Annotated in this window: 45 protein-coding genes; 30 read left to right on the top strand and 15 right to left on the bottom strand. The window is 46.0% G+C overall.

Annotated elements, in window-relative coordinates; all coding sequences use genetic code 11:
• Positions 1 to 141 precede the first annotated feature (141 nt).
• On the bottom strand, positions 142 to 462 hold the full coding sequence (metJ, locus tag AB4623_RS12780; RefSeq protein ID WP_004415993.1) for a met regulon transcriptional regulator MetJ: 321 nt from the start codon (positions 460 to 462) through the stop codon (positions 142 to 144).
• Between the two features lie 208 nt (positions 463 to 670).
• Between metJ and AB4623_RS12785 the strand changes: the two genes are divergently transcribed.
• The 3 genes from AB4623_RS12785 (at position 671) to metF (ending at position 5,421) form a co-directional block, all read left to right on the top strand.
• The gene (locus tag AB4623_RS12785; protein WP_017063681.1) at positions 671 to 1,852 is read left to right on the top strand and encodes an O-succinylhomoserine (thiol)-lyase; all 1,182 of its coding nucleotides are present in this window, start codon (positions 671 to 673) and stop codon (positions 1,850 to 1,852) included.
• Between the two features lie 2 nt (positions 1,853 to 1,854).
• Positions 1,855 to 4,266, top strand: a complete 2,412-nt coding sequence (locus AB4623_RS12790) for a bifunctional aspartate kinase/homoserine dehydrogenase II (protein WP_372146562.1) — start codon at positions 1,855 to 1,857, stop codon at positions 4,264 to 4,266.
• 255 nt (positions 4,267 to 4,521) lie between these two features.
• Positions 4,522 to 5,421, top strand: a complete 900-nt coding sequence (metF, locus tag AB4623_RS12795) for a methylenetetrahydrofolate reductase (RefSeq protein WP_371724714.1) — start codon at positions 4,522 to 4,524, stop codon at positions 5,419 to 5,421.
• Between the two features lie 124 nt (positions 5,422 to 5,545).
• Here the strand turns inward: metF and AB4623_RS12800 are convergent, their stop codons facing one another.
• From AB4623_RS12800 to argE, 3 genes are all read right to left on the bottom strand, one after another.
• Complete coding sequence (locus AB4623_RS12800; protein ID WP_017061141.1) at positions 5,546 to 6,085, bottom strand: PadR family transcriptional regulator; 540 nt, start codon at positions 6,083 to 6,085, stop codon at positions 5,546 to 5,548.
• Between the two features lie 348 nt (positions 6,086 to 6,433).
• Complete coding sequence (gene ppc, locus AB4623_RS12805) at positions 6,434 to 9,070, bottom strand: phosphoenolpyruvate carboxylase (RefSeq protein WP_017071318.1); 2,637 nt, start codon at positions 9,068 to 9,070, stop codon at positions 6,434 to 6,436.
• Positions 9,071 to 9,322: 252 nt separating this feature from the next.
• Positions 9,323 to 10,459 (bottom strand): acetylornithine deacetylase, encoded by a 1,137-nt coding sequence (gene argE / locus AB4623_RS12810; protein ID WP_009848891.1) that lies wholly within the window; start codon positions 10,457 to 10,459, stop codon positions 9,323 to 9,325.
• A 153-nt stretch (positions 10,460 to 10,612) separates the two neighbouring features.
• Between argE and argC the strand changes: the two genes are divergently transcribed.
• From argC to argH, 4 genes are all read left to right on the top strand, one after another.
• Complete coding sequence (argC, locus tag AB4623_RS12815; protein WP_017061139.1) at positions 10,613 to 11,617, top strand: N-acetyl-gamma-glutamyl-phosphate reductase; 1,005 nt, start codon at positions 10,613 to 10,615, stop codon at positions 11,615 to 11,617.
• Between the two features lie 12 nt (positions 11,618 to 11,629).
• Positions 11,630 to 12,418: an acetylglutamate kinase gene (argB, locus tag AB4623_RS12820; RefSeq protein ID WP_017061138.1), complete on the top strand. Its 789-nt coding sequence runs from the start codon at positions 11,630 to 11,632 to the stop codon at positions 12,416 to 12,418.
• Positions 12,419 to 12,531: 113 nt separating this feature from the next.
• The gene (locus AB4623_RS12825) at positions 12,532 to 13,743 is read left to right on the top strand and encodes an argininosuccinate synthase (protein ID WP_017061137.1); all 1,212 of its coding nucleotides are present in this window, start codon (positions 12,532 to 12,534) and stop codon (positions 13,741 to 13,743) included.
• Between the two features lie 347 nt (positions 13,744 to 14,090).
• Entirely contained in the window at positions 14,091 to 15,965 is a 1,875-nt protein-coding gene (gene argH, locus AB4623_RS12830) for an argininosuccinate lyase (protein WP_017061136.1), read from the top strand.
• 255 nt (positions 15,966 to 16,220) lie between these two features.
• On the opposite strand, the gene AB4623_RS12835 is transcribed toward argH, so the two are convergent.
• A complete protein-coding gene (locus tag AB4623_RS12835) occupies positions 16,221 to 16,469 on the bottom strand; it encodes a DUF3624 domain-containing protein (protein WP_029235423.1) in 249 nt (82 codons plus the stop codon).
• Positions 16,470 to 16,556: 87 nt separating this feature from the next.
• Here AB4623_RS12835 and AB4623_RS12840 point away from each other — a divergent pair, with 87 nt between their 5' ends.
• On the top strand, positions 16,557 to 16,904 hold the full coding sequence (locus AB4623_RS12840) for a RidA family protein (protein ID WP_004729674.1): 348 nt from the start codon (positions 16,557 to 16,559) through the stop codon (positions 16,902 to 16,904).
• A gap of 324 nt (positions 16,905 to 17,228) precedes the next feature.
• Here the strand turns inward: AB4623_RS12840 and AB4623_RS12845 are convergent, their stop codons facing one another.
• The 3 genes from AB4623_RS12845 to AB4623_RS12855 form a co-directional block, all read right to left on the bottom strand.
• The gene (locus AB4623_RS12845; RefSeq protein ID WP_372118595.1) at positions 17,229 to 18,695 is read right to left on the bottom strand and encodes a dihydrolipoyl dehydrogenase; all 1,467 of its coding nucleotides are present in this window, start codon (positions 18,693 to 18,695) and stop codon (positions 17,229 to 17,231) included.
• Positions 18,696 to 18,969: 274 nt separating this feature from the next.
• Positions 18,970 to 19,698, bottom strand: a complete 729-nt coding sequence (locus tag AB4623_RS12850) for a glutathione peroxidase (RefSeq protein WP_017061133.1) — start codon at positions 19,696 to 19,698, stop codon at positions 18,970 to 18,972.
• A 44-nt stretch (positions 19,699 to 19,742) separates the two neighbouring features.
• Entirely contained in the window at positions 19,743 to 19,922 is a 180-nt protein-coding gene (locus AB4623_RS12855) for a hypothetical protein (protein WP_017096544.1), read from the bottom strand.
• Between AB4623_RS12855 and oxyR the strand changes: the two genes are divergently transcribed.
• Complete coding sequence (gene oxyR / locus AB4623_RS12860; RefSeq protein WP_017061132.1) at positions 19,921 to 20,814, top strand: DNA-binding transcriptional regulator OxyR; 894 nt, start codon at positions 19,921 to 19,923, stop codon at positions 20,812 to 20,814. The genes AB4623_RS12855 and oxyR overlap by 2 nt on opposite strands.
• 111 nt (positions 20,815 to 20,925) lie before the next feature.
• Here oxyR and AB4623_RS12865 read toward each other — a convergent pair whose 3' ends face one another.
• On the bottom strand, positions 20,926 to 23,487 hold the full coding sequence (locus AB4623_RS12865) for a penicillin-binding protein 1A (RefSeq protein WP_372146564.1): 2,562 nt from the start codon (positions 23,485 to 23,487) through the stop codon (positions 20,926 to 20,928).
• A 151-nt stretch (positions 23,488 to 23,638) separates the two neighbouring features.
• On the opposite strand from AB4623_RS12865, the gene pilM reads away from it, so the two are divergent.
• From pilM to AB4623_RS12955, 18 genes are all read left to right on the top strand, one after another.
• Positions 23,639 to 24,664 (top strand): type IV pilus assembly protein PilM, encoded by a 1,026-nt coding sequence (gene pilM, locus AB4623_RS12870; RefSeq protein WP_372146566.1) that lies wholly within the window; start codon positions 23,639 to 23,641, stop codon positions 24,662 to 24,664.
• Positions 24,648 to 25,247 carry a PilN domain-containing protein gene (locus AB4623_RS12875; RefSeq protein ID WP_372146568.1) on the top strand — a complete coding sequence of 200 codons (600 nt, stop codon included), beginning with the start codon at positions 24,648 to 24,650 and terminating at the stop codon, positions 25,245 to 25,247. The genes pilM and AB4623_RS12875 overlap by 17 nt, the downstream gene beginning before the upstream one ends.
• A complete protein-coding gene (locus tag AB4623_RS12880) occupies positions 25,240 to 25,869 on the top strand; it encodes a type 4a pilus biogenesis protein PilO (protein ID WP_017061128.1) in 630 nt (209 codons plus the stop codon). Before AB4623_RS12875 ends, AB4623_RS12880 begins: the two co-directional genes overlap by 8 nt.
• On the top strand, positions 25,856 to 26,374 hold the full coding sequence (locus AB4623_RS12885; RefSeq protein WP_017063694.1) for a pilus assembly protein PilP: 519 nt from the start codon (positions 25,856 to 25,858) through the stop codon (positions 26,372 to 26,374). The genes AB4623_RS12880 and AB4623_RS12885 overlap by 14 nt, the downstream gene beginning before the upstream one ends.
• 35 nt (positions 26,375 to 26,409) lie before the next feature.
• A complete protein-coding gene (locus AB4623_RS12890) occupies positions 26,410 to 28,128 on the top strand; it encodes a type IV pilus secretin PilQ (protein WP_032545762.1) in 1,719 nt (572 codons plus the stop codon).
• 176 nt (positions 28,129 to 28,304) lie between these two features.
• Complete coding sequence (gene aroK / locus AB4623_RS12895; RefSeq protein ID WP_017061125.1) at positions 28,305 to 28,823, top strand: shikimate kinase AroK; 519 nt, start codon at positions 28,305 to 28,307, stop codon at positions 28,821 to 28,823.
• Positions 28,824 to 28,848: 25 nt separating this feature from the next.
• The gene (gene aroB / locus AB4623_RS12900) at positions 28,849 to 29,937 is read left to right on the top strand and encodes a 3-dehydroquinate synthase (RefSeq protein WP_017061124.1); all 1,089 of its coding nucleotides are present in this window, start codon (positions 28,849 to 28,851) and stop codon (positions 29,935 to 29,937) included.
• A 79-nt stretch (positions 29,938 to 30,016) separates the two neighbouring features.
• Complete coding sequence (locus tag AB4623_RS12905; protein ID WP_017068836.1) at positions 30,017 to 31,534, top strand: AAA family ATPase; 1,518 nt, start codon at positions 30,017 to 30,019, stop codon at positions 31,532 to 31,534.
• Positions 31,535 to 31,603: 69 nt separating this feature from the next.
• Positions 31,604 to 32,452: a Dam family site-specific DNA-(adenine-N6)-methyltransferase gene (locus AB4623_RS12910; RefSeq protein WP_372098423.1), complete on the top strand. Its 849-nt coding sequence runs from the start codon at positions 31,604 to 31,606 to the stop codon at positions 32,450 to 32,452.
• A gap of 201 nt (positions 32,453 to 32,653) precedes the next feature.
• Positions 32,654 to 33,328: a ribulose-phosphate 3-epimerase gene (gene rpe / locus AB4623_RS12915; protein ID WP_010435263.1), complete on the top strand. Its 675-nt coding sequence runs from the start codon at positions 32,654 to 32,656 to the stop codon at positions 33,326 to 33,328.
• A 102-nt stretch (positions 33,329 to 33,430) separates the two neighbouring features.
• Positions 33,431 to 34,117, top strand: coding sequence for a phosphoglycolate phosphatase (locus tag AB4623_RS12920; RefSeq protein ID WP_017061120.1), 687 nt, complete (start codon positions 33,431 to 33,433; stop codon positions 34,115 to 34,117).
• A 150-nt stretch (positions 34,118 to 34,267) separates the two neighbouring features.
• Positions 34,268 to 35,284: a tryptophan--tRNA ligase gene (gene trpS, locus AB4623_RS12925; RefSeq protein ID WP_016796005.1), complete on the top strand. Its 1,017-nt coding sequence runs from the start codon at positions 34,268 to 34,270 to the stop codon at positions 35,282 to 35,284.
• A 385-nt stretch (positions 35,285 to 35,669) separates the two neighbouring features.
• Positions 35,670 to 38,264 (top strand): ExeM/NucH family extracellular endonuclease, encoded by a 2,595-nt coding sequence (locus tag AB4623_RS12930; RefSeq protein ID WP_372146570.1) that lies wholly within the window; start codon positions 35,670 to 35,672, stop codon positions 38,262 to 38,264.
• 200 nt (positions 38,265 to 38,464) lie between these two features.
• A complete protein-coding gene (locus AB4623_RS12935) occupies positions 38,465 to 39,043 on the top strand; it encodes an aminodeoxychorismate/anthranilate synthase component II (RefSeq protein WP_372146572.1) in 579 nt (192 codons plus the stop codon).
• Positions 39,044 to 39,507: 464 nt separating this feature from the next.
• On the top strand, positions 39,508 to 40,719 hold the full coding sequence (locus tag AB4623_RS12940) for an aspartate aminotransferase family protein (RefSeq protein ID WP_017066202.1): 1,212 nt from the start codon (positions 39,508 to 39,510) through the stop codon (positions 40,717 to 40,719).
• Between the two features lie 107 nt (positions 40,720 to 40,826).
• Positions 40,827 to 41,846, top strand: a complete 1,020-nt coding sequence (astA, locus tag AB4623_RS12945; RefSeq protein ID WP_017061116.1) for an arginine N-succinyltransferase — start codon at positions 40,827 to 40,829, stop codon at positions 41,844 to 41,846.
• Between the two features lie 39 nt (positions 41,847 to 41,885).
• On the top strand, positions 41,886 to 43,343 hold the full coding sequence (astD, locus tag AB4623_RS12950; RefSeq protein WP_372146574.1) for a succinylglutamate-semialdehyde dehydrogenase: 1,458 nt from the start codon (positions 41,886 to 41,888) through the stop codon (positions 43,341 to 43,343).
• 213 nt (positions 43,344 to 43,556) lie between these two features.
• Positions 43,557 to 44,348: a DUF1338 domain-containing protein gene (locus tag AB4623_RS12955; protein WP_372146576.1), complete on the top strand. Its 792-nt coding sequence runs from the start codon at positions 43,557 to 43,559 to the stop codon at positions 44,346 to 44,348.
• A gap of 183 nt (positions 44,349 to 44,531) precedes the next feature.
• Here AB4623_RS12955 and crp read toward each other — a convergent pair whose 3' ends face one another.
• The 6 genes from crp to AB4623_RS12985 all read right to left on the bottom strand — a co-directional run bounded on the left by crp (position 44,532) and on the right by AB4623_RS12985 (position 50,264).
• The gene (gene crp, locus AB4623_RS12960; RefSeq protein WP_004729651.1) at positions 44,532 to 45,164 is read right to left on the bottom strand and encodes a cAMP-activated global transcriptional regulator CRP; all 633 of its coding nucleotides are present in this window, start codon (positions 45,162 to 45,164) and stop codon (positions 44,532 to 44,534) included.
• 239 nt (positions 45,165 to 45,403) lie between these two features.
• Entirely contained in the window at positions 45,404 to 46,273 is an 870-nt protein-coding gene (locus AB4623_RS12965; protein ID WP_010435210.1) for a phosphoribulokinase, read from the bottom strand.
• 77 nt (positions 46,274 to 46,350) lie between these two features.
• Positions 46,351 to 46,563, bottom strand: a complete 213-nt coding sequence (locus AB4623_RS12970) for a YheU family protein (RefSeq protein ID WP_010435208.1) — start codon at positions 46,561 to 46,563, stop codon at positions 46,351 to 46,353.
• A gap of 98 nt (positions 46,564 to 46,661) precedes the next feature.
• Positions 46,662 to 47,669 (bottom strand): hydrolase, encoded by a 1,008-nt coding sequence (locus AB4623_RS12975; RefSeq protein WP_016783703.1) that lies wholly within the window; start codon positions 47,667 to 47,669, stop codon positions 46,662 to 46,664.
• Between the two features lie 205 nt (positions 47,670 to 47,874).
• A complete protein-coding gene (locus AB4623_RS12980; protein ID WP_017066206.1) occupies positions 47,875 to 48,345 on the bottom strand; it encodes a TIGR02444 family protein in 471 nt (156 codons plus the stop codon).
• Positions 48,342 to 50,264 (bottom strand): ABC transporter ATP-binding protein, encoded by a 1,923-nt coding sequence (locus AB4623_RS12985; protein WP_017061112.1) that lies wholly within the window; start codon positions 50,262 to 50,264, stop codon positions 48,342 to 48,344. Before AB4623_RS12985 ends, AB4623_RS12980 begins: the two co-directional genes overlap by 4 nt.
• Before the next feature lie 174 nt (positions 50,265 to 50,438).
• Between AB4623_RS12985 and kefG the strand changes: the two genes are divergently transcribed.
• The 3 genes from kefG to AB4623_RS13000 all read left to right on the top strand — a co-directional run bounded on the left by kefG (position 50,439) and on the right by AB4623_RS13000 (position 53,163).
• Entirely contained in the window at positions 50,439 to 51,023 is a 585-nt protein-coding gene (gene kefG / locus AB4623_RS12990) for a glutathione-regulated potassium-efflux system ancillary protein KefG (RefSeq protein ID WP_372111518.1), read from the top strand.
• Entirely contained in the window at positions 51,010 to 52,806 is a 1,797-nt protein-coding gene (gene kefB, locus AB4623_RS12995) for a glutathione-regulated potassium-efflux system protein KefB (RefSeq protein WP_017061110.1), read from the top strand. Before kefG ends, kefB begins: the two co-directional genes overlap by 14 nt.
• A 156-nt stretch (positions 52,807 to 52,962) precedes the next feature.
• Positions 52,963 to 53,163 (top strand): YheV family putative zinc ribbon protein, encoded by a 201-nt coding sequence (locus AB4623_RS13000; RefSeq protein WP_029235422.1) that lies wholly within the window; start codon positions 52,963 to 52,965, stop codon positions 53,161 to 53,163.
• Positions 53,164 to 53,296 lie beyond the last annotated feature (133 nt).

Raw genomic sequence — 53,296 nt, forward strand, 5'->3', positions numbered from 1 at the left:
TTTAACTGATCGGCATTACTCATCTGGAGTCGGTTTTTTTATGTCTATCATTCACAGCGCAATCATAAAAAGCTATGCGCGATGTGATAAATAAGGTTCAGCTAGAGCGAATCAATAATGAAGGCAGTGACTGAGTTGTTTTTATTCTTCGTCAAACGCTTCGAACTCGATACCCATCTCTGTCATCAGCTTTTTCACTTCAGCAGGAATATCGTCTGGGCGGTCTTTACGAAGGTCTTCATCCGTTGGTAGTGGTTGGCCTGTGTACGCATGTAGAAAGGCTTCGCACAGTAGCTCACTGTTTGTTGCATGGCGTAGGTTATTAATCTGGCGGCGAGTACGCTCGTCAGTAAGAACCTTTAACACTTTTAGAGGGATAGAAACTGTAATTTTCTTTACTTGTTCGCTTTTCTTTCCATGCTCAGCATATGGGCTTATGTATTCACCATTCCAGTCGGCCATTGCGTACCTTCATCACTTTAGTTGTTAGAATAAATTAATAGTGGTGATTTTAGCGGGATTTACTGCCATAAGCAAAGACATATAGACGTCTAGAAGTGTTGACGTCTCACGTTTATGAAAGTAAAGTGAATAACATATATCTAACACAGCCGCAAAATGCCGACAAGCCGCTGTGATTCTCAGACGCAAAACTTGTAAGGAAGCACCTATGAGCAGCCGGAAGCCAGCAACAATCGCAGTACGTACTGGTATCGAGTCAGACACGCAACACCATGCCGTTGTCCCACCCATTTATCTTTCGACTAACTATGGGTTTCCCGCTTTTGGTGAAGTGCCAAAGTACGATTACACCCGTTCTGGTAACCCAAACCGCGGTTTATTAGAGACGGCACTGTTTGAGCTTGAATCAGGCAAAGGCGCGGTTGTGACTAACTGTGGTACTTCGGCGCTTAACTTATGGGTTTCGGCTTTCTTAGGCGGCGATGATCTTATTATTGCACCGCACGATTGCTACGGCGGTACTTACCGTCTGTTTAACACTCGCTCGCTAAAAGGTGACTTCAAAGTTCTGTTCGTTGATCAATCGGATCAAGCAGCGCTGGATGCGGCGCTCGCGCTTAAGCCAAAGTTGATCTTAATTGAAACCCCATCGAATCCACTGGTTCGCGTGGTTGATATTGCAGAAACTTGCCGTAAAGCGAAAGAGGTTGGTGCTCTGGTTGCTGTCGACAACACGTTTTTGACACCTGTGTTCCAAAAGCCTTTAGAGCTGGGTGCTGATTTTGTTATCCACTCAACCACTAAGTACATCAATGGACACTCAGATGTTATTGGTGGCGTTGTGGTCACTAAGACAGAAGAACACGCTGAAGAGTTAGCATGGTGGGGCAACTGTATTGGTGCGACCGGCACACCATTTGATAGCTACATGACTTTACGTGGTATTCGTACGCTAGGTGCGCGTATGCGAGTTCACGAAGAAAGCTCACGTGAAATTCTAGCGTCTCTGCAGCAACAAGATCTTGTTGGCACTATTTACCACCCAAGCCTTCCTGAACATCCGGGTCATGATATCGCGAAGAAACAGCAATCGGGCTTTGGTTCCATGCTCAGTTTTGAGTTTGCGGGCTCATTCGAGGCGCTTAAATACTTTGTTGATAAGTTAGAGCTGTTTTCTTTGGCAGAATCATTGGGCGGTGTTGAAAGCCTGATTTGTCACCCTGCGTCGATGACTCACCGCGCGATGGGTGAAGAAGCCTTAGCAGAAGCGGGTGTTTCTCAGCAACTACTGCGTCTATCTGTTGGCCTTGAAGATGCAGAAGACCTAATCGATGACCTCAAGCAAGCGTTTGAAAGAACACAGCGCTTTATCGCTGAAGGGGAGGGTTAATAATGGCAACCTTTCGCCAGCTACATAAATTTGGTGGCAGCAGTTTAGCGAATCCTGAATGTTACCAACGCGTGGTCAACATTCTTAGAGAATACTCATCAGCATCTGATTTGGTGGTGGTATCGGCAGCAGGCAAAACAACCAACCGTTTGATTGAATTTGTTGAAGCGCTCGACAAAGATGGTCGTATTGCCCATGAATGCCTACAAGCACTTCGTCAGTTCCAACTCGATCTGATTGAAGCACTGCTTGAGGGTGAATCAGCCGCACAACTTACTTCAACCATTCAACAAGAATTTACCGCTTTGGGTGAGCTAACGGCTCCCTTGAGCGAAGCACAAAAAGCAAAAGTGCTTGGACACGGTGAGGTTTGGTCTTCACGTCTACTCGCGGCTTTGTTGTGCCAGCATGATTTACAAGCCGTTGCTCAAGATGCGCGTGCTTTTTTACGTGCAGAAGTGGGCGCTCAGCCTGAAGTCGACCGCGCACGTTCTTACCCTCTGATCAAAGAAGCCTTGGCGCAGCATGCACATTGCCGCGTGGTGATTACGGGCTTTATGGCTCAGAACTGCGAGGGTGAAACGGTATTGCTTGGCCGTAACGGTTCGGATTACTCAGCAACCGTGATTGGTGCTTTGGCTGAAGTTGAACGCGTGACGATTTGGAGTGATGTGGCAGGCGTTTACAGCGCTGACCCTCGTCTGGTTTCAGATGCGTGTCTATTGCCTCTACTTCGCCTTGATGAAGCCAGCGAATTGGCTCGTCTTGCCGCTCCAGTGCTTCACAGCCGAACGCTACAGCCTGTGGCTCAAAGTGCTATGGATCTCAGCTTACGCTGCAGCTATCAGCCGGAGGCGGGCTCTACACAGATCGAGCGTGTACTGGCATCGGGTCGTGGCGCAAAAATCATTACCTCTTTGGATGAAGTGCTTATCGTGCAACTGACCTTTGGTCACGGCCATGATTTCGACCGTCTAGAGAGTGAAGTGCTTGAAGGGCTTAAGCGTGCTCAACTTGAGCCGCTTGCTTATGAGCTTGAACCGGATCAACACTGTTTGCGTCTTGCCTACACAGAAGAGATCGCTGGTGGTGCATTAGAATATCTCCAAGACCATGCGATTGAAGCTGAGATTAAGCTAAAAGAAGGTTTCTCTCTGATTGCTGCAGTGGGTGCGGGTGTGACTAAGAACCCTAATCATTGCTACGGTTTCTACCAGCAGCTTAAGAGCTCGCCGGTTGAGTTCATCTCAGAAGCGAACTCAGGCTTAAGCTTGGTGGCTGTGATTCGTAATAGTGAAACATCAAGTCTAGTGAAAGGCATTCATTCTCAACTGTTCCAAGCGCAGAAGCGTGTTGCGATTGCCTTGTGTGGTAAGGGCAATATTGGTTCAAGCTGGTTAAGCCTGTTTGCTGAGCAAAAAGCGGAACTTGAAAAGCGCCGTGGAATGAACTTTGAATTGGTTGCCGTGGTTGATAGCCAAACCTATTGGTTTGACGATCAAGGCATTGATGCGACGTCTGTTAGTAAGCGTTTTGATGATGAAGCGATTGCTAATAATGGTAACGATTGGTTAGAGCGCTTAGGTTCGATTCAGGGTTACGATGAAGCGGTGGTTCTTGATGTTACAGCGAGCCCAGTGCTTGCAGCAAAATATCTGCAAATCGCACAACAAGGCATTCATTTGATCTCGGCCAACAAGGTTGCAGGCTCTGCATCAAGTGAGTATTACCATCAGGTGCAAGATGCGTTTGCTAAGATCAGCCGTCACTGGTTATACAACGCGACCGTTGGTGCAGGTTTGCCGATTAACCACACGGTACGCGACCTGCGTGAGAGTGGCGATGACATCATTGCGTTGTCTGGCATTTTCTCAGGCACGTTGTCTTGGTTGTTCCAACAGTTTGATGGCACAGTACCGTTCAGTGAGTTGGTCGACTTAGCATGGCAACAAGGCCTTACTGAACCAGACCCACGTGCTGACTTAGATGGTTCAGACGTAATGCGTAAGTTGGTGATTCTAGCGCGTGAATCTGGTTTAGAGATCGAGCCTGAAAACGTAAAAGTCGAATCGCTAGTACCTGAAGCGCTGCAAGATTTATCAGTGGATGATTTCTTTGATAAGGCTTCTGTGTTGAGTGAAGAACTGGCCGAGCGTTTAGAAAAAGCGCACTCTCAGCAGAAGGTTTTACGTTACGTAGCGCGTTTAGAGAAGAACGGCAAGGCAACGGTCGGTGTGGAGGCGTTGTCGAAAGAGCATGCGCTGGCTAACTTACTGCCTTGCGATAACATCTTTGCGATTGAGAGCAAATGGTACAAAGATAATCCATTGGTTATTCGTGGCCCAGGAGCGGGGCGTGAAGTGACGGCAGGTGCAATTCAATCTGATCTAAACAGAATGTCTAGCCTGTTTTAAATTCTAAATAGCATACTATTCACTAAGATAAATAAGGCTGGAAGCACGATGTGTTTTTCAGCCTTTTTTTTTACATTATTTCTTCTTGGCAACTCACCTATCGACTTGAGTTTTTCTCACGATCTACTTGAGAAAAATTCATAATGGATCTGTTGACATTAAATCGTATTCAATACATTCTACAGACATATAGACGTCTAAACGTCGTTTAAGGATTTGAGTTTTAGTGGTTGTTTTTGCCACAGGGAGAGTAAGATGGGATACACACACGCAGGCCATATCGACGCTTTAAATCAGAATATCGCTGAGCTTTCTGACAACATCAATGTGTCATTTGAGTTTTTTCCACCAAGCAGTGAGAAGATGGAAGAGACCTTGTGGAATTCTGTTCACCGTCTTAAAACACTCCAACCAAAATTTGTATCAGTAACCTACGGTGCAAACTCGGGTGAGCGTGATCGTACCCACTCAATTATTAAAGAAATTAAGAACCAAACAGGCCTAATTGCTGCACCACACTTAACGTGTATTGATGCTAGCCGTGAAGAGCTGATTCAAATTGCTGATGATTACTGGGCAAATGGCATTGAGAGCATTGTTGCGTTGCGTGGTGATATCCCAGCAGGCGGTGGCGCTCCAGATATGTATGCATCTGACTTGGTTGAGCTGCTTAAATCTCGCCACGACTTTGATATCTCTGTTGCAGCTTTCCCTGAGGTTCACCCTGAAGCAAAAAGTGCTCAATCAGACCTTATTAACCTGAAGCGTAAAGTGGATGCTGGCGCTAACCGTGCCATCACGCAATTCTTTTTTGATGTAGAAAGTTACTTACGTTTCCGTGATCGCTGTGTGGCGGCAGGTATCGATGTTGAAATCGTACCGGGCATCTTACCTGTTTCTAACTTCAAGCAAGCATCTCGCTTTGCTGCGATGAACAACGTAAAAGTACCGGGCTGGATGGCGAAGCAGTTTGAAGGTTTGGATGATGATCCAACGACTCGTCAGCTTGTTGGTGCTAGCCAAGCAATTGATATGGTTCGTACACTGAGCCGTGAAGGTGTGAAAGATTTCCACTTCTACACGCTAAACCGTGCAGAAATGACTTATGCACTTTGCCATACGCTAGGTGTTCGTCCGCAAGTCGCTGCGCTGTAAGAAAAGTCTAAGAAGTAAAGCCTAAGCACTTGTAAAAAGCCTCTGGCAGTAACATTTCAAATCCTATAGATACAAAAAAGGCTTGGACTCATAGAGTTCAAGCCTTTTGCTTTTCTAGCTTAACTTAAGCTAGAGCGCCAAGTTCAAGCAGTACTTCTTCAGCCCATACAATCCATGCTTCACGGATAAGTAGGTTACGACGAAGTGTTAGACGCTCAAGGCGTGCTTGCTTGTCTAGTGTCGATGGCGTTGCGTAGTAAGCTGCTTCGATTTCACGGTAGTGAGAAACCAGTTTGCGAGACTCTTCTACTAGCTCAGCAAGTTGTACACGGTAAGCGTCAGAAGGTTGTACAGCACAAGCCATTAGCTTAGCTGAGAACTCGTCACGAACGGTTGGGTGTGCAGTTGGTTGTTCAAACCATTCACCTAGCGCGCCACGGCCAGCATCAGTGATAGAGTAAACTTTACGATCAGGTTTGCCTTCTTGAGGCTCAAGCACGCAAGTTACCTGGTCGTTCTGAGCCATTTTATTTAGCTCGCGGTAAACTTGTTGATGGCTAGCTTTCCAGAAGTAACCAATGCTTGCGGAGAATTCTTTTGTGATATCGTAACCAGTAGCATCGCGTGTACTTAAAACGGTTAGAATTACGTGTGGTAATGACATGTCTGAAATCCAAATGGTAAACAGTAAACAAATACTTAAACAACAAGTGTGCTTCTAATGGCACGTTATATTGGTTATGTCTAAGTAGCACCAACTCATCGGTTGGTTATGTCACCTTACAAAGCCGTTTATCACCTAGGTTGACCAGTTTATTGGTCAAGATGCTGCAGATTATTTTTTGGAGTGTTTCCGCAGCGGAGCAGTAGTATATCTAAATAATAAGCATAAAGTAGAATACATGGACAAAATAACCCAAAAAACTGACAAAAAACTCACTATTGCTTATTTTGTGAAATAAAAAGGTCGCACTAGGCGACCTTTTGTCTGTTGAATGGTAGGAATCACTAATTAACCAGTGTTTCGCATGCCTGCTGCAATGCCTGCAATCGTCACCATTAGCGCTTCTTCAAGCTCTGCTGGTGGTGTTTCACACTTACGAGTACGGTAAAGCAGTTCAGCTTGAAGCATGTTTAGTGGCTCAACGTAGATGTTACGTAGGCGGATTGACTCAAGTCCCCAAGGGTCGCTCTGCATTAGGTTCTCGTTGTTCTCAACATTTAGCACGGCTTTGATGTCTTTTTGCAGCTGTTCACGCAGTAACTCACCTAATGGTAATAGCTCTTCGTCAACAAGGCGTTGGTCGTAGTACTTAGCGATTTCCATGTTGCACTTCGAGTACACCATTTCCAACATACCGAGACGGGTAGAGAAGAACGGCCACTCGCGACACATCTCTTCGAGCAGGGCTTGATGGCCTTGATCTACAGAGTACTGAATCGCTTCACCAGCGCCTAACCATGCAGGCAGTACCAAACGGTTTTGGCTCCAAGAGAAGATCCATGGAATCGCACGTAGGCTTTCTACGCCGCCGTTCGGGTTACGTTTCGCAGGGCGAGAGCCAAGAGGCAGTTTACCTAGCTCCAGTTCAGGTGTCGCTTGACGGAAGTAAGGTACGAATTTCTCTTCGCCACGAACCACGTTGCGGTAAGCCTCACAAGATACTTGAGATAGCACTTCCATTAGGTCGCGCCACTCTTGTTTTGGCTCAGGTGGCGGCAGAAGGTTCGCCTCTAGAATCGCGCTTGCGTAAAGGTTGAAGCTGTTTACAGCAACGTCTGGTAAGCCAAGTTTAAAGCGGATCATTTCGCCTTGCTCTGTTACACGTAAACCGCCTTTCAAGCTCTTAGGTGGCTGAGAAAGAAGAGCAGCGTGCGCCGGAGCACCACCACGACCAACCGTACCGCCACGACCGTGGAATAGAGTCAGTTCAATGCCTTCTTCATCACAAACCTTAACCAGTTTGTCCATTGCATCATATTGAGCCCAACCTGCAGACATTACGCCCGCATCTTTCGCTGAGTCAGAGTATCCGATCATCACCATTTGGTGGTTCTGGATAAAGCCACGGTACAAGTCGATGCTCATTAGCTGTTTCATTACTGCTTCTGAGTTGTTCAAGTCGTCTAGCGTTTCGAACAGCGGACATACGTCCATGCGGTATGGGCAGCCACATTCTTGCAGTAGTAAGTGAACAGCCAGTACATCTGATGCAGTACGAGCCATAGAAATTACGTAAGCACCGAAGGCTTCACGAGGTTGAGCAGCAATAACCTTGCAGGTGTCTAAAACCTCTTTAACCTGTTCAGATGGCTCCCAATCGCGAGGAAGAAGCGGACGCTTAGAGCTTAATTCATTGGTTAAGAAAGCAATCTTGTCTTGCTCGTTCCATTGGTCGTAGTCGCCAATGCCTAGGTAGCGAGTCAGTTCAGACAGTACATCTGAGTGACGAGTACTTTCTTGACGAACATCGAGACGAACTAGGTGTACACCGAACGCTTTTAGGCGGCGCAGAGTATCAAGCAGAGAACCGTCTGCGATTACGCCCATGCCACATTCGTGCAGCGATTGGTAACATGCGTAAAGCGGTGTCCAAAGTTGGTCGATGTTCTGTAGTGTTTCTTTCTTCGGTACTTCAGCATCATGCAGTTTTGCATCGAGCACTTCTAACGTGTTGTTCAGCAGAGTACGTAGGCTCTTTAGGATTGCTCGGTAAGCTTCATGCTCATCACCCGCTAGTTCACGAACGGCATCATTACACTTAGTCATCGATAGTTCGGTAATCAGCTCGTTTACGTCACCTAGGTAAAGGTCAGCGGCTTTCCAGCGAGATAGGCGCAGTACTTCTTTGGTGATGGTGTGCGTTACGAATGGGTTACCATCGCGATCACCGCCCATCCAAGATGAGAAGTGTACCGGGCGCGCATCAATTGGTAGACCTTCACCAAGGTAGCCTTTTAGTCGGCCGTCCATTTCACGTAGGAAATCTGGTACAGCTTCCCAAAGTGAGTTTTCAACAACCGCAAAGCCCCATTTCGCTTCATCAAGTGGCGTGGGGCGTTGCTGACGAATCACATCTGAGTGCCAACCTTGAGCGATCAGTTGCTCTAGGCGGCGTTCGGTTTTCACGCGCTCTTTGTGTGATAGGTCGCTTAATTCTAATTTAGACAGACACTCGTTGATCTTAACTAGCTTGTTGATCATGGTGCGACGAGTGATTTCTGTTGGGTGTGCAGTCAGAACGAGTTCAATGTTCAGGTCGCGAACGGCTTGAGCCGCGTCTAGCTTGCTGATGTCATTCTGGTTTAATTTGGAAAATAGAGATTGCAGCACGTCTGGTTCACAAACATGCTCCTCACAGTGGCGAGAGATGGTGTGGTACTGCTCTGCCATGTTGGTGAGGTTGAGAAATTGGTTAAATGCACGAGCAACAGGAGTGAGTTGTTCGTTCGGCAGGTTTTTGATTTCTTCAACTAGGCTGTCACGGTCAGCTTTGTTGCCTGCGCGGGCGGATTTGGAAAGTTTACGGATAGTCTCCACTTTCTCTAAGATAACGTCACCATGTGCATCTTGGATTGTGTTACCTAGCAAGCGTCCCAGCATGCTTACGTTACTCTTGAGAGCGGCGTATTTCTCGTTCATTGTCATCCTGCCTCGTAAAAAAATTACATCCATTGTTCCTTGTTAAGTACACAATCTAGCGAAAAGTGCTGTATCTAGTCAAATAAAGCATTCTAAGTTTGCAATTATTAGTTTTCGAAATGCGGGAGAAGTAAATTTCCCAATAGTTCGGAATTAAAGTGAAATTTAATTACAAGATCAGGCTGTGTCTGGGATAACAGAATAAAAGCCACCTTTTCGGGTAGCTTTTATACGAAAATATTGGAAGAAAAGTAATAACTAGAAACAATATTTGCGGATCGACTTACTCAGAACATCAATCGTTGGATCGATAAAATCGAAGCTTAGGAACTCATCTGGTTGGTGAGCTTGGTCGATTGAGCCTGGACCCAGCACTAAGGTTGGGCAAAGTTCTTGAAGGAAAGGTGCTTCTGTACAGTAGTTCACGGTTTGTGATTCAGTTTCGCAAACTGATTCCATGCCACCGATAAATGGATGGTCATGTTGGCACTCGTAACCCGGGATAGGTTCGTGCAGTGGCGTAATCTCAATTCTGCCCGGCCATTTTGCTTCTACTTCTTTGAGTGCGCTGCGCAGCATGTTATCCAAACCATCTAAGCTGATACCCGGTAAAGGACGTACATCGTAGTGCAGCTCACAGCAACCACAGATACGGTTCGCGCTGTCGCCACCGTGAATATGGCCAAGGTTTAGAGTGGGGCTTGGAATTGCGAAACCCGGGTGGTGATACTCTTTGACTAGCTTGTCACGCAGTTGCATTAAAGCGAACAACACTTCATGCATGATCTCGATGGCGTTGACACCTAATGCAGGATCAGAAGAGTGACCTGATTTACCCGTTACTCGCACAGCGTTAGCAACATGGCCTTTATGGCCACGAATCGGCACAAGGCTGGTTGGCTCACCAATAATGCAGTAATCCGGTTTAAACGGTGCATTTTCAGTGAAATGACGCGCACCCAGCATGGTGGTCTCTTCGTCACAGGTTGCCAATACATATAGCGGCTTGGTCTGTTTGCTCCAATCCATCTTCTTTGCCGCTTCATAAACGAAAGCGAAAAAGCCTTTCATATCGGCCGTGCCTAACCCATAGAAGCGATTGTTGTGCTCTGTTAGTGCGTGAGGGTCGAAGTTCCAACGTCCTTCATCAAATGGCACTGTGTCGCTGTGTCCTGCGAGTAGCAAGCCACCTTCGCCCGATCCCATCTTAGCGACCATATTATGCTTGCCGGGTTCGACTTCCACGACTTCAACGCTAAAGCCTACGTCTTTAAACCATTGAGCCATTTTTTCGATCACTTTCTCGTTGCCATGATCCCAGCTTGGATCGGTCGAGCTAATAGAGTCTGTGGAAATTAGGCCTTTGTAGACCTCAAGAAAACTCGGTAATTGCATAATAACTTCACTTCTACTATTGACAGGAAAACCATAAGTCGGTAAAACACATATTAAATCATATTTAATGCATAAGAAATCAAATAAAGCTAAAAATTAAGTATGAATAGTCAAATTTGAAATGTAACTTACCTCAAAAATGGATGTGTTGAGATGTTGAAAACCACGATCATTGGCGCAAGCGGCTACACAGGAGCAGAACTGGCTCTAATGATAAACAGACACCCTGAGCTCACGCTATCAGGTTTATATGTCTCAGCCAATAGTGTAGACGCAGGTAAACCTATTGCGGCACTGCACGGTAAGTTAGCTGGTTTGATTGATATGCCAGTACAACCTTTAACAAATCCGGAAGAAGTAGCTAAACAGTCTGATGTGATTTTCTTAGCAACGGCACACGAGGTTAGTCACGACCTAGCGCCAATCTTTCTAGAGAACGATTGCCAAGTCTTCGACCTATCGGGTGCATTCAGAGTTAAAGGCGAAAACTTCTATCAAGAGTTTTACGGTTTTGAACATCAACACGAACAATGGCTAGACAAAGCGGCTTACGGTTTAGCTGAGTGGAACGAACAAGAAATTAAAGAAGCTCAGCTTGTCGCTGTCGCGGGTTGTTACCCAACCGCATCACAACTGGCGATTAAGCCTTTGGTTGAAGCCAAGTTACTGGATGAAAACCAATGGCCAGTGATTAACGCAACCAGCGGTGTGACTGGTGCAGGCCGCAAGGCGACGATGGTCAACAGCTTCTGCGAAGTGAGCTTGCAAGCTTATGGTGTATTCAATCACCGTCATCAACCTGAAATGGCTGCACATTTAGGATGTGATGTGATTTTTACCCCGCACCTCGGCAACTTTAAGCGTGGCATTTTGGCAACCATTACCATGAAATTGGCTGAAGGCGTGACAGAACAACAGATACAAGATGCCTTCGAGCAAGCTTACCAAGGTAAACCTGCGGTGAGATTACTCGAAGAGACATTGCCAAGAATTCAAGATGTAGAGCAGACGCCTTTCTGCGACTTAGGTTGGAAGGTTCAAGGTCATCACATCATCGTTGTTTCAGCGATTGATAACTTATTAAAGGGTGCATCTAGCCAAGCGATGCAGTGTTTGAATTTACGTTATGGTTTTGCGCCATTAACTGCGTTAGTGTAAGGAAATCTAGATATGAGCCTTAATAATCAACCATTAATCATAAAGTTAGGTGGCGCTGCGCTATCTTGTGGTGAAACACTTAGCAAGTTATTTGGTGCTATCTCTGCTTACCAACAACAGGCACAACGACCAATCGTGATTGTTCACGGCGGCGGTTACCTTGTTGATGATTTGATGAATAAGTTGAACCTCGAAACCGTTAAGAAAGAAGGGCTACGTGTTACTCCTTATGATCAGATCCCAGTGATCGCTGGTGCATTAGCGGGCACGGCGAATAAATTACTTCAAGGTCAGGCGATTAAAGACGGTATCAATGCCGTTGGTTTAAGCCTAGCAGACGGTGGTTTATGCAAAGTGAGCGAACTGAACCCTGAACTGGGGGCGGTAGGAAAAGCGGAGCCGGGCGACTCAACCGTTCTGCAAGCGATTCTTAATGCGGGCGCACTGCCTATCATTAGCTCGATTGGTCTGACTGAGCAAGGCCAACTGATGAACGTCAATGCCGACCAAGCTGCGGTTGCCGTTGCAGGCGCACTTGATGCTGAACTGGTACTGCTTTCTGATGTAAGTGGTGTGTTGGATGGCAAAGGTCACCTCATTCCAAGCCTTAATCAACAACAAGCTGATGACCTTATTACAGGCAAAGTGATTACCGACGGCATGATCGTTAAGGTTCAAGCCGCACTAGAAGCCGCTAACGACCTTGGACGACCAATCGAAGTTGCCACTTGGCGATACCCAGAAAAGCTAACACAACTGTTTTCAGGTAAAAGCATAGGAACACAGTTTTTACCTCAGTAGGTCTCACAACGAGTCACTACTTAAAGAATTTAGACAAATTAAATAAACATATAATTATGAAGTCATTTCCAACGCTGACCGCCATGTGCAGTATGGAAACTAGGAGAAAGAAAATGAGCAAAGTTAACGTAAAGAAAGTTGTAGTAGCCTACTCTGGCGGTCTAGACACATCAGTAATCATTCCATGGTTGAAAGAGAACTATGACTGTGAAGTGGTTGCGTTTGTTGCGGATGTTGGTCAAGGCGACGAAGAGTTGATTGGTATCGAAGAGAAAGCAAAAGCTTCTGGTGCATCTGAGTGTTACATCGCAGACCTTAAAGAAGAGATGGTTGCTGACTACATCTACCCAACGCTGAAAACGGGCGCTTACTACGAAGGTAAATACCTACTAGGTACGTCGATGGCGCGTCCAATCATCGCGAAAGCACAGGTTGAAGTCGCACGTAAAGTAGGTGCAGACGCACTGTGTCACGGCTGTACTGGTAAAGGTAATGACCAAGTTCGTTTTGAAGGCGCATTTGCTGCACTAGCACCTGATCTACACGTAATTGCACCATGGCGTGAATGGGATCTAGTGAGTCGTGAAGAGTGTCTAGATTACCTGGCTGAGCGTAACATCCCTTGTACGGCTTCTCTTACTAAGATTTACTCGCGTGATGCAAACGCATGGCACATCTCAACAGAAGGCGGCGTTCTAGAAAACACATGGAATGCACCTAACGAAGATTGCTGGGCTTGGACTGTAGACCCTGAGCAAGCGCCAAACGAATCTGAAACAGTGACGCTTAAAGTTGAAAAAGGCGAAGTGGTTGCGGTTGATGGCGAAACAATGACGCCATACAACGCACTGGTTTACCTAAACGAGAAAGGTGCTAAGCACGGTGTTGGTCGTATCGATATCGTAGAGAACCGTCTTGTTGGCATGAAGTCTCGTGGTTGTTACGAAACTCCGGGTGGCACAATCATGATGGAAGCACTGCGTGCAGTAGAGCAACTGGTTCTTGATAAAGCGGCATTCGAATTCCGTGAAGAGCTCGGTGTTAAGGCTTCTCACCTTGTATACGATGGTCGTTGGTTCACTCCACTATGTAAGTCAATCCTTGCCGCGACAGAAGAGCTAGCACAAGACGTGAATGGTGAAGTGGTTATCAAGCTTTACAAAGGCCATGCAACGGTGACTCAGAAGCGTTCTGACAACAGCCTGTACTCAGAAGAGTTTGCAACCTTTGGTGAAGATGAAGTTTACGACCAAAGCCATGCTGAAGGCTTCATCCGCCTTTACTCGCTATCAAGCCGTATCCGTGCTTTGAATAGCCAAAAGTAATCCTAACAATGAGTTAGTGAGCTAGCCTTTGATGAAAGATTGAAGGTTAGTAAACAGACATTATTATGCAAAGCCCATTCACTATTGATTAGTGAGTGGGCTTTTGACTTTCTATTTGCCTAATAAATCAGCTTCGGTTTTTCCTATCGGATGGCATATAATTCGCGCTCCACGCTAAAAATAATCAATGGATTGAACTGTTGGTGAATAAATATGTGAAAATAATGAATTAATACTTTATTTTCATTTTGAATTGCCGTAAGTTTAAACCATCAGAAAAATACTGAATCTTAATCAGAATTATCATTTGCAAAAACAGTGAGCACTGTGCAATTAGGAGATACACAATGGCATTATGGGGCGGTAGATTTACCCAAGCAGCAGACACCCGGTTCAAAGATTTTAACGATTCTCTTCGTTTTGATTACCGATTGGCTGAGCAAGACATTGTGGGCTCAATTGCCTGGTCTAAAGCTCTACTGTCGGTCAACGTATTAACAGAAGAAGAGCAACAGAAGCTTGAGTTAGCGCTGAATGAGCTAAAACTTGAGGTGATGGAAGATCCTGAACAGATTCTACGTTCTGATGCAGAAGATATTCACAGCTGGGTTGAGCAGCAACTTATCGGCAAAGTCGGTGACTTGGGCAAAAAACTTCACACTGGCCGTTCTCGTAACGACCAAGTGGCGACAGACCTGAAACTATGGTGTCGTCAGCAAGGTAACCAACTGCTACTGGCATTGGATCGCCTACAAAGCCAAATGGTGAACGTTGCTTCTCAGCATCAAGAAACCGTGCTTCCTGGCTACACTCACTTACAACGTGCTCAGCCGGTAACTTTTGCTCACTGGTGCTTGGCTTACGTTGAAATGCTTGAGCGTGATTATTCACGTTTGAATGATGCGATTAAGCGTCTAGACACATGTCCGCTGGGTTCTGGTGCCCTTGCTGGAACAGCTTACCCGATGGACCGTGAAGAGTTAGCTCACAACTTAGGTTTCCGTCGTGCAACGCGCAACTCTCTAGATTCAGTTTCTGACCGCGACCATGTGATGGAGCTAATGTCGATTGCTTCTATCTCTATGCTTCACCTTTCGCGTCTTGCAGAAGATATGATTTTCTACAACTCAGGTGAATCAAACTTCATCGAGTTAGCGGATACCGTGACGTCAGGTTCATCTCTGATGCCACAAAAGAAAAACCCAGATGCGCTAGAGCTTATCCGTGGCAAAACTGGCCGTGTTTACGGTTCATTAGCGGCAATGATGATGACAGTAAAAGCTCTGCCTTTGGCGTACAACAAAGACATGCAAGAAGATAAAGAAGGTCTGTTCGACGCTTTAGATACTTGGAATGATTGTATGGAAATGGCAGCACTCTGTTTTGACGGCATTAAAGTGAACGGCGAACGTACACTTGAAGCCGCGAAACAAGGCTACGCGAACTCAACTGAATTGGCTGATTACCTAGTAGCGAAAGGGATTCCTTTCCGTGAAGCTCACCATATTGTTGGTGTGACGGTAGTGGCGGCGATTGCTAAAGGCTGTGCATTAGAAGAATTAACCATCGCAGAGATGAAAGAGTTCTCTGAGGTGATTGAGGAAGATGTGTATGACATCCTGACCATTGAATCGTGTCTTGAAAAACGTAGCGCGCTAGGCGGTGTATCTCCACAGCAAGTGGCTTACGCGGTTGACCAAGCTGAGAAACGTTTATCACAGCGTGATACGTCCATCGTCAAGGTTCGTCCTGCTCGTCTGACCGATATTGAAGCGTTGGAAGGTATGGTCGCTTACTGGGCGAACATGGGTGAAAACCTACCTCGTTCTCGTAATGAACTGGTGCGTGATATTGGCTCGTTTGCGGTCGCAGAGCATCATGGTGAGGTGACAGGTTGTGCATCACTCTATGTGTATGACTCTGGCCTAGCGGAAATCCGTTCACTGGGTGTCGAAGCTGGCTGGCAAGGTCAAGGGCAGGGTACCGCAATTGTGCAGCACTTGGTTGAGAAAGCGCGACAAATGGCCATCAAGAAGGTGTTTGTGCTGACTCGTACTCCAGAGTTCTTTATGAAGCATGATTTCTTACCAACATCGAAATCTCTGCTGCCTGAGAAGGTACTGAAAGATTGTGACCAGTGTCCTCGTCAACATGCGTGTGATGAAGTGGCATTGGAAGTGAACTTGGTAGAGCAGATAATTGCTAAGGTTAATGTTGCATAAGGCATTGATTTTATAGCTCCTAAAAAAAAGATCAAAAATTTGATCTTTTTTGGGAACAAACTAAGAAAAGCCCGGTCTATTAAAGTACCACTGCTTTTTCTTAGAATTTTCTAAGAAAGCCCTAGAATCGATTGGTTCTGGGGCTTTTTTCTATCTGCTGTTCGGGAAATGACAATAGCTCGAAAATTATGATGAATTATCGGATTGTTTAGCCCTGTCTCTAATCACTACTCTTTATCCAATAAAGACTTCCAGCTAACGTTTTTTGCCCTTTAACGGTAGCACCACAAACTTCATGACCCAATGCAACGACAGCAAGCCACTGAACGCGAAAGCGGCCATCATCAACGCGATGGCATTGATGGTTTTTGGGTCTTCTCTGAAAAACAGCCACCATACTCCCCAACTCAAAATCGACAACACCATCAGCTGATTCATGCAACGCTGGCAGCGACCGAGCTTGTTACGGATTTTTTCACTTTTATTGCAATGAATGCATGTCATCTTGGGTTTGATTCGCGTTATGCTTGTTGCCCTGATAATAACACGTCACAAGATATTGGATCACGGTGACACAGAGAGAGAAAGTCGATGATTGAGCGCCAAGAAACCAAGCAACGTATGAGCCGTATTGTTAAACACAACGGTACTATCTACCTATGTGGCCAAGTTTGTGCTGATGCAACTAAAGACATCACTGAACAAACTCAAACCATGTTAGATAAAGTAGAAGCGCTACTTGAGCAAGCAGGCAGCGACAAAGAGCACATGCTGTCAGCAACGATTTACTTGAAAGACATGAAAGACTTCCAAGAAATGAACGCAGTTTGGGATGCATGGGTTCCAGAAGGTCACGCTCCAGCTCGCGCATGTGTGACAGGCGACATGGCTCGCGAAGCGCTACTTGTTGAGATCTCTGTGATTGCTGCTGAGAAGTAATTGCTTAAAGCTTTTAGTGACGCAATAGCTTCAAGAAATTCCAGATACCTCGTCCCTCGGTTCTGGAATGACGAGTTTAGTTTTGGTTTAGCTGATGCGTCACTTTGGTCTGCTTCAGCTTAGATGCGTTTTTAAAACGACCATCACACTGATTGGCTTCGGCTCAGATGTGCGTTAAAAGTTACGTCATTCCCGTTAGCGACGAAGGAGCGTAATCGGGAATCTATAGTTTGCTCGTTGCCAAAAACAAAAAGGAAAGCCAATGGCTTTCCTTTTTAGTATCTAACGTTTGTTAACTGCTAATTGACTGGCGCTAGTCTGAGATTAACAGCCCGGGCCACAATCCAGACAGTGTTTCACCATCTCTGGACCTAGGTGCAGTTTCGCATTCAGGTCACGTAGCGCTGTTCGTACACCTTCTTCGATTACTGGGTGGTAGAACGGCATGTCTAGCATCTCAGAAACCGTCATCTTGTTCTGGTGTGCCCATGCTAATAAGTGAGCCAAGTGTTCTGCGTTTGGTCCCATCATCTCAGCACCAAGGAAGCGGCCTGTGCCTTGCTCGCCGTATACGTGCAGAATACCTTTGTTGCGAAGCATCACTCGTGAACGACCTTGGTTTTCGAAAGACACTTCACCCGTTGCGAAACAGCCACATGTGCCTAAGCGTGTGGTGATCTCTTTGTAGGTTTCACCAACCATCGCGATTTGCGGGTCAGAGAATACTGCCGAGATTTTAGAGCGGCGTAGGCCTGCACGAATCTCTGGGAAGCGACCTGCATTGTCACCCGCAATACGAGCTTGGTCTGCTGCTTCATGCAGTAGAGGCAGTTGGTTACTCGCATCACCAGCGATAAATATTGATGGTAGTGATGTTTGTAGCGTGTAGTGGTCTGCGATTGGCACACCACGTTCATCAAGCTCTAGAGAGGTATTCTCTAAGCCAAGCTTGTCAGTGTTAGGGCGACGACCTGTTGCTGCTAGTACGTATTCAACGACGTTAGTTTCTAATTCACCTTGTTTATTGATGAACTGGATTTCGACACGTGGCTCACCCGATTCAGTGGTAATGCGCTTCATGCTTTCGATTTTCACGTCGGCATCGAGATAGAACTCTTCATTGAAAGCTTTATCTGCATAAGCCATGATCTCTGGATCAGTTACTGGGCCAACTTGACCACCCAAACCGAACAGTTTGGTCTTCACACCTAAGCGGTGCAGTGACTGACCAAGCTCAAGACCAATAACACCAGGGCCAAATACCGCAACCGATTCTGGTAAATCATCCCAGCTGAACACGTCGTCGTTAATGATCAGGCGATCGCCAAGCTCATTCCAAACGGCAGGGTATGCAGGGCGAGAACCGGTCGCGATAACAATACGCTTAGCGGTGACAACCGTGTGGTCATCAATTTGTAGTGTGTTGTCATCTAAGAACTTTGCGTAGCCAGAGATCTTGTCTTGCTCTGGGATTTCATCAACACCTTCTAAAACAAAACCAACAAAACGGTCACGCTCAAACTTCACTCGGTTCATCACTTCACGGCCGTTAATCACGATATCACCTTGTGGGTGAACGCCAAAAGCCGGAGCTTTCTCGATTTGGTGTACGCTTTCCGCAGCTGCAATAAGCAGTTTAGATGGCATACAACCAACACGAGCACAGGTTGTACCGTAAGGGCCACCTTCAATCATCACGACACTGTCAGTGTGTGCTTTTGCAGCGCGGTAAGAACCTAAACCTGCCGTACCGCCCCCGATAACTGCTACATCTACATTGACTTGTTTCATAATAATTTTCTCGCAATGGCTAAATTTGGTTTGAACGAACCCCTCCAACTCTGATGATTTTTTGAGAGTCAGGATTGCGGGTCAGTTTTGTGATTCTGTTTTATTAGGTTTAGCTTGTGACTCTGCTTTTATTGCTAACTATAGGTTAGTAAAAGACAGGCGAGTCACCAGCTATATTCTTTTTCCCAAAACTCAGATAAGAGTGTTTGGAATAGCTAACCCACAAGAGGGTGGGTTAGCTGATACTTCTAAGCCTATATCGGCGATGAAGCGATTAGCCTAGGAAAGTTTCTAGTTCTTCACTACCACCGATGTGTTTGCCACCGATGAATACTTGAGGAACGGTAGTGCGACCAGAGATTGCACGTAGGCTTACTGTTGTTGCATCTTTACCTAGAACCACTTCTTCGTAGTTCAGACCTTTGTCGATTAGGTTCTGTTTTGCTTTCATACAGAAAGGACAGCCTGGCTTAGTGAATACTGTGATTGACTCTTGCTCTTTGTGCTCAGGAGCAAGGTAGTTAAGCATAGTATCTGCATCAGAAACCTTGAACGGGTCGCCTGGTACGTCTTCTTCGATGAACATTTTTTCTACCACGCCGTTTTTAACCAGCATGCTGTAACGCCATGAACGTTTGCCGAAGCCGATGTCGTTTTTCTCAACTAGCATACCCATGCCGTCTGTGAAATCACCGTTACCATCTGGGATGAAGGTGATGTTTTCCGCTTCTTGGTCTGCTTTCCAAGCGTTCATTACGAATGTGTCGTTTACTGAAACACACAGAATGTCATCAACACCGTTTTCTTTGAATACAGAGTGTAGCTCGTTGTAACGAGGTAGGTGGCTTGACGAACATGTTGGCGTAAACGCACCTGGTAGGCTGAATACGATAACTGTCTTGTCTTTGAATAGCTCTTCAGTAGTTACGTTAACCCATGCATCACCTTGGCGAGTTGGGAATGTTACTTGAGGGATTGATTGACCTTCTTTAGATGCAAACATATTGATTTCCTTAAATAGTATTTTTAATTTTGTTCTATCAGAGCTTAACGTTTTTCTTCGCTCTGTTTCGTTTCGTTGAGCCCATTATTAGATAAATCCTTTGATAGCTCTAATCGTTTGATGTTATGGTTTTGATAGGTAAATTCTATCAAGAGCATTTTTCTTTTAAATGTTTCTATTAGAACCCTTGTTCTTATTAAAACCTGAGGTAAGAGACTGATCATGAACATTCGTGACTTTGAATACTTGGTGGCGCTCGCAGAGCATAAACACTTCCGAAAAGCGGCAGAAGCGTGCTTTGTCAGTCAGCCGACACTAAGCGGTCAAATACGCAAACTCGAAGATGAAATTGGACTTCAGTTAACCGAGCGTAGTCCAAGGAAGGTGATATTTACAGAATCAGGGTTACAACTTGTTGAACAAGCCAAGCGTATTCTCAATGAAGTGAAAACTTTTAAAGATATGGCGAGTGGACACGGTGAAGCGATGACGGGGCCAATGCACATTGGTTTTATTCCAACCGTGGGTCCTTACATCTTGCCTAAGATTGTTCCTCATCTTAAAGAGAGCTTCCCAGATCTTGAGCTTTACCTGCATGAAGCTCAGACCCATCAGTTAGTGAGCCAACTTGAAGATGGCAAGCTTGATTGCTTAGTACTGGCTGCGGTTGATGAAACGGCGGTGTTCAAAGAGATCGATGTGTATGACGAGCCGTTAAGTGTTGCCGTTCCATGTGACCACGAGTGGGCTCAGCAAGATACTGTCGATATGCTGCAGCTAAATGGACAAACCGTACTTGCGCTAGGTGACGGTCACTGTTTGAGAGACCAAGCCTTGGGCTTCTGTTTTGCTGCGGGCGCCAAAGATGATGAGCGCTTTAAGGCAACCAGCTTAGAAACGCTGCGTAACATGGTCGCGGCGGGGGCGGGGATTACCTTGCTTCCTCAGCTATCGGTGCCGAAAGAGAAGCAGAAAGACGGTGTGTGTTACGTACCTGCTGTGAATCCAACACCTTCACGTCGCATTGTTGTTGCCTACCGTCCGGGCTCTCCATTGAAGGGACGTTTCGAGCAATTGGCTGAGACGATTCGAACTCAACTGGAGAAGACGGCTTAGCGCTTGAATTTAGAGCCTAGTCTGGTCAGATATAGATATAAAAAAAGGGTTGATATGAATGCATATCAACCCTTTTTGTTGGTTCATGTTACTAGGTTCTACAAACCTTAGTTAGAACAGTTCTTCTACTGCTTCACCTGATGAGGTTGAGTAGATGTCATCATTGAAACGTTCAGTGATGTACTCGGTTGGCTCTGTGCCTTTCTCGAAGTACTCGAACATTGATGAGCTATCGAACTTGTTGGTCAGTAAGCCAGTTTCACGGTCGATTCGAACACGGACGATGTTCTCCGGAATTTCTTTACGCTCAGCAGGAACACCCGCTAACGCCGTACCCATAAAATCAACCCATGCAGGTTCTGCTGTTTTCGCGCCAGCTTCTGCACCAGTAATCTGATTTTTACCAAGGTTCGAGTTCGCTTTAGTACGGCCTAGGTTGCGGTTGTGGTTATCAAAACCAACCCATACCGTAGCCACCATGCCAGGGCCGTAGCCGCTGTACCAAGTATCTTTAGAATCGTTGGTGGTACCCGTTTTTCCGCCAATGTCACGACGCTTCAACGGTTGTGCACGCCAACCAGTACCGTTCCAACCAGTGCCAGCGCTCCAATCACCGCCACCCCAGATGTTGCTGTACATCATTTCACGAACAAGGAATGCGTTCTGTTCAGAGATAACTTGAGGTGCGTATTGTACTTTGGCATCCACATCTTGCTCTGCAAACTCATCAGCCATTGGGTCTGAGGTCATTTGCTGTTGGCAATCGTCTTTACAAACCACTTTTGGTGTCGCTTCAAATTCAGTCTCACCAAATGGTGTCTCAATGCGACTGATGTAGAAAGGTTCAACGTAGTAGCCGCCATTAGCGAATACTGAGTAACCTTGAGCTACTTTCATTGGCGTTAAGCTACCCGCACCCAGAGCAATGGTCTCTGAACGAGGCACTTCGTCAATATCAAAACCAAATCGAGTTAGGTAGTTACGAGTATCATCTAGGCCTACTTCGCGCAGTACACGTACCGCCATTACGTTTTTAGACTGAGCTAAGCCAATACGTAAACGAGTTGGACCCACGTAAGTCGGTGGCGAGTTCTTTGGTCGCCATGCGGTACCTTGGCTCTTATCCCATTGGTTAATCGGTGCATCGTTGATCAGTGAGGCTAGCGTTAAGCCTTTCTCAATCGCTGCTGAGTAGATAAAGGGTTTGATACCAGAACCCACCTGACGAATAGATTGCGTTGCACGGTTGAACTTGTTGTGGACAAAGTTAAAGCCACCGACCATCGACAATACCGCGCCGTTGTTCGGGTTCATTGCAACAAATGCTGTGTTCGCATTCGGTACTTGGCTTAGTCGCCATACAATCGGTGTTTCTGATTCTGCAGTCGCTGACTCTTCTGTCGGCTCTTCAGAGACTTCATCGCCGGTAACGGCTTCATGGCGAACCCAGATTTGTTCACCAACCTCCAGAATTTCTTTCGCTTGAGAAGGCGCTGGTCCTTGGCGGTTATCCGTTAGGAATTTACGCGCCCAGTTCATGCCTTGCCATTCGATAGTGCCTTCACCTTGGTTCTTAACCCAAATTTGAGCACTTTTCGAATCAACCGCGGTAACAACAGCAGGGACTAGGTCACCATAGGTTGGTTGAGACTTAAGGTGTTTAACGATTTGTTCTTGATCCCACGCTGATTGCGCAGTCTGCCACAATACTTTTTCAGCACCACGGTAGCCGTGACGCTCATCGTAGCCAAGTAGGTTCTTAATTGCGGCTTGGTTCGCTGCTTTTTGCAGTTTCGAATCAACGGTCGTGTAGACCTTCATGCCTGATGTATAAGCTTCTTCACCATAGCGTTCCACCATCCAAGCACGTGCAACTTCAGCAACATATGGCGCGCTCAGTTCGATCTCTGCACCGTGGTATTTCGAGATAAGCTCTTCGCTACGAGCGTCATCGAACTCTGCTTGAGTGATGTATTTCTCGTCTAACATACGACGCAATACAACGTTACGACGGTTAGTCGCGCGCTCAACAGAGTAAATAGGGTTCATTGTCGAAGGTGCTTTTGGCATACCCGCAAGGGTCGCAATTTCACTCAGCGTGAGATCAGGAAGATCTTTACCGAAGTAAACACGTGCTGCCGCGCCAAAACCATACGAACGGTGACCAAGGAAGATCTTGTTGACGTAAAGCTCCATGATCTCTTCTTTACTAAGAAGTTGCTCAATGTGGATCGCAATGAAGATCTCTTTGATCTTACGCATAATCTTTTTCTCATTAGATAAGAAGAAGTTACGCGCAAGCTGCTGAGTAATGGTACTAGCACCTTGTTTGGCTGAACCCGACATTGCAACCACGAGTGCTGCACGTGTGATACCGATTGGGTCAATACCTGGGTGTTCATAGAAACGGCTATCTTCGGTGGCAATCAGAGCCTCAACTAAGTGGCGAGGAATCTCGTCATAAGTGACTGGATTACGACGCTTTTCACCAAATTGAGAGATCAGCTTACCGTCTTGACTGAAGACTTGCATCGGCGTTTGGAGTTCTACGTCGCGCAAAGTGGCAACATCAGGCAACTCTGGTTTTACGTAAAAATAAAACCCGAAAATTGTACTGACTCCAAGAATCATGCAAATCAATGTAAATATGAATAATCGCTTTATGAACTTCACCGGATAATCCCTGATTAGTTAAGGCTGATAAGCAGCAAACCCTTGTACTCTAGGCTAAAAACTTAGCTTTCGTTTATTAACGCTTATTTAACTAATAATCACAACCCCTAGATAATCAACGAAATGCTTGGCACTTCAGGAGCTAGGTCACATGGGTTCATCATTAATTACAGGTATAGATATAAATCATCACAGCATCAAAGCCGTGGTACTAAAACCCGTGGGGGAGTTGTATGCCCTAGTGGGATACAAAGAGCTGCCGATTTCGGACGACATTTTTACAGCTAACCATACTTTGGAGTATCAGAAAACTGTTAAGAAACTTAAAGAACTTAGGAAAGGACTGCCTTTTGGCTGTCGCAACGTCGCCATTTCGGTACCTGATAACACGGTGATCAGCAAAGTACTGCAAATAGAGAGTGAGTTAGAAGACAGAGAAAAAGAGTTTTCTATCTATCAAACCTTCGCCCATCAATCTCCCTTTCCTATCGAGGAGCTGAGTTTAGATTTTGTAAAGCTGGAAGACAAACGATTTGGTAAAGGTTCGACAAGCAGTTATCAGGTATACGCCACTCGTAAAGAAGTTGTGGATAGCCGAGCGGATGCATTAACCAAGGCTGGCTTCAAACCTTTGGTGGTGGATACACAGGCGCATGGGCTACTTAATATCTGGCAATTGGCCTCGCGCCTGTATCCCGATAAGAAAAACTGGTTGCTAGTGGATGTTGGAATCGACCAAACCTCGCTAGGGGTTATCCCGCAGAATTCGGCGCCTTTCTATAAAGACATCGCCTTTGGCACTCAAGATCTTCGCAGCTCAGATGACCCGAGTGATATCGAGAGCGTGTTCGGTACTATGGAAGAGACACATCAATTCATTGTTAACCTGATTGAGAAGCTCAAGCGTCAATTGCAGCTCTATTCATCGGGAAATGCGCAGCAACCTATCTCAGGGATTTGGTTGATGGGCGAGGGCGCCAGCATCCCTATGGTAACCGAAGAGCTAGAACGCCATTTTCAGTTGAGCTGCGAGTCATTGAATCCTTTGTCTTTATTTGAGAATAAGGTCGCCAAGAGACGCCGACTGCCGATTGACTGGCAACACTTTGGTATCGCGGCGGGTATGGCGATGAGTGGGCTCAAGTGGCAGGGAGAGAAGCATGTTGCATCAAATTAACCTGCTGCCGTGGCGTGATGAGATTCGTGCTCAGCACAAGAAGCGTTTTATCCATCTGGTCATTCTTGGCGTCATCATTGCGCTTATAGGGCAATGGGCGGTTGGTCACTATTTTCACGATCAACAAGCCAAGCAGCAAGCTCGCCTCAATTACCTCAATCAGTACATTGCTGAGCTCGACCGACAAATTCAGTCGTTAAAAGTCGCAGAGCAAGAACACAAAGCCATTCTGACTCGACTTGATGTGGTTGAGTCGCTGCAGCTTGGCCGTAATAAGACCACCGACTTCATGAACTTGATGCCGGAGCTGATTCCAGAGGGTGTCTATGTCGACAAGATAAAGATGAATGGTCAGGAGATTGAAATGTCGGGCATCAGCGACAGCACTGCTCGTCTCGCCACCATGTTGGACAACCTCGAACGTTCAGATTCTTTGAAAGGGGTCGAGATGCACTCTATCGTTCATAACCGCAAGCGCTTCAATAAAGAGTTTCAGACCTTCAAGGTCTCTTTTGTGTTTAGCCCTGTGTCTTTAGAAAACACAACCGCGAGCAGAAAAGATAAGGGGGGGCATCATGGCTAACCTTCAAAATAGGATTAGTAGGCAAAACAGGATGAGCTTGCAAGATCTCGATGTTGATGAGATCACCGAATGGCCATTGTTGCCTCAGCTTCTCGTGATTCTGGTGTTGATGGTGTTAATCCAAGGTGTTGGCACTTGGCTGTATCTGCTGCCGCTCGACGAGGAACTGAAACAGATGAAGCAACAGGAGCAGACCTTAAAAACGACCTTGAGGATAAAGGCGAATAAGGTTGCAGCCTTGCCTAAGTTGCAGAGCCAGTTGGATGAGCTAACTAGTCGCTACGATTATCTATTAGAGCAGCTGCCCGTTCAAAAGGAGTTAGCGAGCATGTTGGCCTCCGTGAATGAGCTCGGCTTGGATAACTCGCTGACCTTCACACGAATCGATTGGGGGCAAAAGCAGAATAAGGAGTTTCTCTATCGATTGCCTCTCAATATAGAGCTGACAGGTGACTATCACGAGATTGGTGACTTCTCTGCTGCCATCGCCAAGCTGCCGCGTATTATTAGCTTTGATGATGTGAATTGGCAGCGAGTCAGTCAAGAAAGTAGCACGCTGCACTTTAGGGTTCGAGCTTATACCTACCAGTTTAAATCGGAGGTTAATGATGAAACCCAATAGCGCGTTTTACTCAATCGTATTGATGCTTGCGTTGTCAGGCTGCAAAGCTAATCAAGACTCACTGCAAGATTTTGTGGCGCAGGTTGAAGCCAAGGCGAGAAAAGATGTCGAGCAACTTGTCCCAGCAACTGAATTCACGGCGGCGACTTATCAGCGTCGATCTTTGCGTCCTCCCTTTGAACTGCCTAAAGAAGCCATTGTGCAAAACCAACCCTTGGTTAAGAAAGACTGTTGGCAACCCAGCGCCCGTTCTCGTAATGGCAAGTTAGAGAAGTACCCGCTGAGTAAGCTTCGTTTAAGAGGCGTGATGGGCAGTGGCTCAAGCGTGTTTGGCTTAGTGCAAACACCCAAAGGCAACGTGGTAAACGTCAAGAAAGGCCAGTTTATCGGCTTAAACAATGGCCGAGTTACTAAGGTGACGAGCCAATACGTTCAGATTAATGAAACTCTTCCAGATGGCTTAGGTTGTTGGCATAAGCGCAACGTTAGGCTGGCTCTGAAGTAAACCAATGTCACATGATGTGGATATGAGATGTAAATATGATTAAAGGAATAAGTGGATTAGTGAGCAAGGCTCTACAAGGTTTTGCTGTGTCTGTGATGTTGGTTGTTAGCGTGCTCAGCCATGCCGAGAGCTTACCGAACAAATTGGAGAATATTGATTTTAGGGTCAATAAGGATAAAGACGCCGTCATCATTATTGAGCTGGCGACCAGCACAGCAGTGGTGGATGTTCAACGAGCTCAGGAAGGGTTAAGTATCGAGCTAATCAATACTCAAGTTGATGATGACAAGCTCTACCTGCTGGATGTGAAGGATTTCGCTACCTTGGTTGAAGGCATTGAAGTCTATAAAGAGACACCAAGCACTCGGCTTCTAGCGACGATTAGCAATGACTATCAGTATGAATACAACCTAAAGGGGCGCTTTATTGAGGTGGTGATCAGCAAACCGGTGCTCGATGAAGCGACCAAAGAAAAAAGCGTTCTAGAGAAAGAGGGCAAGCTGATATCGATTAACTTCCAGGATATCCCGGTACGAAATGTCCTGCAACTGATTGCCGATTACAACGACTTCAATCTCGTGGTGTCTGATTCGGTAGCCGGAAACCTGACGTTACGCTTAGATGGCGTACCTTGGCAGCAAGTTCTCGACATTATCTTGCAAGTTAAAGGCTTGGATAAGCGTGTTGATGGCAATGTTATCTTGGTCGCGCCGAAAGCGGAGCTCGACCTTCGAGAGCAACAAGCGTTAGAGAAATCGCGCTTAGAAGAGGAGTTAGGGGAGCTTAAATCGGAAATCATCAAGATTAACTTTGCTAAAGCCACCGACATCGCTGACATGATTGGAGGTGAAGGTGCGGTCAGCATGTTGTCCGATCGTGGTTCGATTACCATTGATGAGCGCACCAACTCACTGCTCATTCGTGAATTGGAAGAAAACATTGCCGTGATCCGAGGCATCATTGAATCGTTAGACATTCCCGTGAAGCAGGTACAGATAGAGGCACGTATTGTCACGGTTACTGAGGGTAATCTTGATGAGCTTGGCGTGCGCTGGGGCGTTTCCTCAACCAACGGAAGCTTCACCGTTGGTGGCTCAATCGAAGGTAACCACCCATCAGCGATTACGCCGTATGACGACGATAGCGGCAGCAGCGTGATTGATGACTATCTCAACGTCAATTTAGGGGCAACATCGCCGAACGCCTCGAGTATTGCGTTTCAGGTGGCCAAACTGGGTTCAGATACCTTACTCGATCTTGAACTGTCGGCACTGCAACAAGAGTCAAAAGCTGAAATCATTTCTAGTCCACGCTTAATCACCACCAATAAAAAGCCGGCTTATATTGAGCAAGGTACTGAAATTCCTTACTTAGAGTCATCTTCAAGTGGCGCTACGTCGGTTGCATTTAAGAAAGCCGTGTTGAGTCTTAAGGTGACACCGCAGATCACGCCCGATAATCGTTTGGTATTGGATTTGAGCGTGACTCAAGATAGGCCAGGGCAAGTGGTAAAAACTGGAACCGGTGAAGCGGTCGCCATTGATACGCAAAGAATAGGTACGCAAGTGCTTGTTAATAATGGTGAAACTGTCGTGCTTGGCGGGATATTTCAGCACAGCGTGAGCAGTACAGTGGATAAAGTTCCTCTGTTGGGGGACCTGCCAGTTTTGGGCGCATTGTTCCGTCGCAGCTATGAAAATGTGGGTAAAAGTGAACTACTTATTTTTGTCACACCCAAAGTTGTGATTCAGTAATGAACAATTAGATTAAAAATAAAGTTGCATTAGTGGCACCTAACCTTGATAATTTCGGGTCTTATCACGAATTATCTGTGAGGAATCGGTGCCACGGGCCTTTTAATTTCAGTACTTGTACTGACCTACCTTGTGGCGATGTCATTGAATTAACGTTGTAAATTACTGCTAAAAACATGGCTGAGAAACGCAATATTTTTCTTGTTGGCCCAATGGGCGCCGGCAAAAGTACAATTGGTAGACACCTAGCTTCCCAACTTCATATGGAGTTTCTAGACTCTGACACTGTGATCGAAGAGCGCACTGGCGCAGACATCGCATGGGTTTTTGATGTTGAGGGCGAAGAAGGTTTCCGTAAGCGCGAAGAATCTGTAATCAATGATCTGACAGAAGAACAAGGTATTGTTCTTGCGACAGGTGGTGGTTCAGTGTTGAGCAAAGAAAACCGTAACCGTCTATCTGCACGAGGCATTGTTGTATACCTAGAGACAACAATTGAAAAGCAACTTGCTCGCACTAACCGCGACAAGAAACGCCCTCTACTTCAAACAGACAACCCGCGTGATGTGCTAGAAGATCTAGCTGTATCTCGCAACGCACTATACGAAGAAGTGGCGGACTACACAGTTCGTACTGACGACCAAAGTGCAAAAGTGGTAGCCAACCAGATCGTAAAAATGCTAGAAGAACGTTAAGTTCATTTTTTCGGAGAGCAAACCCATGGAACGGATTACGGTCAATCTAGCTGAGCGTAGCTACCCTATCTCTATTGGCGCCGGGTTATTTGAAGACCCGGCGTACCTTTCTTTTTTATCAGGTAAGCAGAAAGTTGTTGTTATCAGTAATGTGACAGTAGCGCCTCTTTATGCTGATAAAATTTTATCGCTATTGGATCAAGTCGGCTGTCAGACATCTCTTCTCGAGCTGCCAGACGGTGAACAGTACAAAACCCTTGAAACGTTCAATTCAGTGATGAGCTACATGCTTGAAGGAAATTACAGCCGCGATGTGGTGGTGATTGCTTTAGGAGGTGGTGTTATCGGTGACTTGGTCGGTTTTGCTGCCTCTTGTTACCAGCGCGGTATTGATTTCATTCAAATCCCGACGACCCTTCTTTCTCAAGTGGACTCTTCTGTTGGTGGTAAAACCGCAGTAAACCATCCTCTTGGTAAGAATATGATCGGCGCTTTTTACCAACCGAAATCTGTGATCATCGATACCAACTGTTTATCAACGCTTCCAGAGCGTGAGTTTGCAGCGGGCATTGCTGAGGTGATCAAATACGGCATCATTTACGATGAAGCCTTCTTTGATTGGTTGGAGCAGAATCTAGAGAAACTTTATCAACTTGATGAAGAAGCACTGATTACCGCGATTGCTCGTTGTTGTGCAATTAAGGCTGAAGTGGTGGCTCTAGATGAAAAAGAGTCAGGAATCAGAGCGTTATTGAACCTAGGTCATACATTTGGTCATGCGATTGAAGCAGAACTAGGCTATGGTAATTGGCTACATGGTGAAGCTGTGTCGTCAGGCACTGTAATGGCAGCTAAAACAGCTCAATTACAGGGACTGATCTCTCAGCAGCAACTTGAGCGAATTATTTCTATACTCAAGAATGCGAAACTACCAATCCATACGCCAGAAAGCATGTCTTTTGAAGACTTTATGAAGCACATGATGCGCGATAAAAAAGTGCTGTCTGGTCAGTTGCGTTTGGTATTACCAACAAGTATTGGTACTGCTGAAGTGGTTGCTGATGTGCCTCAAGACATCATTAAACAAGCGATCGATTTCTGCCGTACTCTTTAAATTTGGTTGTGAGGTTGCCTAGCTAAACTCTAGGCAACTGAAGCGTTTTACTGATCGATCTTATCAGTAGGGATCCCCAATGAGTTTGGCTCATGAATTAAGAGTATTAGAGTTAGAATCTCAAGTTGAGCTGTTAGAGCGCTTACAGCTTTTGACTAACTTTGGTTCAAACCTTGTGACGGTGGCGGGCAAAGCTGGCTCTGGCCGATCTTGGTTGGCTCAGCGTTATCTTGAAGCATGGTCGACAGAAAAAAATCAGTGTTTACTGCTTTGTCATCCAAGCCAAGACGATCAACAACGCCGTGCGCTCATTCTTAGCCAAATTGTTTCTGATCCCCTGTTTAATCAACATGATTCTTTATCGGATAGCCTAACAAGGTTACTGGATGGAGAACCGTGTAATGTGGTTATCGTCGTTGATGATGCCCAACGACTTTCTGAGCTATTGGTATCCGAATTATGGATGTTGGTACTGGAAGCTCAATCAAACCCTCAATGGACGATCAATATCGTTCTCTTCTCGGAACCTGGCCACTTAGATACGTTATTAACGCGTTTGAGCTACGGTCAACAACACAAACCTATCGATCTTGAGATCGATGACCTTTCGCAACCAGAAGCTGAACATTTCTTTGAATCACTGGTGATTCGATATGTTGATGATGAGTCTGAAACTTGCGTGCGACGTGCGTTTAATAAAGCGCAACCTCTGCCCGGTGAGTTAATGGCTTTAGGAGAATTGAAAGTGGAAAAAAGGATTATTATTCGCTCAATTATTGGCTCACCCATCAATATCGCGATTGTGGTGGCCTTGCTGTTGATTTTAATTGGTGGTGGTTATTGGTGGATGTTCAGTCAACCAACCCCTGACGATAAAGCGCAATCTCTTATCGCTCCGATTGAACAGACAGCTATCCCAACTTTTGAAGTGGAAAGTGGTACCGAGCAAGCTGGAATCGACGGAATGGACGATTCTGAAGCCGAAGCTGACATGAGTTATCAAGGTGCTGATGACGACAGCTCATCTTTGCCACCGACTGTCGTTGAAGATACCGCGAGTGTTGGAGAAGTCGAACAAGATCAGCAGCGTGTCGTAATCACCTCTGATGTGGTTGATGCCTTGCTTGATGATAAACCTGAAAGTGCCGATACCAGTGCGATTGATGCTGCTGTTGAAGAAAACACAGGTGCCGCGGTGAGTTCGCAATCAGATGCAGACAAAGTGGAGTCACAGCCTTCAGCCGATGAAGCAACAGACCTAACACAGTCCACGCCACCGACTAAGAAAATCACATTCTCATTTTCTCGCGAAGAGTTACAAGCTATCTCTCCGCGAGCTTATACTTTGCAGTTGAGTGCGATGACCTCATTGGACGACGTACAGTCTTTCATTGAAGAGTATGACCTTGAGAACAAGGTTCGTATTTACCCAACACTTCGCAACGACACCAAGTGGTTTATTATCACTTATCAAGATTATCCAACGATTCAAGTGGCGAGAGACGCGGTAAGTGCGTTATCAAAACCCCTTCAACAGTTGGAACCTTGGGCAAAATCGATGAATCAAGTACATCGAGAGATAGAACGTGCGAAATAACCCTGAGCTTAGCCTCAAAATATGTTACATTCCGCAGCCTTATTTTTGAGTTGATAGATAGAGCAGTAAATGAAAAAGCAGCGTGCCTTTCTAAAATGGGCTGGTGGTAAATATGGCCTAGTTGAAGACATCCAACGTCACCTGCCACCTGCTCGTAAATTGGTAGAACCGTTTGTCGGTGCCGGCTCAGTATTTCTGAATACTGACTTTGAACAGTACCTGCTTGCAGATATCAATCCCGATCTTATCAACCTGTACAACCTACTTAAAACCGATCCTGAAACTTATATCACGGAAGCGAAGCGCTGGTTCTGTCCTGAGAACAACCGCAAAGAAGCCTTCTTAGATATTCGTGCTGAGTTCAATGGTACAGATAACGTCATGTATCGTTCGTTGGCTTTCTTGTATATGAACCGATTTGGCTTCAATGGCCTATGTCGCTACAACAAGAAGGGCGGTTTTAACGTTCCATTTGGTTCTTATAAAAAACCTTACTTCCCAGAAGCTGAGCTGGAGTTTTTTGCCGAAAAAGCGAAAAAAGCCACCTTTGTCTGTGAGGGCTACCATGAAACCTTTAGCCGCGCGCGCAAAGGCTGTGTGGTTTACTGCGATCCTCCATACGCACCACTGTCGAACACGGCTAACTTTACCTCTTACGCAGGTAATGGCTTTAGCTTAGATGACCAAGCTGCACTGGCGGATGTTGCTGAAAAAGCAGCGATGGAACGCGGTATTCCTGTTTTGATTTCAAACCACGATACGACATTAACTCGTCGCTTATATCATGGTGCGGAGTTGAACGTGGTTAGGGTGAAACGCACCATCAGCCGTAATGGCGCTGGCCGTAATAAAGTTGATGAGCTATTGGCACTTTTCCATAAAGAGAAAAACCAGCAGCACACATCAGCTGAACAGTAATGGTCAGAATATCCGCCAAACTCATTAAATTGAGTGACCAACGGATACTTTCTTAAACTAATCTTTCGAACTGCTAGGATCTGCTTAGGTGCTTAGGTAGAATTGCACACCAAATAGTCTTGGGATTGAGTCTTGTACTTGTGTATGAGATGTCACCAAGGCGGTGATATTCGCAATTTACTCACTCTTAAGAGGTTTGGTATGAAAGATTTTCTAATCGCTCCATCGATTTTGTCTGCAGATTTTGCTCGTCTTGGTGAAGACGTAGAAAAAGTACTCGCAGCTGGTGCTGATGTTGTGCACTTCGATGTGATGGACAACCACTACGTACCTAACCTGACTTTTGGCGCGCCTATCTGTAAAGCGCTGCGCGACTACGGTATTACGGCTCCTATCGATGTTCACCTTATGGTTAAGCCAGTAGACAGCATCGTGCCTGAGTTTGCTAAAGCCGGCGCATCAATGATTACCTTCCACGTTGAAGCTTCAGAGCACATCGATCGCACTCTACAGCTAATCAAAGAGCACGGCTGTAAAGCGGGTGTGGTTCTTAACCCTGCAACGCCGCTTTCTTGCTTAGATTACATCCTAGACAAAGTAGACATGATTCTACTGATGTCTGTGAACCCAGGCTTCGGCGGTCAATCTTTCATTCCGCACACGCTAGATAAACTACGTGCTGTTCGTAAGCTGATTGATGAGTCAGGCCGTGACATTCGCCTTGAGATTGATGGCGGCGTGAAGGTTGATAACATCCGTGAAATCGCAGAAGCGGGCGCAGATATGTTCGTTGCGGGTTCAGCTATCTTCAATCAACCAGATTACAAAGAAGTGATTGATGAGATGCGTGCAGAGCTTGCAAAAGTAAACGCATAATCGTAAAACTACAGATAGATTGAATATTAAGGGGCTAATTTGCCCCTTTTTTACGTCTTATAGCTCAACTCATAAGACGAACATAATAAATAGGAAAGTAAGATGTCATTAAGCTCAATAAAACTGATCGCCTTTGATTTGGATGGAACCTTGTTAGACAGCGTGCCTGATTTGGCCGTTGCTGCTGACCAAGCTTGTCAGGAGTTGGGTTTCCCTTCAGTGAGCGAAGAACAAGTTCGCGACTACGTAGGTAATGGTGCTGATGTTCTTATCGGACGTTCACTCAGCCGTAACTTGACGGTTGACCCAAGCCTAGAGCCAGAGCTACTGAAAAAAGCACGCATCCTGTTTGATGATTTCTATGAGCAGGGCGGTCACAAGCTAAGTCACCTTTACCCATCGGTTAAAGAGACGCTGGCTGAGCTGGATAAAGCCGGCTTCACTATGGCGCTGGTTACCAACAAGCCATCGAAGTTTGTACCAGACGTACTGGCGCAACACGGTATTGATAAGTACTTTGTTGATGTGTTGGGTGGCGACTCTTTCCCAGAGAAAAAACCGAACCCAGTCGCTCTGAACTGGTTGCTAGAAAAGCACAATGTAAAAGCGGAAGAGATGTTGATGGTTGGCGATTCAAGCAACGACATTAAAGCGGCTAAGAATGCAGGTTGTCACTCGTTTGGTCTGACTTACGGTTATAACCACGGCGAGCCGATTTCAGCATCAAACCCTGACTATGTCGCGGATAACGTCGCGCAATTACTAGATGTCGTTCTAGTTTCAGCATAAAGCGGACAAAAGTTAGCTAACCTACTAGCAAAATACTTATCAATGAGTACACTGGATGAGCCGTACAGAAGAGCTGTGCGGCTTTTCTATATTTAAGTTAAGAAGCTAAGCGTTCAATAAACTTAGCGAATAAGCAAAGGAATTAAAACCATGAGCAAGCCCATCGTATTGAGTGGTGTTCAACCATCTGGTGAACTAAGTATCGGTAACTACTTGGGTGCTCTACGTCAATGGCAACAGATGCAAGATGATTACGATTGCCAATACTGTGTTGTAGACCTTCACGCAATTACGGTTCGCCAAGACCCGAAAGCACTGCATGAAGCGACTCTAGACGCACTAGCAATCTGTCTTGCTGTCGGTGTTGATCCAAAGAAGAGCACGCTATTTGTTCAGTCACACGTACCAGAGCATGCTCAACTTGGTTGGCTTCTTAACTGTTACACGCAAATGGGTGAACTGAGCCGTATGACTCAGTTTAAAGATAAGTCTGCACGCCACTCAAATGACGTAAACGTAGGCCTATACGACTACCCAGTGTTGATGGCTGCAGACATCCTGCTTTACGGTGCTCATCAAGTGCCTGTAGGTAGCGACCAGAAACAACACTTAGAGTTAGCGCGTGATATCGCAACTCGCTTCAACAACATCTACGGTCCTGAAACGCCAATCTTCCAAGTACCAGAACCTTACATTCCAACAGTGAATGCACGTGTAATGAGCCTGCAAGATGCGACGAAGAAGATGTCTAAGTCAGACGACAACCGTAAGAACGTGATTACTTTGCTAGAAGAACCTAAGTCGATCATCAAGAAGATCAACAAAGCGCAAACCGATGCAGAAACACCACCACGCATTGCTCACGATTGGGAAAACAAAGCGGGTATCTCTAACCTAATGGGTCTGTACTCTGCAGCGACAGGTAAAACGTTCGAAGAGATCGAAGCGCAGTACCAAGGCGTTGAAATGTACGGTCCGTTCAAGAAAGACGTAGGCGCAGCATTGGTTGAGATGCTTGAGCCGATTCAAGCTGAATATCACCGTATCCGTGCTGACCGTGCCTACATGGACGCAGTAATGAAAGCCGGTGCTGAAAAAGCCTCTGAACGTGCTGCAGTGACACTGAAAAAAGCATACGAAGCAGTAGGTTTTGTTACTCGCCCATAGGGTGAACTAACACAACTCGCTTGAGAATTTGAGCCCAAAGTAGCTGTTGTTTACTTTGGGCTTTTTCATGCCCATTCCATTTGCCTTCCTCGAAACCCCCTTGTTTGAATTGATAATTTACCCAGTATTTAGCTAGCATATCCATCGCTGTAATGCTGTGCAGATGATCTTATTTGGTACCCTCAAGCTTTATAAAATTACACTCGTTTCTATATATGTTGGAAATATATAACGTGCCAAACAATTGATGATTCCAAAGTGATAAGTTCCTCATTTTCTTGCCAACTGACTTATTCCTTTCATAAATAAACCTGATAGTTACCACAAAATACATGACTGCCCATAGATGGCAGTGACTATAACTCGATGAACTCAGGTGAAACGGATGGCTCTTTTACACAAACCTTCATTGCTAGCAGTGGCAATTGGTAGCTTGTTAACCACAAGCGCACACGCTGATTTGTTTATTTCACAATATGTGGAAGGCGGCAGCTACAACAAAGCGGTTGAGATCGCCAATAACGGCGATAGCAGCATTAACTTAGATGGTTACTCACTGGCGAAGTCTGCCAATGGCAACGGATCATGGGGCGCCACTTTACCTTTAGATGGCCACGTTTTAGCGCCCGGTGAAGTGCTTGTTGTTGCTCATACCAGTGCTAGTGATGAGATTAAGGCGGTCGCTGACATTCTAAATGCTTCATTGGCTAATCATAATGGTGACGACCCGCTAGCTATCTTGAATGCAGATGGTTCGGTGCATGATGTTGTTGGTTTGATGGGCGATGTGGACTGGGGCAAAGATGTTACTTTGGTTCGTGCGACACAAACACCTTCTGCGACGTTTGATGCTTCACAATGGGTATCGCTACCAAAAGACAGTATTGAAGGGCTAGGTTCACTAGACAGTGTTGAGCTGCCAGAAGCCTTTACTTGTACAGAAGATGGCTCAGACCCGGTATTTACCACCATTCAAGAGATCCAAGGCGAAGGTGCTACATCACCGTTCATCGATGGCTACCCGTACATCACCGACGATGAATACTTCGTAAAAGGTGTAGTTAGCGCAGTGACTACTGGCCTAACCAAAGGCTTCTACCTGCAAGCACTTGAGGATGACTTCAACTCAAGCACTTCTGAGGGTCTATTTATTCACACTAACCAGTCAAGCTCAGATTTAGTTGCGGGTGATGTGGTGTGTGTGAAAGGTAAGGTTCAAGAATACTACAGCCACACTCAGCTTAAAGTTGAAAACAACCAATGGCTAAAGCAGGGCGAACAGCAATCCCCTGAAGCGACGGCGATTGAAGTGCTAGACAGTGACGAGAACTTCGCTGCAACGCTTGAACGCTACGAAGGCATGTTGGTGAAAACAACCGAAGCGCTTGATATGCGTGTGACGCGTACCTTTGGTTATGACTACGCAGGTCGTCGTAACAACATGGTACTGGCGCATGAGCGTATTAACATGCAGCCGAACCAGCTTTTCGCCGCGGGATCTGACGAAGCGAAGCAGCAAACTGAAGACAACGCAGACCGCCGTCTTTTCGTTGAAACCGATCAAAAAGCGGCTGATGGACAAGTCCCTTTCTACCCAGATTTTGGCCGCACTGATATCGACCAAGATGGTTCAACAGAAGATTACATCCGCATTGATGACACCATTGTTGGCCTAGAAGGCGTGCTGACTTACAGCTACGGTGAGTACCGTTTAATTGCGACTAACCAGATCTCGGCTGAAAACTATGTGCGTAACGATCCGCGTACCGACAAACCAGACATGGATGAAGGCGACCTACGTATTGCGACCTTCAACGTATTGAACTACTTCAACTCTCCATTTGGTGGCGACGCGAATCAGCACGGCAATAACCGTGGCGCGAACACCATCACTGAGTTTGAGATGCAGCAAGAGAAGATTGTGAACGCGATTCTTCGCTTAGATGCAGACATCATTGGCTTGATGGAAATTGAGAACAATGGCTTTGGTGAAGGCTCTGCCATTCAGCAACTTGTAAACCAACTGAATGATCGCATTGAGCGTAAGAAAGACCGTTATACCTTTGTGGCTGTCGACTCGAACGAAGACGGCGTAACCGACGAGATGGACTCTATTGGTACTGACGTTATCACAACGGGTGTTATCTACCGTAAGAAGGTGGTTAAGCTTAAAGACAGCCGTGTTATCGCGATGCCAAGCCAACAAGCACCAGAGGTGTTAGACGATTCAGGCAAGGTGATTGAAGACGGTAAGAACTACCAACGTGACTCATTGGCGCCAACCTTTAAAGTTAAAGGCACCAAAGAGAAACTCACCGTAGCGATCAACCACTTTAAATCGAAAGGCTCTAAGTGTTGGGAAGATGCTGCTCCGATTGAGCAGGGCGGCCAAGGCGGCGTTGATGCCGATAAGCAAGGTTCATGTGAGAACTTCCGTGTTGCTGCGGCGGTTGCATTAGGTGAAGCGCTCGATGGCATCAAAGGTCACAAAGTGATCCTGGGTGATATGAACTCGTACGGCATGGAAGATCCAATGCTGGTGCTAACCGATTACTCGGAAGAGAAATACGGCAAGCAGATCAAAGCAGCTCGTAATACCTACATTGATGGTGTTGAGCAGTTTGGTGATAGCGGTGCGGTGATTACGAAGAACTACGGTTATATCAATGCTGTGGCTCAAAAGCACCCAGACAGCTGGAGCTACTCATACAATGACGAAGTGGGCGCACTGGATCACCTGTTGATCAGCGACAGCCTGAAAGACATGGTGGTGGATGCAACGGACTGGCACATTAATGGTGGTGAATCGACGTTGTTTGACTACAACGAAGAGTACAAAGGCGATCTGCCTAAGTACCAAGATCACTTCCGTTCATCGGATCATGATCCTGCGGTTCTTGAGTTAAGAGTCGGCGGTTCATTCGGCTTGGGTGCATTGATGTCATTGTTTGGCCTGGCAATGTGGCGTCGTCGCAAGTAGCTAAACTGTAAGTAGATTGGCTTGCCATACAAGCAAGCCAATTCAGATAACTTAACGCTATCTGTAAACAATTAAGGTCAACCTAGGTTGGCCTTAATTATTGGCGAAATGCAGTTTCCACTTGCCTTTCGCTATGGGTATTGCACAATACCGCCCCTATATCTCCCAATCCTTTAGTATTTAGCAAACGATTTCGACTCATGTTACTTATCATCGATAACTACGACTCCTTTACTTATAACTTGTATCAGTATTTCTGTGAGTTAGGGGTAACTGTAAAAGTTGTACGCAACGATGAGATTGATATTGCGGGCATCGAAGCACTGAATCCTAGTCACCTTGTTATCTCGCCGGGTCCTTGTACACCGGATGATGCGGGAATCTCTCTGCAAGTTATAGAACACTTCGTTGGCAAGCTGCCGATCTTAGGTGTGTGTCTTGGTCATCAAGCCATTGCTCAAGTGTTTGGTGGTGAAGTGGTGAGAGCCAGACAAGTGATGCACGGTAAAACCTCGCCAATACGCCACAATGGCAAGAGTGTTTTTCAAGGTCTCAATAACCCTCTGACTGTGACACGTTACCACTCACTCGTGGTGAAAAATGGCACGCTACCAGACTGCTTTGAGCTGACGTCTTGGACGGAGTTTGAAGATGGCAGCATGGATGAGATCATGGGTTATCAACACAAAACCTTGCCGATTGATGCGGTGCAATTTCACCCTGAATCGATTAAAACAGAGCAAGGACACCAGCTTCTCACTAACTTCCTAGCACGCTGAGTGTTTAAATTTGACTCTTTCTCCGTCTAAATAAGCCAGTTTAACGTATTCCATTACCCGTTAAGCGTTTAAATTCGGGCGCTACGCGTCTTCATCCCTCTGACGCCGATCACTTTTTATAACATTTCTCCCTCGTCAGGCTAAGTTTTTAGCCTATGCAAAATTATTCGCGTTATTTCGTCTCGAACCCAATATACCGCAATGCCAGTAAGGCTTTGCTGTTGCTGGTTATACGTTTAGGTAAAAAAAGCTTCATAAAACAGATTAATTGATGCATAAATAGTCATAGGTAGTGACGTTTAGCTGGTTGTAAGGGATGGCTAAAGAATAATCTACTATTGAAAAGGTTAATTAAATGTAAATATAATGCTGCAGCGGGATTATGGCGAGACAAAATATCTTTGTCTCACTTATGAACCATTACGCTTATTTGCGAAGCTTGCGGTATCGAGAAGGAATGTACGATGACAGTGGAAAATAAAGTAGAACGTAGTCTGTTTAATGAGGTGATGGTGCCTTGTTATAACCCAATGGAAATGATCCCAGTAAAAGGGGAAGGCGCACGCGTTTGGGACCAACAAGGCCGAGAGTATATCGACTTTGCTGGTGGTATCGCTGTGAGCTGTTTGGGTCACTGTCACCCAGCAATGGTTAATGCTGTTACCGAGCAAGCAAACAAGATTTGGCACCTAAGTAATGTAATGACTAACGAACCTGCACTGCGTCTAGCGAAGAAGCTAACTGACGTATGTTTTGCAGAAAAAGTATTCTTTGCGAACTCTGGTGCAGAAGCGAACGAAGCAGCACTTAAGCTAGCTCGTCGTTGGGCTGCGGATGTTCACGGTCCTGAGAAATCTGAAATCATTGCATTCAAACAAGGTTTCCACGGTCGTACTTTCTTTACTGTAACCGTTGGTGGTCAAGAAGCTTACTCAGATGGCTTCGGTCCAAAACCTGGCGATGTAACTCACCTACCTTACAACGATATTGCCGCTCTAGAAGCGCATATCTCTGATCGCACTTGTGCCATCATGATGGAACCTCTGCAAGGCGAGGGCGGTATCATCTCTCCAACGGCTGAGTTCGTGAATACGGTTCGTGAACTGTGTGACAAGCACAATGCATTGTTGATTTTTGATGAAGTACAAACAGGTAATGGTCGTACTGGTAACTTCTATGCTTACCAAGGTCTGGGCGTGACGCCAGACATTCTAAGCACAGCGAAGTCTCTAGGTGGCGGTTTCCCTATCGGCGCAATGCTGACGACGTCTGAACTGGCTACACACCTTAAGGTTGGTACGCACGGTTCTACATACGGTGGTAACCCACTGGCGTGTGCGGTAGCTGAAGCAGTGGTTGACGTAGTTAGCCAACCTGAGACTCTAGAAGGCGTAAAAGAGCGTGAAGCGCTATTCCGTGATGGTCTAACTAAGATTAACGACAAATACCAAATTTTCAGTGAGATTCGTGGTAAAGGCCTATTGTTAGGTGCTGCACTGAATGACGAATGGCAAGGGCGTGCGCGTGACGTATTAGTAGCAGCAGGCGAGCAAGGCCTAATGGTACTGGTTGCGGGTGCAAACGTGGTTCGTTTTACTCCATCACTGGTTATCACTAAACAAGAAATTGAAGAAGGTTTATCAAAACTAGACAAAGCAATCGCTACGCTAGTTTAGCCTGAGCGGCGTCATAGGAATGATCGCCATTAGAGCGATCTCATGACGTACTGCTAAAGGCCCAAGCTTCTGGTTTTGGGCCTATTTTGCATCTGGAGGGAATATTGATGCTAGTTGTTCGCCCAATAAAACTATCTGATTACGACGCGTTGCACACCTGTGCAGTTGAATCAGGTCATGGATTCACATCTCTTCCGGTTAACGAAGAATTGTTAACTAACCGAATTACCCATTCTGAATACAGCTTTGCGAAAGCAGACGTGACCGAACCCGGTGATGAAGGCTATCTAATGGTGGGTTTCGACGCTGAAACTGGCGAAGTTGCTGGTACAACGGGTATCGAAGCTTCCATTGGCTGGGATGTGCCTTTTTACTCGTACCACATCAGTAAAGTGGTTCACTCTTCACAGCGCCTTAAAGTGAATAACGTGGTTAAGCTGTTGACGTTTGGTAATAACTACACAGGCTGCAGCGAAATTTGTACGCTGTTCTTACGTCCTGATTACCGCAAAGGCTTAAACGGTCGACTGATGTCTAAGTGTCGTTTCCTACTGATGGCTGAGCACCCAGAGCGTTTCTCAAAAACGATCTTTGCTGAGATGCGTGGTGTATCAGATGCGGAAGGCAATTCTCCTTTCTGGCAATGGCTGCAAGAACATTTCTTCTCGATTGACTTCACGCTTGCCGATTACCTAACCGGTATTGGTAAGAAAGGCTTCATTGCTGACCTAATGCCTAAGCTACCTATCTACGTGAACCTACTGAGCAAAGAAGCTCAAGCGGTGATCGGAGAGGTACATGACAATACGCGCCCTGCACTTAAGTTGCTGGAACGTGAAGGTTTCACCAACCGTGGTTATGTCGACATCTTTGATGCAGGCCCAACGGTTGAGTGTGATCTAAGAAACATCGAATCTGTGCGTCACTCAATTCGAGCACAGGTTCAAATTGCAGAGCACTCTAGCTCTAAAGACTTCCTAATTGGTAATACCTCGTTTGAGAACTTCCGCGCAGTAGCCGCGAAAGGTGCGTATGACCAAGCAAGCGACACAGTGATTTTATCATCTGAAGTAGCAAGCGCTCTTGAAGTAAAAGAAGGCGAATTCGTTCGCATGTTGGCTCAATAAGAGCGGCGATTATCTGTCGAAGATTTTAAGGATAGAAGTATGACTCAGTGGATAGCAGGACAGTGGGTGGCAGGTCAAGGTGACGCCATGACATCAGTAAGCCCATACAACAATGAAGTAGTGTGGCAGGGTGATAGCGCGACACCAGCACAGGTTGAATCTGCAGTAGCAGCAGCTCGTGAAGCCTTCTTGGTTTGGAAAAAACTGAGCTTTGCAGAGCGTGAAGCGATCGTGTTGAACTTTGCTGAGAAAGTTAAAGAGAACAGCGAAGAAATCGCGCAAATCATCGCGAAAGAGACGGGCAAACCGATTTGGGAAACTCGCACTGAAGCGGGCGCAATGGCGGGCAAGATTGCTATTTCAATTCGTGCTTACCATGAGCGTACCGGTGAAGCTTCTCGTGAAGCGGCAGGCAACCAGATTGTACTGCGTCACCGTCCATTAGGCGTGATGGCAGTATTTGGTCCTTATAACTTCCCTGGTCACCTACCTAACGGTCATATTGTTCCTGCACTGCTATCGGGTAATACCGTGGTATTTAAGCCTTCAGAGCAGACACCTTGGACGGGTGAGTTTGCGATGAAATTATGGCAAGAAGCGGGTCTTCCTGCTGGCGTAATCAACCTAGTACAAGGCGCTAAAGAGACAGGTATCGCACTGGCCAATGCTAAAGGTCTTGATGGCGTGCTGTTCACGGGTAGTGCTAATACGGGGCATATCCTTCACCGTCAATTCGCGGGCCAACCGGGCAAGATGCTGGCACTAGAGATGGGTGGCAATAACCCTATGGTGATCAGTGACCAATATGGTGACGCAGACGCAACGGTTTATACGATTATCCAATCGGCTTTCATCAGTGCAGGTCAACGTTGTACATGTGCTCGTCGTTTGTATGTTCCTGTTGGCGAGAAGGGGGATCTGCTACTCGATAAGCTGGTCGCAGCGACGCAAAAGATTCGTGTTGATCAGCCATTCGCTGAACCAGCACCCTTCATGGGTCCTCAGATCTCTGAAGCGGCGGCTAAGTTCATTCTGGACGCGCAAGCGAATCTACAATCGTTAGGCGGCGTCAGCCTAGTAGAAGCAAAAGCGGGTCAAGCGGCATTCGTAACCCCGGGTATTATCGATGCAACCAACATTGCTGAACTGCCGGATGAAGAGTACTTCGGTCCATTGCTACAAGTTGTTCGTTACCAGTCACTAGAGCAAGCGGTTGAGTTAGCGAACGACACTCGTTTTGGTTTGTCTGCGGGTCTTGTATCAACAGATGATTCTGAATGGGAATACTTCGTTGACCATATCCGTGCGGGTATTGTTAACCGTAACCGTCAGCTAACAGGCGCAAGTGGTGATGCACCATTTGGTGGTCCGGGTGCTTCAGGCAACCTACGCCCAAGTGCTTACTATGCGGCGGACTACTGTGCTTATCCTATGGCTTCAATGGAAGGCGGTGAAACTCAACTTCCAGCAACGTTTAGCCCGGGTATTGAGCTTTAATTTAGGCTAATGAGTCTTAGGCTCATGCGTTAAGCTTGAAATAGGGAAGTGGTGTTATCGCTTTCCTTTTCCATCACGTCCGACACCTAGATTGGGCGGTAGATAATAATAGAAAAAGTATGTCACAGGCTGATGGCTGCTGACTCTGTGTCTCAGCCTCTCCCTCTCTTATCCAAATTACTAGCTTGCTAGAACCTTTGACAAGGAGTCACCATGACGCCCGATCTACTCTTTAAATCACTTTGGGACGATTACATTCACAGGCTTTGTCCATCGGCTGAGAAAGTGCATCACTTGCTGAAAGAAGACGAAGCGCTGATTAATGATCACATTGCATTGCGTACTTTCAATGTTGCTCCTTTGGGTATTGAAACATTAGCGAAGCCTTTCCTAGAGTTAGGCTATAAGGCGTGTGGCGACTACTTGTTTGAGAGCAAGAAGTTGGTGGCTAAGCATTACGAGCACCCAGATCCAAAACAACCAAAAGTGTTCATTAGTGAGTTGAAGGTAGAAGAGTGTTCAAGTGACTTGCAACAGATCGTTGCTAAGTTGGTTGAGCAAGTGGACTCAAGTAAGCTTCAAGGTCATGAGTTCTTGTTTGGTGGTCGTCTTTGGGATTTGAGCTTCGCTGACTTCCAAGTACTAGCGAAAGAGAGCGAATACGCGTCTTGGCTCGCGGCTCATGGATATGGTGCAAACCACTTTACGGTGAGTGTGAACCAGCTAAATGAATTTGATGAAGTGCAGGCGGTGAATGACTACCTGAGCGAGTCAGGCTTCACGATCAATGCATCTGGTGGCCAGGTTAAAGGCTCTCCAGAGGTCTTATTAGAGCAATCATCAACAATGGCAGATAAAGTCCCAGTTTCATTTGTTGAGGGCAATGAGATGATTCCTGGAGGCTTCTATGAGTTCGCTAAGCGTTATGCGATGGCTAATGGTGAGCTTTATACCGGTTTTGTGGCAGCATCGGCTGACAAGATCTTCGAAAGCACTAACGGTTAACAAAAGGTACGAGCACGGACTTTGTCCTAGAGATTCGAGTACGCTTCGCTTCGAGGAAGTTTACAAATAGGATTCTGTGAGTTTTTATCGTATCTCGCATCTGCTCTCTGGGTCTTCAGAAAACAAAAAAGCCACCAAATTCGCATTTGGTGGCTTTCAAATTTTTGGCTCAGTTAATCGAGATTAACGAGTGCCGTATACCACGATAGTTTTACCGTGTGCAGAAATTAGGTTCTGCTCTTCTAGCATCTTCAAGATACGACCAACGGTCTCACGAGAACAACCAACGATCTGGCCAATCTCTTGACGAGTGATCTTGATTTGCATGCCGTCAGGGTGAGTCATTGCATCTGGCTGTTTCGCTAGGTTTAGTAGCGTTTGAGCGATACGACCTGTTACATCAAGGAACGCTAAGTCACCAACCTTTTGGCTAGTTACTTGTAGACGGTTTGCCATTTGCGCTGAAAGGCGCATTAGGATATCTGGGTTCACTTGGATAAGTTGACGGAATTTCTTGAAAGAAATTTCAGCTACTTCACAAGGAGATTTAGCACGAACCCAAGCTGTACGCTCTTGGTCTTCTTCGAATAAGCCTAGCTCACCGATGAAGTCGCCTTGGTTTAGGTAAGAAAGAATCATTTCCTTACCTTCTTCGTCTTTGATAAGAACTGCCACAGAACCTTTAACAATGTAGTACAAGGTTTCTGCCTTTTCACCAGCATGAATCAAAGTACTTTTTGATGGGTACTTATGAATATGACAGTGTGAAAGGAACCACTCTAATGTTGGATCGGTTTGAGGTTTACCTAGAACCATAATATCTCACTTCCTCTGCAGGGTATGCTTGCCGCTTTCCGTATTTTAGCTAAGCCTGGATTGACTTGTAGGATAAGAGCACTCGTTGAGCGCTGCAAGCTATCTTGTGTTTCGTTTAAGAATAGTATCCTTTTTCAGGTACTATTTCTTGATTTTAATCGTGACCAAGCTACGATTTTTTACGCAAAATTGTGCACATGATCACGGTATGAAAAGTAATCAACCAGAATGGTGCTCTGTTAACCAATTTTTCCGGTTTCGATGAGTTGTTGTAGGATCGGCCTTACAATGAGCTCCATAGCAAAACTCATCTTCCCTCCTGGTACCACAAGCGTGTTGTGGCGAGACATAAATGAGCCATCAATCATAGCTAAAAGGTAAGGGAAATCGACGTTTTTGATGCCGCGCAAACGTATAACAACGAAGCTTTCGTCTAAACTTGGGATCCCTTTAGCGTTGAGAGGGTTTGATGTGTCTACGGTTGGAACACGCTGAAAGTTGATGTGAGTACGCGAAAACTGAGGAGTAATGTAGTTAAGGTAATCATCCATCGAGCGAACAATCGAGTCCATTACTGCTTCACGAGAATGACCACGATCGCGTGTGTCGCGAACGAATTTCTGGATCCATTCTAAGTTGACGATAGGTACCATGCCGATCAGCAAGTCGACGTGTTGAGAAACATTGATATCGCCATCAACCACACCGCCGTGCAGGCCTTCGTAAAACATCACATCTGAATTTTCTGGGATCTCTTGCCATGGCGTAAAGGTGCCTGGCATTTGATTGTAAGGAACGGCTTCATCGAACGTGTGCAGGTAGCTACGTACCTTGCCTGTACCTTCGTTACCGTATTTACGGAAGAACTCTTCTAGCGCACCAAAGTCGTTGGCTTGTGGACCAAAGTAGCTGATGTGCTTACCTTGCTCGCGCGCTTTACGGATCTCGACATCCATCTCTGGTCGAGTGAAGCGATGGAAACTATCCCCTTCAACCCAAGCGGCCTTCACGTCCATCATATTGAACATTTTACGGAAGGCTTCTGAGGTGGTGGTGGTGCCGGCTCCTGATGAACCCGTCACCGCAATAATTGGATGTTTAGCGGACATGACAACCCTTGTCTTTTGAGTAACTTACTTGTTAGCAATCGTTTACCACTATAACACGGCTCCTTTATGAGCGCAGCCTAGAAGCGTTTTGTGACTTGAATATCAACGGTTTCATGCAGCTCAGAAAATACGATACTGACTTCTCCTGAGGCTAATTGATGTTTCACTTGGTCAATCTTGTTTTGCAATGAAACCTCTACATCACCGTAGTCTGTACCTTCACGCAGCACGAACTCTTTGATGAGGTTTTCCAGTGTTTCTGGTGCAATGTCTTGCCATGGGATGATCATAAATACTTCTCTCTTTTATGTTCATAAATAGGTTTATTGATGTGTTGATTACTGCGTCTAGTGACGTCTACCACTCAGTCCTTAAAAAGGCTCGGTCATTATGCCGAATCTTGGATACTTTCATAGTAGGCTGGCAATGCTTCTTCTAGCCAAAACCTGGGCTTGAGCGTGCTACCGGTAATGAACCCCACATGGCCACCTTTCTGAAACAAGCGATAATCAATATTGTCTGGTAGTACGAATTTTGGAATAACATCATCAGTCATGAAAGGATCGTCTTTAGCATGAATGATCTGAGTCGGTAGCTTAATCTTATTCAGTTTTGGAAGCGCTGAACATTGAGCATAGTAGTCTTGAGCATTCTTAAATCCATGCAGAGGCGCAGTGATCCTTTCATCAAACTCATACAGTTTGTCTATTTTTTTGATGGTTTCAGCGGAGATACCTATTTTTTCTTGTAACAGCTTAACCTTTTTCAAGGCATTCGATTTGAGTGAGTTGAGCAGGTATTTTTTATAGAGCCTAGAGAAGCCTCTTTCAATACGACTGGAGCAGCAAGCTAAATCAAAAGGAGCAGAAACTATCGTTGCCGCCGACAGTAATGGGTCGTCCGCATACTCAGCCAAGTAGTTCGCCAGCATGTTTCCGCCTAGAGATATACCAACCGCAACCTTTGGGTTATTGGGAAATTGCGCGTGTAAGTGTCGTAGAAAGAAACGAGCATCTTCTACTTCTCCTGAATGGTACGCGCGAGCCAAGCGATTCGGTTTTCCGCTGCATCCTCTAAAGTGCATCATCACGGATAACCAACCATCTTTAGCAAACGCATTCATCAGTCCATTGGCGTAAGGGCTTTCAAAGCTGCCTTCCAAACCGTGGAATAGAACGAAAATGGGCTTATTATTCGCATCTCCTCTGCTTTTATTATCACTATTGGGGCTATCTCCCTTCGGGTCCTCGCTCCATGCAAGGTCGAGGAAATCACCGTCGGGAGTTTCTAAGGTTTGCCATTGAGGATCAAATAACGCCTGCTTTCTAATAAACCGTGGCACTAAGGTTTGTAAGTGCGGATTAGAGAGACCAGCCGCTGCGGTAAATATTGTCATAAAACAGTCCATGCTTCTTTTATGGGCTTTGATAAAGTGTTGAGCTTTTAGTGAAACGCCCATGTTTTTATTTGAGCTTGGTTGATTCTCGGCATAAGCGCAAGAGTTTCACTCATACAGGTTACAAAACAGGTTGTAGGTAACTGGTTGAATACTATCGAGGTTAAGCTTGGATCTTGATTGAATAAAAGGGAAAGAGAACGAGCTAGGGCTGTGGTGCTGGTTCAGAAAAAGCGTCGCAGAGGTTTTCAGCCCCTAATAAACGACAGTACTGAAAAGTGAGCGGTGATTGCTGGTTAGCGTACAGTTGTAGGGAGTTTATACAGTCGACCAGATCGGACTGTTGTTGCTTTTCAAGCTGTAACTCAAACTTTAGCGCTTCACGGTATAGAGAGTCGACAACGTGTGCTTTGAGATGTTTACGTAGCTCTCGATAGCTATGAAGCAGGGTTTCAGAGCGGCTTAAACACTGTTGAACTTTATGCCACTCTTCTTCAGCAAAAGACAATTGCTGCTCATCAAGCCATTTGAGAAGCAGCAGTAGATTGACGTTGCCGTGGAACTGGTTTTGCAAAGCTAAGCACGCATCCTTTACACCGCGCACACTGTAATACTGAAGGCTAAATTGCCATAGTCGTTCCAGTGTTAGTGATATTGGGGCGTGCTCTGGGCTCATAAGCTATCCATATCCTGTTCCATCTGCTCAAGCTCTTCTTGAGTGGACATCCAATCCATTTCAACTTCTTCTAGCTGTGACTTACTGCTCGCTTGGAGAGCGAGTACTTTATTCAGTTTAGCCTTATTTTCAGCTTCATACAGTGAAGTGTCGGATAATTCTTGTTCGGCTTCTTCAAGAGCCTGCGTTAATTTATCCATCTGCTTTTCAAATTGAGTGAGCTTTTTACGAAGTGGTGCCGTCAGTTTACGGAACTCGGCTTCTTTTCGTTTCTGCTCTTTTTTCGCTGCTGCACTGTTGGCGCCGTCTTTTGCTGGTGCCAATGCTTGTGCTTCTTTGCGCTCAACTTTCTGCTGTTCGGTTAGCCACTTGTAGTAATCGCTTAAGTCACCATCAAACGGTGCTACTTGGCGGTCGTGTACAAGGTATAAATCATCGGTAGTCGCACGCAGTAGGTAACGGTCGTGCGATACGATAACCATTGCGCCTTCAAATGTCTGCAGGGCAAAAGTCAGCGCTTGACGCATGTCGAGATCCAAGTGGTTGGTTGGTTCATCGAGTAGCAACAGGTTTGGTTTTTGCCATACCAGTAGCGCCAGAACTAAACGCGCTTTTTCACCACCTGAGAAGGGTGCTACTTTATCAAGTGCTTTTTCACCTTGGAAACCGAAGCTACCTAGGTAATCACGCAATTGTTGCTCGGTGTGTTTAGGGGCAATCTGCATCATGTGCTGCAGCGGTGTTTCTTCTGGGTGCAACGTTTCTAACTGGTGCTGTGCAAAGTAACCAATCTTAACGCCTTGCGAATAACTCAGTTCACCGCCTTGCTGTTTCAGTTCGCCAGAAAGCAGTTTAATCAGTGTTGATTTACCAGCGCCATTTCGGCCAAGCAAACCAATACGACTGCCCGGTACTAGGTTCAAGCGAATCTTTTCTAGAATCAGATTGTCATCATAGCCCGCTGATACTTCATCCATCATCATGATTGGGTTTGGTAGTGCGTCTGGTTCTCTAAATTCAAAGCTGAATGGATTATCAAACTGAGCAGGCAGCACTTGTTCCATTTTCTCTAGCGCTTTAATACGGCTTTGCGCTTGGCGAGCCTTTGAAGCTTTGTAACGGAAACGGTCAATGTAGCTCTGCATGTGAGACATCTGTTTCTGCTGCTTTTGGTACATCGCTTGTTGCAGAATCAGTTTTTGCGCTCGTTGGGTTTCGAACGATGAGTAGTTACCCGTGTACTCATTGAGCTGTTGGTTTTCAACGTGCACGATGCGGTTGACGATAGGGTCTAAGAAGTCTCTATCGTGCGAGATAAGCACTAGCGTGCCAGGGTAGCTTTGTAACCAACGCTCGAGCCACATTACTGCGTCTAAATCCAAGTGGTTGGTAGGCTCATCGAGTAGCAGTAGGTCACTGCGACACAGTAGGGCTTGCGCTAGGTTCAAACGCATACGCCAACCACCTGAGAATTGAGTCAGGTTCCATGTCATTTGTTCTTGGCTAAAGCCTAGGCCATCCAGTAACTCGGCAGCACGTGCCTTTATGCTGTAACCACCAATGGTTTCAATCTTGCCGTGGATCTCTGCTACCAATGTGCCATTGTCGGCTTGTTCAGCTTTCTCTAGTTGATCTTCAAGGCCGCGGTATTCACGGTCACCATCAATCACGTATTCAATTGCTGTTCTTTCTAATGCAGGGGTTTCTTGAGCAACCCAAGCCATTTCCCAATGGGCAGGTTTGCTGAATGAGCCCGCATCAATAGACAGTTCGTCCTTAATTAAGGCGAATAGCGTAGATTTACCACAGCCGTTTTTACCAACCAAACCGATCTTGTCGCCAGGGTGAAAAGTCGCAGATGCTTGGTCGAGGAGTGGCTTACCGCCGCGTAGCAATTGAATATCAGAGAAAGTAATCATAATTGAAATAGCATAGAAATTAGAGGTGAACAGACGCCTGCATAGTAGGCTGAAACCAGATAAAAGTCGATCACAATGCAATTTGCGTTATGATGCCAATAACATATTAATAACTTTTGCTTAAATTCTTGTGGCCTTGCCACCGTTTAGCCCTCAAAGGAATGTTTCAAAGGAATGAGTAATACTCCCTCGACAGACAAAGCCGTGCCAAAGGTGTTAATAATCTACGCACACCCAGAGCCGCACACCTCTATTGCTAATCAAATGATGGTTAAAAAGGTCGAGTCGCTCGGTCATGTCAAAATTCACGATCTCTACGCCATCTACCCAGACTTCTTTATCGATGTGCCTTATGAGCATGATTTACTCCTAGAGTACGATGTGATTGTGTTCCAGCATCCTCTGTTTATGTATTCCTGTCCTTCGTTATTGAAGGAGTGGTTTGATCGTGTGTTAGGAAAAGGATTTGCATTCGGTGAGCAGAGTGCGCTTAAAGGCAAACACTGGCGTAGCGTTATTACTACTGGTGGTAAAGAAGAGGCGTTTGGCGCCGCAGGCTATAATAAATATCCATTACAAGAGATCTTGCAACCATTCGAGCTAACCGCTGCTTTGTGTCAGATGCACTGGATATCCCCCTTAGTTTTACACTGGGCGAGAAATGTTTCGGATATGACGCTTTACCAACACGCCGAAGCGTATCGAAATTGGTTGCGAGACCCGCTACAAGATATAGGAGCAGATGATGGCTCTGACTAATGATTTTCTACAAAGTAGCGTTATATTTTTAGCGGCTGCTGTGGTTGCGGTTCCTATCGCACAGCGCGCTGGTTTGGGTTCAGTCCTCGGTTACCTATTAGCAGGTGTGGCAATTGGCCCATGGGGGCTGGGCTTAATCAGTGATGTAGAGGCGATTCTGCACTTCTCCGAATTCGGGGTGGTACTGCTGCTCTTCCTGATTGGTTTAGAGCTTAACCCGAAAAAACTGTGGCAGATGCGAGCCCCCATTCTCGGGTTGGGCGGCGCGCAAGTGCTGATCACCACTCTAATTATTACCGCCATCGCCTGTCTATTTGGATTAACCTGGCAAACCAGTCTCGTGATAGGTATGGGTTTGGCGCTGTCTTCGACTGCGATTGCCTTGCGTGTTATTGAAGAGCGAGAGCTCGGCGGCAAAGAAGCAGGGCAGTCAGGCTTTGCAGTACTGCTTTTCCAAGATATAGCTGTTATCCCTATGTTGGCGATGCTGCCTTTGCTCGCTGGCAATACGGGCGGCAGTTGGGCTGACATGCTGTGGATGCTAGGCGGTGTGATTGGTCTGCTGGTCGGTGGTCACTTCTTGTTGAGGCCACTGTTCCGATACGTAGTGATGAGCGGTGTCCGTGAGCTTTTCACGGTTGCAGCGTTGTTATTGGTGATTGGTATTGCCGTCATCATGCAGCAGATTGGCTTATCGATGGCATTAGGTACCTTCCTTGCGGGCGTCCTTCTGGCTGAAAGTGAATATCGACACGAGCTTGAGATCGCGATTGATCCATTCAAAGGTTTACTGCTTGGTCTGTTCTTTATCTCTGTGGGTATGGCGGTAAACCTAGGTCTACTGGCAGAAAGCCCATTCGCAATACTTATTGCAGTGTCGTCGCTAGTCGTATTGAAAGGTTTGGTGCTGTATGCGCTGGCTCGTATCTTCGGCACTCAAGCTAAAGCACGCAGCCGAATGGCGATGATCCTTAGCCAAGGTGGTGAGTTCGCTTTCGTTATTTTTACTGCGGCGAGTGCTCAAGGCATCTTAAGTGGCGAACAAGTGTCGTTCTTACTGGTGGTTGTGAGCCTTTCTATGGTGACCACGCCATTGATGCTTAAACTGCAAGACCGATTCTTTGCACGTCAGCTTAATCAAATCAGTGAAAGTGCGATGTCTTCGGATGTGGTTGATCGCAGCCCTCGAGTGATTATTGCGGGCTTTGGTCGTTTTGGTCAGATCATTGGTCGTCTGATGTATGCCAACAAGATTCGTATCACTGTCCTTGAAAGTGATGCCAGCCAAATACACATCCTTAGAAAGTTCGGCTACAAGGTGTTTTACGGAGACTCGACTCACCTAGAGCTATTACGCGCAGCCGGTGCTGATAAAGCAGAGGCGATTGTGTTGTGTACTGACTCCCCAGATGAAATCATGAAAACCGTCGATTTATGTAAGCAGCACTTCCCACGCTTAAAGATCTTGGCGCGTGCACGAAGCCGTGTTGAAGCGTATCAACTACTTAACCACGGTGTGAGTAACTATTCGCGTGAAACCTTCCTTGGAGCATTGGATTTAGGTCGTCAAACATTGACTGAACTTGGCATGCATCCATATAAAGCGAAGCGAGCAGAAGCACACTTTAGAAAGTTGGATAATGGTATGCTGAAAGAGTTGCTGCCTCAGCATAACGAAGATGCCGAGTTAGCCCAAAGAGCGAAAGAGGCTCGTAAAGAACTTGAAGAGATCTTTGGACACGAGATGGAAAACGATCACCAATCTCGAAACTATTGGCAGTAGCTTGAAGTGATAACTCATGCTTGAGCTTAGAAATAGAGCTTGGGCATAGAAATAACAGACTATAGAACTAACCTAATAATAAACGCGGTCTCTGCTTAACTTATCAATAAAGTGAGTGGGAAGAACCGCGAATCCAGAGCAGTAAAGGATATGAACGTGAAACAGAAAAAACGCTTTATCGCAGGGGCAAGCTGCCCAAGTTGCAACACTCAAGACACACTCCGTTGGTGGATTGAAAATAATATCGAGCTGGTGGAATGTGTCGATTGTGACTTCACAGAACAGCGTAAACCGAAAACTGTAGAGAAATCTGAACACGCGAATCAAGAAATGATCGGTATTTTTAAGCCAGAATGATTGAGTTTCGTTAATTGATCCCCATAATATCCCGGTACAGAATTTTTCTTAAGCTCAACTGTTCGAGCTTAGTCCAAACCTCCTTGGAGCTCTCATGAAAATTGAAAAGAACGTAGTAGTTAGTGTTGCATAT

Source organism: Vibrio sp. 10N.222.52.C12, assembly GCF_041474215.1.
Classification (GTDB): Bacteria; Pseudomonadota; Gammaproteobacteria; order Enterobacterales; family Vibrionaceae; genus Vibrio; species Vibrio crassostreae_C.

Coding starts and splice junctions, on each gene's coding strand:
- AB4623_RS12970 (WP_010435208.1), bottom strand. CDS start 46,563: ATGATCATCCCATGGCAAGACATTGCACCAGAAACACTGGAAAACCTC.
- pilM (WP_372146566.1), top strand. CDS start 23,639: ATGGGTTCATCATTAATTACAGGTATAGATATAAATCATCACAGCATC.
- AB4623_RS12940 (WP_017066202.1), top strand. CDS start 39,508: ATGACAGTGGAAAATAAAGTAGAACGTAGTCTGTTTAATGAGGTGATG.
- astA (WP_017061116.1), top strand. CDS start 40,827: ATGCTAGTTGTTCGCCCAATAAAACTATCTGATTACGACGCGTTGCAC.
- AB4623_RS12930 (WP_372146570.1), top strand. CDS start 35,670: ATGGCTCTTTTACACAAACCTTCATTGCTAGCAGTGGCAATTGGTAGC.
- oxyR (WP_017061132.1), top strand. CDS start 19,921: ATGAACATTCGTGACTTTGAATACTTGGTGGCGCTCGCAGAGCATAAA.
- AB4623_RS12790 (WP_372146562.1), top strand. CDS start 1,855: ATGGCAACCTTTCGCCAGCTACATAAATTTGGTGGCAGCAGTTTAGCG.
- rpe (WP_010435263.1), top strand. CDS start 32,654: ATGAAAGATTTTCTAATCGCTCCATCGATTTTGTCTGCAGATTTTGCT.
- kefG (WP_372111518.1), top strand. CDS start 50,439: ATGAGTAATACTCCCTCGACAGACAAAGCCGTGCCAAAGGTGTTAATA.
- ppc (WP_017071318.1), bottom strand. CDS start 9,070: ATGACAATGAACGAGAAATACGCCGCTCTCAAGAGTAACGTAAGCATG.
- AB4623_RS12785 (WP_017063681.1), top strand. CDS start 671: ATGAGCAGCCGGAAGCCAGCAACAATCGCAGTACGTACTGGTATCGAG.
- metJ (WP_004415993.1), bottom strand. CDS start 462: ATGGCCGACTGGAATGGTGAATACATAAGCCCATATGCTGAGCATGGA.
- argH (WP_017061136.1), top strand. CDS start 14,091: ATGGCATTATGGGGCGGTAGATTTACCCAAGCAGCAGACACCCGGTTC.
- AB4623_RS12840 (WP_004729674.1), top strand. CDS start 16,557: ATGATTGAGCGCCAAGAAACCAAGCAACGTATGAGCCGTATTGTTAAA.
- AB4623_RS12885 (WP_017063694.1), top strand. CDS start 25,856: ATGAAACCCAATAGCGCGTTTTACTCAATCGTATTGATGCTTGCGTTG.
- argC (WP_017061139.1), top strand. CDS start 10,613: ATGTTGAAAACCACGATCATTGGCGCAAGCGGCTACACAGGAGCAGAA.
- AB4623_RS12965 (WP_010435210.1), bottom strand. CDS start 46,273: ATGTCCGCTAAACATCCAATTATTGCGGTGACGGGTTCATCAGGAGCC.
- AB4623_RS12880 (WP_017061128.1), top strand. CDS start 25,240: ATGGCTAACCTTCAAAATAGGATTAGTAGGCAAAACAGGATGAGCTTG.
- AB4623_RS12850 (WP_017061133.1), bottom strand. CDS start 19,698: ATGTTTGCATCTAAAGAAGGTCAATCAATCCCTCAAGTAACATTCCCA.
- AB4623_RS12975 (WP_016783703.1), bottom strand. CDS start 47,669: ATGACAATATTTACCGCAGCGGCTGGTCTCTCTAATCCGCACTTACAA.
- AB4623_RS12845 (WP_372118595.1), bottom strand. CDS start 18,695: ATGAAACAAGTCAATGTAGATGTAGCAGTTATCGGGGGCGGTACGGCA.
- AB4623_RS12985 (WP_017061112.1), bottom strand. CDS start 50,264: ATGATTACTTTCTCTGATATTCAATTGCTACGCGGCGGTAAGCCACTC.
- AB4623_RS12875 (WP_372146568.1), top strand. CDS start 24,648: ATGTTGCATCAAATTAACCTGCTGCCGTGGCGTGATGAGATTCGTGCT.
- AB4623_RS12800 (WP_017061141.1), bottom strand. CDS start 6,085: ATGTCATTACCACACGTAATTCTAACCGTTTTAAGTACACGCGATGCT.
- aroK (WP_017061125.1), top strand. CDS start 28,305: ATGGCTGAGAAACGCAATATTTTTCTTGTTGGCCCAATGGGCGCCGGC.
- AB4623_RS12855 (WP_017096544.1), bottom strand. CDS start 19,922: ATGATCAGTCTCTTACCTCAGGTTTTAATAAGAACAAGGGTTCTAATA.
- kefB (WP_017061110.1), top strand. CDS start 51,010: ATGGCTCTGACTAATGATTTTCTACAAAGTAGCGTTATATTTTTAGCG.
- AB4623_RS12910 (WP_372098423.1), top strand. CDS start 31,604: ATGAAAAAGCAGCGTGCCTTTCTAAAATGGGCTGGTGGTAAATATGGC.
- crp (WP_004729651.1), bottom strand. CDS start 45,164: ATGGTTCTAGGTAAACCTCAAACCGATCCAACATTAGAGTGGTTCCTT.
- astD (WP_372146574.1), top strand. CDS start 41,886: ATGACTCAGTGGATAGCAGGACAGTGGGTGGCAGGTCAAGGTGACGCC.
- metF (WP_371724714.1), top strand. CDS start 4,522: ATGGGATACACACACGCAGGCCATATCGACGCTTTAAATCAGAATATC.
- AB4623_RS12835 (WP_029235423.1), bottom strand. CDS start 16,469: ATGACATGCATTCATTGCAATAAAAGTGAAAAAATCCGTAACAAGCTC.
- trpS (WP_016796005.1), top strand. CDS start 34,268: ATGAGCAAGCCCATCGTATTGAGTGGTGTTCAACCATCTGGTGAACTA.
- aroB (WP_017061124.1), top strand. CDS start 28,849: ATGGAACGGATTACGGTCAATCTAGCTGAGCGTAGCTACCCTATCTCT.
- AB4623_RS12935 (WP_372146572.1), top strand. CDS start 38,465: ATGTTACTTATCATCGATAACTACGACTCCTTTACTTATAACTTGTAT.
- AB4623_RS12980 (WP_017066206.1), bottom strand. CDS start 48,345: ATGAGCCCAGAGCACGCCCCAATATCACTAACACTGGAACGACTATGG.
- AB4623_RS12890 (WP_032545762.1), top strand. CDS start 26,410: ATGATTAAAGGAATAAGTGGATTAGTGAGCAAGGCTCTACAAGGTTTT.
- AB4623_RS12920 (WP_017061120.1), top strand. CDS start 33,431: ATGTCATTAAGCTCAATAAAACTGATCGCCTTTGATTTGGATGGAACC.
- AB4623_RS12905 (WP_017068836.1), top strand. CDS start 30,017: ATGAGTTTGGCTCATGAATTAAGAGTATTAGAGTTAGAATCTCAAGTT.
- argB (WP_017061138.1), top strand. CDS start 11,630: ATGAGCCTTAATAATCAACCATTAATCATAAAGTTAGGTGGCGCTGCG.
- AB4623_RS12825 (WP_017061137.1), top strand. CDS start 12,532: ATGAGCAAAGTTAACGTAAAGAAAGTTGTAGTAGCCTACTCTGGCGGT.
- AB4623_RS12955 (WP_372146576.1), top strand. CDS start 43,557: ATGACGCCCGATCTACTCTTTAAATCACTTTGGGACGATTACATTCAC.
- argE (WP_009848891.1), bottom strand. CDS start 10,459: ATGCAATTACCGAGTTTTCTTGAGGTCTACAAAGGCCTAATTTCCACA.